A 54025-nucleotide genomic window follows, 5' to 3' on the forward strand; every position below is an offset into this window, starting at 1 on the left:
GGCGTCGGCGACCGTCTCGAGAACGTCGACGGCCTCGGCTGCCGCATCGACGTCGTCATAATGGGTCGGGGCGAGACGCGTCACGACTGTCGCGACTCGACCGGCAACGGTCTCGGTGCCGGCGAGCGTTTCGATCCGAGGTCGGTCGGACCCGAACTGCTCGATACGATCCTCGAGAGCGCCTGACGACGGTCGGCCCGCTCGTTCGCCTACGAATCGACGTCGCTCGGGCCCGCGGAACCGAGGTAATAGCCACGCTTAACCGCGCCGACTCGCTTCGGTCGGGTAATGTCGCGCTCGTGGATCGATCGGTCCGATCGGTGGGTCGTCCCGTCGGTGGTGTTCGTCCTCGCAGTGTTCGTCGCCGCCGTTTCGGCCGGATCGCTGGCGGCCGTTCCGGTCGCAACCGCCGGGCAGGCCGACGACGGCACCGGCGCGTCGTCGACGATCGAGGGGACCGTAACCGACGCCGAAACGGGCGATCCGATCCCGAACGCGAGCGTCGAGGTCGTCGCCGACGGCCGGATCCACGAGACGGCGACCGACGCCGACGGCCGGTACGCGGTTTCCGACGTCACCGGCGATCGAGAGGTCGCCGTCCTCGTCGAGCGCGAGGGGTACGAGTCGGTCACCGAGACCCGAACCGTTCCCGCCGACGAGACGACGACCGTCGACGTCTCGCTCGCCGGTCGGGGAACCATCGAGGTCGACGTGGCGGACGCTCACTTCGGCGACGGGATCGGCGAGGCGACCGTCGAGGCGACGGCGAGCGGATCGACGGGGACGTACGCTGGAACCCACGTCGGGAACGGAACCTACCGCCTCGAGAACGTGCCGACGGGAACCGACTACGCGCTGTCGGTCGGCGCGCCGGGGTACGTCGGCGAGGTGCTGCCCGTCGCCGTCGACGGCGAGCGGGTCGACGAAGCGGTGACGCTCCGGGGGAACGCCGCCCTCGAGGTGATCGTCGAAACGGAAGACGGCGAACTGGTCGTGGACGCGTCCGTCTCGGTCGAACGCGACGGGGGCGCGAGGTTCGAGGTCCCGCCGTCGGCCGGCGACCGGGGAACGTTCGAGATCACCGTTCCCGGAACCGGCGAATCGTACGTGGTCGAAGCCGACGCGCCCGAGTTCGAATCGACCGCCGTCGAGGCGTCGCCGGTCGAGCGCGGCGAGACCGTGCGGACGACGGTCGCACTGACGGCACCGGTCCCGTTCCCCCTCGTCGGAACGGCGGTGATCGTCTCGATGCTGTGTGCCGTCGTCGGTGGCGCGTACGTGTGGCGTCAGTCGCTCGAATCGTAGCGGTGTGAATTCGGGGACTGGCGTATCGATACCCTCTTTTCCCCCGCCGGGAGACGTTGTGGCATGACACACGAGATCGCCGTCATCCCGGGCGACGGAATCGGGCAGGAAGTCACCCCCGCCGCCGTCGAGGTGCTCGAGGCGCTCGAGTTGGACCTCGCGTTCGTCGAGGCCGAGGCGGGCGACGCCGTGAAGGAAGAGACGGGCGAGGCGCTTCCGCAGGAGACCTACGACCTCGCCGCCGAGGCCGACGCGACGCTGTTCGGGGCCGTCGGCGAGACGGCCGCCGACGTGATCCTGCCCCTGCGTGAGGCGGTCGACTCCTTCGTCAACGTCCGGCCCGCGAAGGCCTACCCCGGCGTGGACGCCCTGCGGCCCGAGACCGACCTCGTGTTCCTTCGGGAGAACACTGAGGGCGTCTACGCCGGCCACGAGGATCGGCTGACCGACGACGTCTCGACGCTCACCCGCGTCGTCACGAAGTTGGCCTCCCGAGAACTCGCCGAGTTCGCCTGCGAATACGTCGACGGCGACGACCACGACGGCTTCACGATCGCTCACAAGGCGAACGTGATGCGCGAGACGGACGGCCTGTTCCTCGAGACCGTCGAGTCCGTCGCCGACGAGCGCGGCGTCGAGACCGACGACGTGCTGATGGACGCCTTCGCGACGCGCGTCTGTCTCGACCCCACGCAGTTCGACGTCGTCGTCTGCCCCAACCTCGCCGGCGACGTCCTCTCGGACCTCGCGGCGGGCCTCGTCGGCGGGCTCGGCCTCCTGCCCAGCGCCAACGTCGGTCACGAGCGAGGGCTGTTCGAACCCGTCCACGGCTCCGCGCCCGACATCGCGGGCGAGGGGATCGCCAACCCCGCCGCGACGATCGTCTCCGCGGCGATGTTGCTCGAGTACCTCGGCTACGACGAGGAAGCCGACGCGGTCCACGCGGCCGTCGAAACGACGCTCGAGGAGGGGCCGCGGACGCCGGACCTCGGCGGCGACGCCTCCACGGAGGACGTGACCGAAGCGATCGTCGATCGGCTGTAGTCCGGGTCGACTGGGGCGTTTCCCGACGGACAGTAGCCGTTTCGGAAGGTGTATCCGGGCCTTCGTCGATACCGTCGTCGATCAGGGCACGTGCTTACTGAACAGGGTTTTGGAAATCTATAGAGGTAAACTGAAGCGCTCTGCTACCGTGGACACGGAGAGTAGCCACGCCGCTCACGGGTCACTTCGTTCCCCGTTCGCCTTCTCGAGGAGTTCGCTTCGCTCACTCCTCGTCCTCCCCAGCCGATTCGCTCCGTTTCACTCCGCTCACCCACTGTCAGAGCAAGCTCTGACAAGCCTTCGCTCACTTCGTTCGCGAAGACCTCGCACGATGTCGTCGGGCAGCCTCGCAGTCGCTCACGGGTCGCACTGCTCCCCGTTCGCGTTTCGAGGTGCTCCCGGAGGTCGCACCTCGCTTCGCTCGGCTGGCCGACAGCGCGCGCCACCGCGGATAGATTGGCTTCTTACGAGAAACTACATTGCCTTACCGAACGTCGTATCGAACGTTGCAAAACCGGTACGCGAACTGCACGTTTGCGCTCTTTCGTCCGATCACTCCGACCTGTCCGGCCGAAACACGCGCGCTCGAGCGTCGGTGGAGACGCCGTAGGTCGCCTCCTCGACGGAATCCGGAATCGACGTGTCGTCGTACCGGGCCTCGAGCGACGCGGTGACGGCCTCGCGGACGCAGGCGCGAGCGGCCGCGCCGACCGGGGTCGCACTACCCGAAAAGGCCGCGGGCGTACCGTCCGGATCGTGACCGGCGACGACGGCGTCCGTCGTAGTGCCGGGGAAGCCGGTCCGCGCGAGTAGCGTCGCGGCCTTCGCCTCCGCGGCGACGGCCACAAGGTTCGCCAGCGCCCCGTCGGGCAGGGATCGGGTCGTTCCGACGAGGACGTTGACGGTTCCGACGGGACTCGAGTCGCCGTCTGCCGCGTCGGGATCGCCGTCGGCGGTATCGGTCTCGTCCGGGAGCGACCCGCCTGGGGGATCCATCGGGAGCGCCGCAGGGTTCGAGAGGCCGACCGTGGCGTAGGCCGTGACCGGCCCGCAGCGCGCGCCGCGAGCGTGAGCGACATCGACGCCGGTGAGCAGCGCCGGTCCCCGAGCCGCGTCCGTTCGTCGGGAATCCGCGAGGAACCCCGCTCGCTCGAGGCGTTCGGTCACGTAGGCCGCCAGATCCGTTCGGTTCCAGCCCTCGGGGACCGAGAGGTTGTACGCGCAGTCGGCCCGTACGCGGCCGCCGTTCGCGCCGGTCGAGAGCCACTCGGTCCCCGGACGCGCGATCCGGAGGACGCCGTCGCGAACGAGCGCGTCGTAGCCGGGATCGCCGTCGCTCATGCGTCGGAGACGCCGAGCGCCGCGAGCAGTCGATCGTTCGCCTCGCGGTCCTTGATCGCGACCCGGACGTGTGAGTCCAGCCCGCGGAACGTCGTCGCGTCGCGGATCGCCACGCCCGCCTCGCGGGCCGACGCGACGACCGCCGAGACGTCGCGGTCCCCGACGTCACAGCAGAGGTAGGGGGCGTCCGAAGGGACGACGTCGAACCGCCCCTCGAGGGCCGCGCGAACGCGGTCGCGCTCGCTGGCGACGCGCTCGCGCGTCTCGCGGACGAACGACTCCTGTCGGAGACAGTACGCGCCCACCTCGGCCGCCGGCGTGCCGAGCGACCACGCCCGGCGGGCCGACTCGAGCGCCTCGCGCCGATCACCGAAGGCCACCACGTAGCCGGCGCGCAGGCCGGGGAGGCCGTACAGTTTCGTCAGCGAGCGTGCGACGATCACGGATTCGCGCTCGAGCGTCGCCGCCGAGGGCAGGTCGGTGTAGCCGAGGAACGCCTCGTCGACGAGGACCGTCGTCCCGGCCTCCGCACAGCGGTCGACGAACGCCTCGAGCGCGCCCGGATCGGCCGCCTCGCCGGTCGGGTTGTTCGGCGTGCAGACGACGGCCAGCGCGCAGTCCTCGAGCAGGGCGATCTCGTCCGCGGATCGCGTGCCGACCGAGAGCAGTTCGTCGTACCGGACGAACCGCGCCGTCGCGCCCTGGAGTCGGGCCTCGCGGGCGTACTCGCCGAAACTGGGGTACGGGAGCAGGACCTCGTCGCCCGGCTCGAGCGTGACCGCCATCGCGAGTCTGATCGCGTCCAGTCCACCGGCCGTCGGGACGACCGCCGACTCCGGACAGCCGATCGCGTCGGCCGCCGCCGCACGGAAGTCGGGGTAGTCGTCGTCGGGATAGCGCCGGGCGGACTCGAGCGCGTCGGCGTAGACCTCGGCGACGCCGTCGGGCGTCCGCGGGTTGGTGTTGGCCGAGAAGTCGAGGAGGTCGGGATCGGTCTCGCCGCCGTGGGGAACCCGCGGCGTGTTCCGGACGGACTCAGGGTCCACGATCACCCTCCATCGGTCCATCTGCGGCCGCATCGGCATCCACCGGCCCGTCGGCGTCCGCGTCGATATCCGTCGATCCGCCGGCTTCGGCGTCGATACCCAGCCGTTCACAGACGGCCGCGAACCGATCGCGAACCGCGGTCATCTCGCCGTCGGGAACGAGCGAGAGCGCACCGCCCATCGCGACGCCCTCTTTCGCCTCGCCCGCACAGTAGCGCGCCATCGCGACGTGATCGCGCTCGTCGAAGCCGGGGTCGGTCACCACGAGGTCGCAGTCGAGTCGGTCGCAGTCGGCCGGGAGGTCGTCGCCGCGCTCGTCGGCCACGAACGAGGTCGTCGCGATCGTCAGGTCGGCCTCGACGCCGGCGTGACGCAGGAGGGCGGCGACGGCGACCATCTGCGTGCCGCCGGCGAGCGTCACGTCCGTGCCGGTCTCCAGCGCGCCGGCGGCGATACCGGCGACCGTCGGCTGAACCGGATCGCCGACCGCGCGGATCGCCTCGAGCGGCTCTCCCTCGCAGGATCCGGGCTCGAGGTCGCTTTCCTCGAGGGCCTCGTCGACGACCCGATGCTTACGCTCGAGGGGGTTGTCGGGCAGCGACGAGGAGACGGTCGCCGGTTCGCCCAGCGCCGTCAGGACGCCGAGCGCGGTCGTCGTCCCGCCGGGGACCGTCTCGCCGATCAGCAGACGATCGTCGGGGAGGCTCGAGCCGAACGCGTGGGCGCGGTCGTAGATTCCGGCGGCGTCGGGGACGGCGACGGGGTCGCGGATATCCGCACCCGGGTCGACGTCGAGGTCGACCGTCGGCGCGCCCGTCGGCCGGGAGAGTCCCGCGTCGACGACCGTCAGGTCGAAGCCGACGACCTCGCGGACGGCGCGGGCGACCGCCGCGGGCGTCGGACAGCCCGACGGCGAGACCGGCGTCACGGGCGCGAGCGTCGGCCGGCCGTACGCGAGGATCTCGACGTCCGCCGACGGCGTGTGGGCCATCAGCTCCGGGGCCGCACCCGCGGCGCTGATGCCGTCGATCAGGGCCGTCTCCGTCGTCCCGGCGGGGAGCACTACGCGCACGGGTCCCCCTCCGATCGGCGTCGCTGCAGGTGGCTCGCCGCTACGCGGGCGTCGGTGCGTCTGTTCACGTTCACCGCGAGTCGCGGATCGTAGTGGATGGCTGTCATGGTTTCGTCACTGCTGCCGACGACGTTGATCCCCGTCGGCGCGAGGTGGGGTGCCCCCTCGAGCGTGGCATCGACGCCGACGCCGAGGCGACGTTTCAGCGCGACCGGAACGCAGACCGTCCGCGAGGCGTCGCGTTCGCCGTGAAACGCGAGGATTCGATCGACGACCGTCGCCTCGAGCAGCGGCAGGTCGGCGGCGACGGTGAGCACCGGCGGCTCGACGGCGGGACGCTCGAGGACCGCCCCGAGGTCGGCGACGTAGCCCTCGCCGGCCGTCTCGACGGTCGTCACGGTTGGCGCGTCGTCCTGCTCGAGGTGGGCACGCGTTTCGGGCGCGTTCGGCGAGACGGCGGCGTAGATAGTCTCGACGCGACTGGCTGCGAGCGCCTCGCGGACGCGATCGACCATCGCCACGCCGTCGATCGGGTGTAGCGGTTTCTCGTGAGGGCTCTCGAGCCGCGAGCCCTCGCCGCCGCACATCAGAATAGCGTCCACGCGATCACCCCCGCGTGGACGCCGACGACGCGTCCGATCTCGTTCGCTGCGCCGAAGATATCGCCGTTGATCCCCCCGAGATGGTGGTTCGCCCAGACCCAGGGGAGGCCGATCCCCGCGACGGCGGCGACGAGTGCGACCGCGGCAGCGGGGTGGGGCCAGGTCAGTACCGCCGCGGGCAGGGCCAGGACCGCAGGCGCGACGAGCGACGCAGGACTGGCACCCTCGGTGAACTGCCGGCCCATCCCCTCGTAGCTCGCCCGGCCGAAACAGGCCATCGCGGCCATCCCGAGCTTTGCGCCGACCTCGGCCGCGACGGCGACGCCGACCGCTGTGACCGCGGCGAGGGAGGCCAGCGAGAGGCCCGCCAGCGCCAGTCCGGCCACCACGACGGCGATCGCCAGGATCGCCCCGACGCCCGTCGTGGTGTCTTTCAGCACCTCCCGGCGGCGTTCGACATCGCCGTGGACGACGAGCGCGTCGCCGAGGTCCGCGACGCCGTCGAGGTGGTGGATCCCCGTCACGGCGTACACCGCGAGCAGGTAGGCGAACGCGACCGTCGGCTCGGGGAGCGAATCGATCGCGAGCAGCGGAAGCGCCGCCAGCCCGCCTGCGACGTAGCCGACGACGGGAAACGCCGCGGGCGTCGTCCGGAGCGCGTCCCAGTCGCCGTCCCGGAACGGGACGGGGAGCCGCGTCAGAAATCCCAACCCGCCGCGGATCGCGCCGAGCGAGCGCCCGATCACGGGGCCACCTCCGCGAGGCGTTCGGTCACGCTCTCACCCCCATCGACTCGAGCGTCGTCGTAGCCGCGGACGCGATCGTAGGCGCGACGGCGTCCGAGAGCGCCGCGAGGGCGACGGCGACGAGCACCGCGACGACAGCGGCCCGGCCGACGATCGTCACGGCCCGTTCGCCGTCGGCAACCGTCGGGAGCGGTGCCTCGGGATTCAGCTCGTAGACGCCCGGCTTCGAGAGCCGAACCGAGAGCACGCAGGCGAGCGTCGCCATCGGCCACCCCGAGTTCGGCGACGGCGGCGCTCGAGCCCACCGACGGGCGCGCCACAGCGCCCGGGGACTCCCGGCGGCGACGGCGATGGCGACCGCGGTCACTCTCGCTGGGAGCCACATCACGAGGTCGTCGAGGCGCGCGCTGGCCGTCCCGTGGGGCTTGTCGGGGTAGCCGAGCATCGAATCGAGCGTGTTGACGCCCTTGACCCAGGCGGCGACGCCGGCGGCCGCGGGCAGGGACAGCGGCGCGAGCAGCGCGAACGGGAGCAACGTCGCGACCAGCCCGTCGGCGAGGTTCTCGGCCGCGCTCTCGACGGCCGCGCTCCGGAGTTCCGCCGGCGAGAGCGCGGAGGCGTCCCGGCCCACGAGCCCGCGGACCTTCTCGCGGGCCGTCTCGAGGTCGCCGTCGGTCGCCGCGAGGACGGTCTCGGTCAACTCGAGCAGCGAGCGGAGGCTGATCGTCACGAAGAGCACGAGACCAGCCAGGACGGCCCCCAGCAGTGGATCGAGCGCGAGGCCGAAGGCGACGAGCCCTCCGGCGGCGAGGGCGGGGACGAGCGGGACAGCGAGCGCGATCCCTACTCCGACGAGGCGCTGTCCGCGATCGGTTTCGACCCACTCGCGGTCGAGCGCGCCGACGAAGTGGCCGAACCACGCCACCGGGTGGACGGCGTTCCGGGGTTCGGCGAGCAACAGGTCGAGGCTGAAGGCCAACCCCAGCAGCGCGAGCGTCGTGATCGTCACGGTCGTACCTCCGCTGGCGTCCGCGTTCGGTACAGGATCGCGTCGACACGTGTCATCGCCCCCGCTCCTCCGCGTCCGTCGGTCCGTTCGGGTTCACTGGTCCGTCCGCGAGCGTCGCCAGCCGGTCAGGTACCGCCTCGAGCGGCGTCTCCTCGAGCAGGACGGCAGTGCCGCCCACCTGCTCGATCCCGCCGTCGGTTCGCGGATCGTCGCCCACGTGTACGAGATCGGCGGGCGCGACGCCGAGTTGGTCGGCCGTCTCCGCGAAGATTTCGGGCGCGGGTTTGCGCCAGCCACAGCCGACGCTCGAGACGACGGCGTCGAAATCATTGCGCCCGAACGCGGCCCGGACGAGCGTCCGGCCGACGAGTTCTGGGACGCTGCAGTTCGAACAGATGGCGACGGGACCGTACTCGCGGGCGGCCTCGATGGCCGCGATCGCGCCGGATCGCGTCTCGACCGTCGGGTCGAACGCCGAGACGACGGCCCGTCTGGCCGCGTTCCCGGTCCCCGCGAGGTCGACCCCGCGACTCGCGAGCGCGCGGGCGACGTGTGCCGGCAGCGGCACCTCCGCGCCCTCGGGGGCGTCGACGTGTCGCTCGCGGTAGGCCGTCTCCCAGTCGTCGGGGACTGGCACGTCGCGGCGCTCGAGTTCGCGCGCGACCGCCGCGGCCGGATCGTCGGGCCGGTCGACGGTCACGAGCGTCCCGAAGAGGTCGAACGATACTCCCACGTTCGTGTACCTAGCCCAAGTTGACTTTAGGGTCGCGGTTCGTGCAGCGTTACTCCGTTCGCGACACGATCGAGAGGAGTCTGCTGTGGTTCAACTCACACTCGTTTGCGGTCCGTGATCCGAACACCTCCGCACGGCGTTACTCGAGCGGGATCACGTTCGACTCGAGGTCTCGTGGGTAGTAGGTGAGGCGGTCGATGCCATCCTCGGTGATCGCGATCGTGTCGGAGTGGCGGTAGCCGTACGTGTCGGTGTAGAGGCCGGGTTCGATCGTCCAGACGTGACCCGGTTGCATCACGGCGTCGTCCGCGTCGTAGGTCGTGTGGTCGCTCTCACAGTGGTCGGCCCAGCCTCGGTCGATGTACGGCGGTTCGTGGCCGCCGAGGCCGATGTTGTGGCCGACGTGGTGCTGGGCGAGGTCGGCGACGCCCTGTTCCTCGAAGTAGATGCGAACAACCCGATCCACCTCGGCGATGGGGACGCCCGGGCCGAGCGCGTCGATCGCGATCTCCTGGGCTTCCTTCATGACCTCGAAGTAGTGGGCCTGCTCGTCGGTCGGTTCGCCGAGGAACATCGTCCGCTCGAGTTCGGAGCGGTAGCCGTCGACGTTCGCGGTCGCCCCCGTGATCAGGACGTCGCCGGCCTCGAGCCGCCGGTTCGCGGTGTGGCCGTGCGGGAGTCGCGTCTGCTCGCCCGTGATGTACCCCGCGTGGACGGGGCCGTCGCCGCGGGTCCGGGGCACGTACCGGTCGCCGAGCGCGTCGAGCATCGCCCGCGAGGCGTCCATCGACGCCCGCTGGCTCACCGTCGCCGGATGCGCACCGGGTTCGGTGTAGTCGGCGAGGTAGCGATGGCCCAGGTTCGCCCACCGGGCGGACTCGCGGATCAACTCGACCTCGAGGTCGGACTTCTCCCAGCGCATCCGCGAGACCCACTCCTGGGTCTCCCCCTCGAGGAACTCGGACAGCGGCGGTCCCTGGTAGCCCATCACCCCCGGCGCGCCGTCGGCGTCGGCCGCGACGCGCTCGACGTCGAGGGCCTCGAGCATCCCGTACGCAGTACGGATCGGTTCGCCGCCCGGATAGTCGTCGTAGTGGTAGACGTCCTCGATACGGGGGTTCTGGCTCACTCGCTCGACCTCGAGTCGGGGGACAGTGATCGCGACGTGTTCGTCGGTCACCGCGAGGACGACGGGTCGTTCGGTCTGGATGTGGCCGAAGCCGGTCAGGTACTCGATGCTGGTCGCGCCGAACCAGACGCCCGCGTCGGCGTCAGTCTCGGCGAGTCGGTCGCGAACGGCCGCGAGCCGTCGCTCGAAGGCGTCGGCCGGAACGTGCGTGGCCATACGACTATCGGCGGGGAGATGCGGGAAAAACGTTCAGGTAACGGAACCCGGGACGCTCAGTCGAGGCGCGCGAACGCGAGGTTGCCGGAGATGTTCTTGATGTAGATGTCGACCACGTCGCCCTCTTCGGCACCGGGGACGAAGATCGTGTACTCGCCTTTCTCGGCGACGCCGTCGCCCTTGCGGCCGGTACCGGTGATCTCGACGGTGTAGGTCTTGCCCTCCTCGACGGCCTCCTGCTGCTGTTGCTGCTGGCTGCTCGCCGAGCGCTTCGTGACCGGTCGGAAGGCACCACAGGCGTCGCAACGAAGCATGGGCGTGCGGTCCTCGCGGACGAGGCGGGTGTCCGGCAGGCCACACTCCGAACAGAGGACGTACTCGTCGACGTAGGCGTCGACGGCGGCGTCGAAGTCCTGCTCGGAGAAGGTGCCGTTGTAGCGACCGCGGCCGTCCTCGAGTTTGCCGCTGGTCCCCATCTCACGCTGGACGAACCGGTGGAGGTGTTCGGCCTCCCGCGAGAGGGTGTCGGCGATCTCGCCGAGGTTCGTGAATCGCGTGAACGCGCCGTCTTTCTGCGTCTCGGCGTCCGGAATCTGGAGTCGCTGTTCGTCGCCCCCGATGTCGGGAACGTCCTCCATCGCACGGTCGAGACTCGATTCGTAATCCATACGCGAGGGAAGGCGACCGGGACGTAAATCGGTTCTGCTATCGCAATCGGGGGACGAGGCGGAGATCGTCGTGATCGATCTCGCGATGGTTTCGAGCGGATCGCCACCGCGTCAGAGCGAGTCGCTGCCCCGTTCGCTCGGCGAGCCCTGTTTCTCCTCGTCCAGCGCCGTGAGGTCGCGCTCCGGGTTGGCCTCGTTCGGACTGCCGGCCTGGCCCGTGAGCTCGCCGTAGACCGCCTCGCGGACCTCTTCGGGACTCTCGTACTCTTCGCCCGCCAGGCGATCGAAGACGTGACCGAGGGTCTCCGTCTCGTTGGGCAGGTCGATCGGTTCGCTCCCGTACTCGGCGGCGATCTCCTCGCTCGTGACGGGGTACTCGAGTTCGCCGAGGTCGCGCTCGACCGTCTCGAGGATCGACTCCGTCTCGTCGGCGCGGTCGGATTTGCGCTGCTCCGCCCGATCCTGTGCGCGGTCGCGGCTGGGGCCGTCCTGGCTCATGGGCGGCGCTACCGCCAGCCACCGCAAAAGGGTCCGGCCGGCGTCTGCGGGTTCGGCCGGGACTCCGCTCGATCCCTGACTTCAATGGCCTGCGTACTGTCCAGCGACCGTTTATGTGGTTTCGATCCCAAGCCATTGGTGACCCTGGCTCGCGGTGGCGCGTTGCCCGACGGCTACCCGTTTTCCAGGGTCACTCTCGCTCTCGAGCGGCGCGTCCGTACGGCAGTGCCAGCGGCATCGGTGGCCCTCGTTCACTCGCCACCGAGATAGCCGATCGCCTCCGCGTCGCTCACCTGCCCGAACTCGCGGTAGTACTGCCCGACAGCGCGGAACTCCCCGGGTGTCCGGAGCGCGATCACCATGTCGGCCTCCGCCTCGAGTTCTTCGACCGACCGCGGGGAGCCGACGGGCACTGCCAGGGTGACCGATCCGGCACCCGCCTCCCGCACCTGCCGGAGACAGGCCGTCGCGGTCGCGCCGGTCGCCACGCCGTCGTCGACCACGACCACGTCCAGCCCCTCGAGGTCGGGCAGTCCCGGCTCGTCGCGGTAGCGGTCGGCCTTCTCGCTGGCGTTTTCGGCCTCCTCCTCGCGGACCGACTCGAGGTAGTCGTCGCCCACGCCGAGTCGATCGATCAGGTTGTCGTTGTACCGGACGCTGCCGTCGCTGGCGACCGCGCCCAGCGCCAGTTCGGGGTTGTCCGGTGCCCCCATCTTCCGGGCGACGACGACGTCCAGTTCCGCGTCGAGGGCGTCCGCAACGGGCCGGGCGACGGGCAACGCGCCCCGCGGAATCCCGAGGACGACGTCGGCTGCGAGGTCGCGGCGCTCGAGTTCGGTCGCCAGTCGGCGGCCGGCGTCGGTTCGGTCCTCGAACATGGGTCGTCGTACGCGATCCGTACACTACGGTTTGACGTGGCACACGACGGGCGTCCGGCGGCGGGAGACGCCGGAACACGCCTGCCCAACGGCTACCGGTCCGCCGACGAACCCCCGAGTATGGAGCGGCTCCAGCGAACCCTCTCGAACGTCTCGGAGGGCGACAACGACAACGGGCGCGTCGGCATCGTCGCGGGTGCGATCGAGTACCCGAACCAGCCGGCGCTCGTCGGCCGCGCGGCACTGCGTACCGGCTCCGATCACGTCAGGGTGTTCGTCGCCGACCCGATCTACGAGATCGTCGCGAGCCACGACCCGAACCTGCTGGTCGACCGCTACGCGGGCGAACAGTTCGAGGCGAGCGCGGTCGAGCGCACCCGCGAGATAAGCGACTGGGCCGACACCCTCGTGATCGGTCCCGGCCTGGTCGACGCCGACGAGACGGCGATCCACGAGGCGGTCGACTGCGTCGACGTGCCGACCGTCGTCGACGCGCTCGCGATCGATCCCGTGCTCGGGGCCGACCTCTCGAACGCCGTCCTCACGCCGAGCAGCGCCGAGGTCGGCCCGATCGAGGACCGCTACGGCTCGCTCGAGGAATTCACGACCGGGACCGGCGCGGTCGTCGCGCTGACCGGCGACGTCGACGAGATCGTCGCCGACGGCGAACGCGTCGAGAACGAGACGGGGACCTCGGCGCTGACCGTCGCGGGCACGGGCGATACGCTGGTCGGGATCGTCGCGTCGCTGCTCGGCCAGGGGATGGACCGCGCCGAGGCGGCCGAACTCGGGGCGTGGATCCTCGGCAAGACGGGCGAACTCGCCACGGCGGAGCACGGCCCCGGCGTCGTCGCCACCGACGTGATCGAGCGAGTTCCGGACACGATCAGGTGATCGATCGCGCGCCACTCGTGGAGAGACGCCACCCCGGCAAACCTTACGCGTCCGCTCGTGGTACCGCCGCGTATGTCGCAGTCGACCACCCGCTCCGCGAATCGGAGCGACGACACCGATCCCGGCCGCGAGATCGATCATCCGCTGTTCGCCGTCCTCTACGACCTGTTGCCCCAGTCGCTGGTGGTCGCGCCCCACCGGGAGTACCTCGCACGGGACCTCTCCGGGCGGGTGCTCGAGCTCGGCTGCGGGACCGGCGACCAGTTTCCCTACGTCGCCGCCAGCGCGGCGGACGACCTCGAGTATCACGCGATCGAGCCCGACCCGAACATGCGAAAGCGGGCGATCAGCGCCGCCCACGACGCTGGACTGGCGGTCGACCTCCGCGACGCCCGGGCGGAGTCGCTTCCCTACCCCGACGACGCGTTCGACGCCGTGGTCTCCGGGGCCGTCTTCTGCACCGTGCAGGACCCGGCAGCGGCCCTCGCGGAGGTCGCCCGCGTGCTGAAACCCGGCGGCGAGTTTCGCTTCCTCGAGCACGTCCGCGCCGACGGCTGGCGTGCGCGGGGACAGGACCTCCTGACGCCGCTCTGGGAGCGAGTCGCCGGCGGCTGTCACCTGAACCGGAACACGGTCGATCGGTTCGTCGCGCACGACGCGTTCGCGGTTGAGGACGCCGAGCGCATCGGCCTCGGCGTCTTTCCGGTACGCCCCGTCGTCCGCGGTCGACTACGACGACGCCGCGAGGGAGTGGTGGATTTATCGGACCTCGCGCCCGCGGTGGGAACGTGAGCGACGAGCGACTGCGGATGACGCCGGGGCCGACCGAGGTTCCCGCCGCCGTCCGCGAACGGATGGCCGAACCGCAACCGAACCCGGACGTCGAGTCGGCGTTCTTCGACCGGTACCGCGCGCTGACCGACGACCTCGAGACCATTTACGCGGCCGACGCCGACGGCGACCCGAGCGACGCCGACCGCGACGTCGTCGTGCTGGGCGGCGAGGGGATCCTCGGCCTGGAGGCGGCCGTCGCGTCGCTGGTCGAGGACGGCACCCGCGTCCTCTGTCTCTCGAACGGGCGCTACGGCGAGGGGTTCGCCGACTTCGTGACGGACTACGGCGGCGAGGCCGTCACCCTCGAGGTCCCCTGGCAGGAGACGCTCGAGGCCGACCCGGTTCGCGACCGCCTCGAGCGCGCGGCCGACGAGGGCGAACCGTTCGACGTGGCGACGATGGTCCACTGCGAGACGCCGACGGGGACGCTGAACGACCTCGAGCCGATCCTCGACGCGCTCGACGAGCACGAGGTCGTCAGCGTCGTCGACGCGGTCTCCTCGCTCGGCGGCACGCCCGTTCCGACCGGGAAGGTCGACGTCTGTCTCGGCGCGAGCCAGAAGTGTCTCAGCGCGCCGCCGGGGCTGACCACCTGCGCCGTCAGCGACCGGGCCTGGGAACGCATCGCGTCCGTCGAGAACCGGACGTACTACGCCGACCTCGAGCCCTGGCGAACCGCCGCCGACGAGGAGTGGTTCCCCTACACCCACCTGACGGCGAACCTCGCTGGCCTCGAGGCCGCCGTCGACCGCCTGCTCGAGGAGGGACTCGACTCGGTCTTCGAACGCCACGAACGGGCTGCGAGCCGCTGTCGGGAGCGGGCCGCGGACCTCGGCCTCGAGACCTATCCGGAGCGGGAGGCCGACGCCTCGCCGACCGTGACCGCGCTCGCGGTCGACGGCCGGGCGAGTGACCTCCAGCAAGCCATGCACGAGGACCACGGGATCGTCCTCACGACCGGCCTCGGCGACCTCGAGGACGACATCCTGCGGGTCGGGCACATGGGAGAGAACGCCCGCGTCGATCGCGTCGAGCGGACGATGGACGCGCTCGAGGCCGTACTCGAGTAGGGTCGGCCAGCCAGCCTTGCTTACGTAGTAGACTTCGGGGGGTGCTCGGGAGGATCAAACACCCGTCGAGATTCCGTCCTGGCGCGCGCTGTCGTCCGGTCCAGGGAAGCGAGGGATGAGCGGAGCGAATCCCTCGAAGGGCGAACGGGGAACGCAGTGACCCGTGAGCACCTGCGAGACCGGACGACCAAGCCGTGGAGGGATGAACGAGCGACTAGTGCGGGACCGAGGTCCCGCATACCATGCGAACGGGCAGAGCGCGGCGCTACGCGCCGCGATGTCGGGGCGGCGCAGCCGCCCCGCCGTGCCCGTGAGCAGACGACGGGAGCGAGTGAATCGGCTGGGGAGTGCGAGGCGCGAACGGAGTGAGCGCCTCGAAACGCGAACGGGGAACGAACGCGAGGGATGAGCGAAGCGAATCCCTCGGAGACCGAACGGGGAACGCAGTGACCCGTGAGCAAGTGACCCGTGAGCAAGTGACCCGTGAGCGGCGTGGCCACTCCTCGAGTCCACGGTAGCAGAACGGTTCATTTCACCGAAATTCTCTCGCGAACACTCCAGGCAATAAGTGCCCCAGGATACCACAGAGCGACGTCGTACGAAGCCGGAACGTGCAGGTGGAACCGTTTCCCGCCGGTCAGGCGTAGGCGTCGATATGTCCGACCCCGACCGGGAGCCAACCGAGAAACCGACCCGCGACAGGGAGGAGGCCGAAGACGAGGGCCAGTGGATGGCTCGTAACTGGCTCGGGATCGCCGCGGTCTCGATACTGGGACTGTTGCTCATCATGGTCGCGATGATGCAGGCGACCGGGCTGATGGACGTGTTCGGGCCGGTTGCCGAGACCGAAACCCAGCAGTGGGCCGCGTTCGGCGCGCTCGTGGTCGTCTGGCTGGCGCTCGCCGGCTGGAGCTGGCGGGCGATCGCGGGCTAAGCGGGTGTGAGGGCTCGAGGGCGCTACCCGCCCGCTACCGCGGCGGTGGCGCTCGAGTCCGTCGAACGCGTCGGACTACTGTAACGAAGCGATCCGATCGTCACCGACAGTACGACCAGTCCCGGGGTCCGTCTTCGTTCTCCGCGGATGTGGGCCGGTTGTCGTCGGGGAAACACGCCTCGCTGCAGTAGTGGGTCTCGACGGTGGTTCGGTCGGTCCTGACGATCCGGCTGAGTCGGTACTCCCGCGGGCCGATCCTCGCGCCGCATGTCTCGCAGCGATCGGCGGCAGCGTCGGCGTCAGCGGGTTCGGACTCGAGGCTCGAATCGGCGGGCTCGTCGGGGTCGCTCGGAGGAAGTCGGGAGACCGTCGGCGGGTCGGCGTTCGAATCCACCATACGCGGACCTCCACGACGCGCCGTAAATAGGTCAGCACGACTGTCAGTTACTGATGACAGTATCGCGTCGCTGACGCTCTTCGATTCGAACCCGTCGGAACCGGATTCTTGCACTCGGTTCCGGTCGTCGGACGAGTCGCCGATGACGGGGCATGGGAGGGCGAACCGCCGGCATGGTGGACGGAACGGTCGGACGACTCGAGCGACGGTGTGGTAGGTGCACCCGTAGCACCCCTGAAGCGGAACAAAACCCGTTTAGTCGGGCCGCTCGAGGGACGGATAATGAGTACGAGTTACCGGATCGGGCTGGTCGGCAAACCCTCCGTCGGCAAGTCCTCCTTCTTCAACGCGGCGACGATGAACGACGTGCCCGAGGGCGCGTACCCGTTCACGACGATCGATCCCAGCGTCGGCGAGGCCTACGTCCGCGTCGAGTGTGCAGCCCCCGAGTTCGACGAGGAGTGTACCCCCAACGTGGGCTACTGCGACTACGGCACGCGGTTCGTCCCGACGAAACTCGTCGACGTCGCCGGCCTGATCCCCGGCGCGCACGAGGGCGCAGGCCTGGGCAACCAGTTCCTGACCGACCTCAACGAGACGGACGTGCTCGTCCACGTCGTCGACTTCTCCGGCCAGACCGACCTCGAGGGCGAGGCCACCGAGGACCACGATCCCCGGGAAGACATCGACTTCCTCGAGGCGGAACTCGACCAGTGGTACCTCGACGTCCTCGAGAAGGGCATCGAGCGCTACGAATCGGGCTACACCACGGAGGACGACGCCATCGAGGAAGAACTCGCGGAACAGATGAGCGCGTTCAAGACCAACGAGGACGAGATCAAGCGGCTCATCCGCAGGACGGACGTCGGCTTCGACCCCGAAGAGTGGGAGGACGAGGACAAACTCGAGTTGGCCCGCGAAATTCGGAAGGAGACCAAGCCGATGGTGATCGCGGCGAACAAGATGGACCTCCCGGCGGCACAGGAGAACTACGAAGCGATCACGTCGGATCCGGAGTACGACCACCTCACGTTCGTCCCCTGTAGCGCACACGCCGAGAAGGCCCTGAAGTCGGCGGACAAGGCCGGTGTCGTCGACTACCGGCCGGGCGACGCAGACTTCGAGATCACGGGCGACGTCTCGGGCGAACAGGAGCAGGGACTCGAGCAGATTCGGGCGTTCCTCGAGGAGTACGGCGCGACGGGCGTCCAGGCCGCCCTCGAGACGGCGCTGTTCGACGTGCTGGGCGTCGTCCCCGTCTTCCCCGGCGGCGCGAACGGCCTCGGGAACGAACGCGGCGAGGTGCTGCCCGACTGTTACCTGATCCCGCCGGGATCGACGGCGGAGGACTTCGCGTACAGCCTCCACTCCGACATCGGCGACGGCTTCCTCCACGCGATCGACTGTCGGAGCAACCGCCAACTCGGGGCCGACTACGAGGTCGAACCCCGGGACGTGATCGAAGTAATCACGACGAACTGACCCCCAGTCCGTCGCACGCGGGTCCGTCGATCACTCCGCAGGCTGTCGTTCGTCGGTGGGGTGGAGTTCCTCGTCGACCAGCGTCTCGTAGGCCCGTCGGAACCGCTCGGAGAGCGCCTGGTGGGAGATGTCCAGTTCGTCGGCCAGTTCCTCCATCGACACCTGGCGGGGGATCTCGAAGTAGCCGTGTTTCAGCGCCGCCTCGAGCGCCTCCCGCTGCTGAGGGGTCAGTCGCGTGTCCGGTTCGGTGCCGTCGGTGACGTCGCTGACCCGCCGCAGGTCCACGTTGACGCCGTCGTCGACGAGCCGATCGTAGGCGCTGGTGAGCGCGTCACGGTCGGGGAACCGAACCCGGACCTGCCACCAGCCGTTCGATCCCCAGGTCTCGAGCAGCGAACCGCCGTCCTCGAGGATCGGATCGCAGAGTTGCGGAATGCCGTCCCCCTCGGTGAACCCCACGTCGTACAACAGACGGGTTCCCGTCTCGACGAGCAGGTCGTACTCCGTGACGTCGGAATCGGCGTCGAACGCCGACTCGATGGCGTCGCGGTCGACGCCGGAGACCCACAGACAGGGGTTGGTCTTCGACACCGACGACTCGAGTTCGAACGTCGCGTCCGGTGCGTGCTCGAAGGCCGTCGCCAGTGTCGTCTCCGACGCAGGAAGCCGGAGCTCGGCTATCGTCGACATCACCCGTGGTACACCACCGAACCCCATAAATCGCAGTTCGCGGGGAACTGACTGTCAACGCCGTTGATATCGGCCGTCCACCCGTCGGCCGAATCGTCACGTCGCGTCGAGGTCCTCGAGCGCGCGCTCGAGGGTTCCCACGTCGTCCTTGCCCGTCCGGTCGGGATTCGCGAGGACGCGCACGGGTTGACTGCCCAGCGAGACGAATCCCATCTCGAGGTCGGCTGCCGTCTCGGCGAGGCCGAGCGCCACGTCGGCGTCCCCAGCGAGGACCTTCCGCGCGGGACTCTCGTGGGCACGCAACGCCACCTCGAAGCCGTCGATGGAATCGGTGAGCGCGGCCCGGTCGGCGTCGCGTTCGGCCGCGAGGTCCTCGAGCGCTCGCTCGAGGCTCGTCCGCAGTCCCGAGTCGGTCGTCCGGTTGACGAAGCGCAGGTCGCGGTCGACGAGGTCGGTGAGGCCGTCGATCCCTGCTGGATTCCCCTGTGGGACCACCAGTCCCCACTCGCGCTCCCAGCGCCCGAGTTCGGCGGCGTCGATCGCGCGCCTATCGGCGCGCTCCGATTCGGCGGCTGTCGCCGCCCCGACCTCCCGCTCGAGCGGTCCGGCGACGACTGCGACGTCCGGCGTTTCCTCCCGGAGCCGCCGAAGCCCCGGTCGCGAGCCGACGGGGAGGTACCGGGGCCGCTCGAGGCGGTCGAGCAGGCGATTCAGCGTCGGATCGTCCTCGCCGACGCCCAGCAGGGTCGGCGGCCGGACGTCCGGGGAGAACAGGCGGACCGTGACGGATTCGCCCGCCTCGAGGTAGTCCGTGTCGGGGTCGACCTCGACGACGCCGTCCGCGTGCGCGAGGCTCGTCGTCGCACCGCTGCCCTTGTCGACGGGGTAGACCAGCGTCTCGCCTGCGGCGTCACCCGCCTCTTCGCCCCCCCCAGCCCCGGTTTCGACGAGGCCGACGGGCATCAACCGGAGGCGGCCTTCGTCGTAGCGTTCCTGGCGGGCCATCCGTCCCGTCACGGTAGCGGTCTCGGGTTCGGGGAGTCCGGCGGCCTCGCGGATCGCCGGTGCGACGAACGTCCGGAAGACCATCATCGCGGAGACCGGATAGCCGGGGAGGCCCACGTACGCCGAGTCGTCCAACCGGCCGACGAGCATCGGCTTGCCGGGTTTGACGCGGACGCCGTGGAGGAGCAGTTCACCCTGCTCCTCGATCACGCGGTAGATGACGTCGACGGCGCTGGCGCTGGTCGACCCCGAGGAGAGTACGAGGTCGCACTCCGCGGCGGCCTCCCGGAGGACCCGCTCCATCTCGTCCTGGTCGTCGCCCGCGTGGGGGTAGAGGACGGCCTCGCCGCCGGCGTCCTCGACGCCCGCCGCGATCGTGTAGCTGTTGACGTCGTAGATCTCGCCGCTCGCGCTCTCGAGGTCCTCCCCGGGCCGGACGAGTTCGTCGCCGGTCGAGACGATGCCGACTGTCGGCGGCGCGCGGACGGGCACCTCGTCGATCCCGAGCGCGGAGAGCAGGCCGATGTCGCGGGGCGTGATCCGGGTCCCCGGCCCGAGCGCGCGTTCCCCCGCCGCGACGTCCGCGCCGGCGAACATCACGTTGTCGCCGGGCGCGACCGCCGTGCGGATCAGCACCGTCTCTCCGTCGTCCGCCGTATCCGTTCGTTCCACGGGTACCATCGCGTCCGCGCCCGGGGGCATCACCGCTCCGGTCGAGATCTCGACCGCCTGCCCCGTCTCGAGGTCGACCGCGGGTTCCTCGCCGGCGTGGACTTCACCGACGACCTCGAGGCGTGCGGGATCGGCCTCGTCCGCCCCGAAGGTATCCCGCGCCCGGAGCGCGTAGCCGTCCAGGCTCGCCCGGTCGAACCCCGGCACGTCGCGGTCGGCGTCCAGTCGCTCGGCGAGCACCCGTCCTCGTGCCTCCTCGAGGGAAACGCGTTCGACGCCGCCGGCGAGCGCCAGCGAGTCGATCGCCTCGCGGGCCGCCGCGGGCGAGGCGAGGTCGCGAAACTCCTTGCGGTTCATACCGGCAGTTGGTGGCGGGGGCTCAAAAACGTCGGTCGAACGGGGCCGCCGTCCGGCCGAACGGATCGGATTCGGTGGTCCGTTTGCAAGCTGATCGGGGCCTCGATCCGGCCGGATTTCTCCGCTAGCTGTTAGAATGGATGGTGAACGATAGTGGTGTATTCGCGCCTGAATGTGCGAATCGATCCCGATAGGGTCCGGAATATGAAGTGTTTTTGCCGCGCGGGACGAACGGACGAGCGTGGCTTTTCGTCCGGAATCGATCCCGAACCCGATCCGGTGGCTCCTGCTCGCGGTGGGCGTCCTGCTCGCGCGCGTCGGCGTCGTCGACCGCCGTCGCGCCGAGCGGACGACCGACCTCGCCTGGCCGCGGATCGTCACGGGGATCGCGCGCATGTCCAAGTCCGCGGCCGACGTGGCGATGGTCGGGGTAGCCCTCGGGCCGGCGGCCATCGGCGGGGTCGGCCTCGCGACGCCGTACTGGGGGCTGGCCTTCGCGGTCGGCGGCGGCATCGCCGGTGCGACCATCGGGCTGGTCTCCCAGCGCTACAGCGGCGGGACCGCCCGGGGCGTCTCGCTGGCGGTGACGACAAGCGCCGTCGTCGTCGCGACGGTCACGGTGCCGCTTGCCGCCCTCTACTGGACGGCCCCCGACCTCCTGATCCGGCTGGTCGGGGACGACGCCGCCTCGATCGCCTTCGGCGCGGACTACCTCCGAGTCGTCGCGCTCGGCGTCCCCTTCGCCGCGTTGAACCTCATCGGGAGCCGGACGCTCGTCGGTGCCGACGACGCCTGGACGCCGATGATGCTGCGGGCCGGCGGCGCGGTCGTCAACGTCGCGCTCAACGCCGTCCTGATCTTCGTCCTCGAGATGGGCGTCGTCGGCGCGGCGATCGGTACCGTCGTCGCCAACGTCGTCGTGCTCGCGGCCTTCGTCGTCGGCTTCACCCGCGGCCGCCTGCCGCTGATCGGCGCGTTTCCGGTGACCGTCTCCCTCGCGTGGCCGCCGATCACGGTCGGCGAGGTCCGCGACGTGGTCTCCATCGGGACGCCGCTCGCACTGACGAACGTCGCGCGTCGCGGCGCGCAGTTCCCAATGCTCGCGATCGTCGCCCTGTTCGGCCCGAACGTCCTCGCGGCCTACGTCGTCGCCCGCCGCGTCCGGGACCTGATGGACACGCCGGGCTGGGGCTTCTCGCTGGCCTCGAGTAGCCTCGTCGGCCAGGAACTGGGTACCGGCGACGAGCGCGACGCCGACAGCTACGGCCGCGAGGTGCTCTGGTTCGGCACGAGCGTCTACCTCGTCAGCGGGGCACTCGTGTTCGTCTTCGCCGAGCAGGTGGGCCGCGTCTTCGTCGACGATCCGTCGATCCTGCCGCTGGTGACGACGTTCATCGCGGTCGCGTGCGTCAGCGTCGTCTTCCGGGGCGTCAGCGGCGGCGCGACCGGCCCGCTGCGAGCCAGCGGCGACACCCGGTGGCCGTTCTACGGCCAGGTACTCGGCCTCTACGTCGCCGCTCTGCCCGTCGCGCTGGCCGGTGCCATCTCGATCCCGCTGCCGGGCCTCGCAAGCGTGACGCCGCTCGGAATCGAGGCGCTGTACGCCGCGTTGATCCTCGAGACGCTCGTCCCGGCCGTCGTCACCTACCACCGGTTCGCGAGCGGCCACTGGAAGGCGATCAGTCGGTCCTACCGCCCCGGTTCCTCGGCGAGCGACTAGCTGCGGGCTACCCGAAAACCCGCTCGATAGGAGTCCAACGACCAAGCCGGCGGAATCCTGCCGACGAGAGCGGACGGTGTTTCTGACCGTCGTCGCAATAGATGTCTTTTTCACGTCGAACGTGAAACGTTGTGGTATGGCTACGCATGGCTTTCAGCGCGGTGACGGGGCGGGACGATCCCTCCCGGACGCCATCCCGTTCGATCTGGCGTACTCCTCCCGGCTGAGCTGGGAGCTTGGCTCACGGATCGTCGACGACGACGAGACGAGCCGCCGCGGCGAGTGGCTCCAGACCGACGGGCCGTGGCTGCTCTCGATCTTCCAGGTGACCGAAAACACCGTCGTCATGCGCGTGGAGACCCCGGTCGGGCGGGAACGGTTCTACGGCGTCGCCCAGCAGGACCTCGAGGCGGCGCTGCCGGAACTCGAGTCGGCGTCGAACTGGCACCGACGGGCGTAGCCCGACTGCGCACGATCCGTCGCGTACACCCGGCGGGGGAACGATTACAATCGATCCGCTGGTTGCTCGAGGTATGCCACGGCTCGACGCGACGGATCGGGACCGTATCGCCGCGCTGTTCGATCGCCACCTCGAACTGGGACTCCACCACGGTGCCCAACTGGCCGTCTACGTCGACGGCGAGCCGGTACTGGACCTGGCGGGCGGCCTGACGGGGCCGGATGGCGAGCCGACGACGCCGGCGCAGCGTCACGTCCTCTTCTCCTCGACGAAGCCCTACGCCGCGGTCACGCTCCACAGTCTCGTCGAGGACGGCGAACTCGACTACGACGACCGGGTCGTCGAACACTGGCCCGAGTTCGCGGACGCAGGTACCGAGAAGGCCGAGATCACCGTCCGGCAGGTCTTGAGTCACACGGCAGGGCTCACGCAGGGAGCGATCGACGAGCGGCCGGATCTGTGGTCGGACTGGGAGGCCTGCGTCGAGACGCTCGAGTCGATGGACCCCGTCTATCCGCCGGGCGAGCGCGCCGCCTACCACCCGCTGACGTTCGGCTGGCTGGTGGGCGAACTCGTGCGTCGCGTCTCCGGGACGCCGATCGAGGAAGCCGCCATGCAACGCGTCTTCGACCCGCTGGGCATGGACGACACCGGTATCGGCCTTCGCGACGACGAGGACGACGACGTGGCCGAACTCGTCGCCTTCGAGGCGTTCGATCGCTGTCGCGACCCGGGGGAGGGGCTGGGCGATCACACCGAGGTCGCCGCGCCGTTCAACACCGAGGCGATCCACCGCGCGGTCATCCCGGCCGCGACCGGCATCGGCACCGCCCGCGACATGGCGCGGTTCTACGCCTGCCTCGCCAACGGCGGCGAACTCGAGGGGATGCGAATTCTCTCGGAGGAGATCGTCGAGGAGATGACGGCGCTCGAGGCCGAGACCGACGCCGACGGCACGCTGGGTCGGCCGGGGCGATTCGCGCTCGGCTTCTGGAAGGGTGGGACGACAGCCGATCCCTACGGCTCGCTGACCCCCGAGCGCGTCTTCGGACACGCGGGGCTGGGCAGCAGCGTCGGCTGGGCCGACCCCGACCTGAACGTCGGCTTCTCGTACGTCACCAACGGGGTTCGCGAGGGGTCGTACGAACACGTCGCTCGCGTCCGGCAGCTCGCCGACGCCGTCCGGACGGCCTTGCTGCGGTAGTCCGACAGCTACAGGGGACGTTCCGTCGTCCCCTCGCATATGGGACGGAAGCGACGACTCCTGGCGGCGCTCGCGGGCGCGTTCTGGACGGCGACGGGGTTTTCCCACGTCGTTGCCACGTCCGCGGGCCGGCAATCGGACCGCATCGAGTGGACCGAACGCCGCAACCTCTTCCTGCTGTGTGCGAGCCTCGCAACCAACGCGCTGGCCTTCAGCGTGGCGTATGGCTATCTCCGGTCGGCGCTGAGACGCCCGTAAGCGGTCTCGAGAGACGAGACGCCGACAGCGGAGGCCGAGAGACGCGATCACTCCCCCGACGAAACCCCGTAGCGATGACATTTTACCGGCGGACCGCGAAGGCGGCGTATGGGGTTCGACGCCAAGGAGTTCGTCGCCGACGACCTCTGGCTCCTGATCGGGATGGTCACCTTCGGGCTCGTCGCACTGGTGGGACTCACCGGCATCGAGGCGCTCGCCAGTGCGATCGCGATCGTCGGCTGGTTCGTGCTCGTGCCGCTGTTTCTGTTCTGGGGCGAGGAGCTGGCCGAACTGCTGGTAGCGGACCGCGACGAACGGGACGCGAGCGACGACGAGCGATCCGACGACGCGCTCGAGGCGCTCAAACGCCAGTACGCCGAAGGGAAGATCGACGACCGCGAGTTCGAACGCCGCCTCGAGCGCCTCGTCGGCGTCGACGACGCGCTCGCGGACGTGTTCGAGGACGAGTCGAACGAGATCACGCGAGACGACGCGCTCGAGGCCCGAGACGGCGACCGACGTGACCGAGCGTTCGAACGGGAGCGATAGCCGCCACTACGGAAGACGTACTCCGGTGGCGAAAAGCGGTGAACGATGGCAGGCGCGGGCGTCGCCGATCAGGCACCCGCTGACTCGAGCGCCTCTTCGATGTCCTCGCGCTGGGTTACGCCGACGAACCGTTCGACGACGCCGTCGTCGTTCTCGATGATGAGGGTCGGCAGCGAGCGGACCTGGTACTCGTTGGCGACGTCCTGTTGTTCGTCGACGTTGATCTTCTCCACTTCGAAACGCCCCTCCCAGTCGTCCTCGAGCTCCTCGAGGATCGGGTCCTGGGTCTTGCAGGGGCCACACCAGTCAGCGTAGAAGTCCTTGAGTGTGACAGTCATGCGGTTCATCGCTAGTTGCCACGCGCCGCGCATAAGGGTTTCCCAGTCGGTTTTCTATGGTACGGCGACACGTCTCGTCGGGCACCGACGCCGCCCGACGACAACGGTGGGGATCGTTCTCAGACGGTGGCTAGCACCCCCCGGGAATTTATCGGCGTGAGTCGAACCTCGAGCCATGTACGATACCGTACTGGTGCCGACGGACGGCAGCGAGGCCGCGACGCGGGCCGTCGAACAGGGACTCGCCATCGCCGACCGGTTCGACGCCACGGTACACGTCCTGTTCGTCGCCGACGTGGACGAGCGGACGCCCTGGGACCTCTCGGAGAGCCAGCCGGCCGAATCGATGCGAGAATACGGCCGGAACCTCACCGACGGCGTCGCCGAGCAGGCACCCGCGGACCTCGAGGTCGTCCCCGTCGTCGAAGCGGGCGACCCCCGGGAGGAGATCCTCGCGTACGCCGACGAACACGGCGTCGACGTGATCGTGATGGGGACTCGCGGGCTGAGCGGCATCGATCGCTTCCTGCTGGGCAGCGTCGCCGAACACGTGATGCGAAACGCCGAGTGTTCGGTCCTCGTCACCCGCGCCGACGACGACGAGCGACCGGTCGAGACGGCCACGGCGGCGCTCGAGGTCGCCCGAGCGGAACTCGAATCGGCCGAACGCATCGATGCCGAGACGCTACGGATCGACGACGACCCACACGAGATGGGCGGCTACTGGATCGTCAGCGCCGAAACGGACGAACGGGCGTTCAACGTCCACATCTCGAGGGCGACCGGGACCGCGCGAATCGCCGACGTGACCGGGGAGTAGCGTGTCGGTGGCTGAAACCGACCCGGGTTCTGCCCGCTCGCAGTTCGGTCGGCCTCGCGAACGCCCCGTCGTATACTAGCAGCCACCAGTCAGTACCCACCCGATCGCGTCCCGACGCCCCTCGCGGAACGCGACCCCATCTCGAGTGTGATCGGCGTGTACAGTGGGTTGTCCGGGAGTATCACCCGTCCGGATCGAGGGTCGACAGCGTGAACCCCCAGGTCACGTCGACGTCGTCGTCGCCGAACCCCTGTTCGAACGCGTACCCGTCGCCGTCGCGTGGCTCGTCCGTTTCGGGGTGAGTGGTAACGACGAACCGTCTGGTACTCGTCTCGCCGGGATCGAACGCCGTCGTGGCTCCGCCCCAGGCGATCGACTCGTGGGGGAGGAATGCGGGCTCCCACCAGCCGGCGTCGGTACGGTCGACGAATCCGGGTGCGAACGTCTCCGCAGGGAGGAGCACGAGCCGGCGGCCCTCGGGTCCGAGACCGACGGTGGAGCCGAACGGCCAGCGCCCTATCGACGCGATCAGCGACCGGTCGTCCGTGACGTTCTCGAACGTGATCTCGATCAGGCCCGGGTGGGTGTCGGTGACCGGCTCCAGTACGTCGACCGTGAACTCGCCCATGAACGCCTCCGGGAGGTCGACCTCGTCCGCGACTGCGAGATCGTGAACGACCTCACCCGGGGCCGTGCTATCGCCCGCGAGTTCGACGGTTCCCGTGATCTCGAGTTCCCACCCGTCGTGATCGGTTCCCCATTCCCCCGGAGTGAGGACGTGGCTAACGGAAAATTCGTACGTCCCCGGACGGATTCCGTGGGTTTCGTCGGAGAGCGTGTAGCTCTCGCTCACCGTCTCGCCCGGCGAAATCGCCGTCGAGAGACCGATGCTGTTCACCATCCCGACCCCGCGGTGCGGAGTCGTGTGTACGTAGCCGCTCTCCTCGTACGCCGACGTCCAGGCGACGAGCCTGTGCCCTTGCTTCTCGTCGTGGAGCCTGAAGATCCCGAACGGCTCCGGCGCGCCGGTGGTAAACCGCAGCGGTTCGTCGCCCTCGTTCGTCACGGCGAGCGTCACCGACACGTCCTCGTCCGCGTCGATCCGATCGCCCTCGATCGCGAACGAGACGTCCACGGGGGCGTCCTCGTTCACCGCGACGTCCCACTCCGCGTCGACGTCGAAACCGCCCATACCGAACGGGAAATCGCTGCCGACGTAGCACGGTTCCGGTGGCGTTACACTTCGATCCGGGATCGGTTCCGCGTCCGATTGCCAGACGCCGGCCCGGCCGTCCCCCGACCCGATCGCCACCAACCGACCGCCGACGCTCACGTAGAGGGTCCCGTCGGCGACGGCGGGGCTGCCCACCGGCCACTGGAACCGAAGCCACCACTCGATCTCGCCCGTCTCGCAATCGAGCGCGTAAACTCGATAGCGGGTAGCGACGTAGACGGTCTCCGCGGTAGCGACGACGCTTCCGGCCTCCAGCGCGTCGTCGTCTCGACGCCACTCGACGTCCCCGGTCGCCGCGTCGACCGCGAGCGCCCGCGATACCCACTGTTCCCCGTCCTGCTGTCGACCCGTGAGGTAGAGCGTTCCGTCGATCGTCGCGGCGTCGGTGGCCCGGAAGTTCCCCTCGAGCGTCCACTTGCGGTCCCCGGTCGCGGCGTCGTGGGCGAACAGGCCCCCCCGCGTGGCGGTGAACACCATCCCATCCGAGACGGTCGGTGGACTCCCGGCGCGATCGATCGTCTCCTCCCACTCGGTGTCGCCGCTCTCCGCCTCGAGGGCAACCAGGTTGTCGTTGCCGACGACGAAGACGCGGCCGTCGGCTACTGTCGGTGCCGTTAGCGTGTGAACGTCGCGACGCCAGCGTTGCTCACCGTCGTCGGTCTCGAGCGCGACGACGGGGCCGCCGCCACCGGAGCAGGCGTAGACGGTGTCCCCGTCGAGGGCGAGGCCGCGCGTCGTGTCCGTCGGGTCGGTCCACACCTGCTCTCCCGTCTCCGCGTCGAGCGCGTAGACGCCGCCCGCCGACGCGTACACGGTTCCGTCTCCGACAGCGATCGCTCGTTCGACGTCGTCGTCGATCGGTGCTTGCCACTGTCGTTCGCCGGTGGTTCGATCGAACGCGAAGATGGCCTGGTTCCGGAGACCACTACCGACGTACACCGTCCCGTCCTCGATAACCGGGGCGGTGGTGAGTCCCCACGTATCGCTCCACCAGCGTACTCGGCCGCCACCGGCCGGACCGGACGCGGTTGCAGCGCCGGTGTGTGCGGCGTCGGCCTGGAACTGCGACCAGTCACCAGGTAGTTCGTCGGAGCCCTCGACGTCACCGAGACAACCGACGAGCAGGCCGGCGGTTCCGGCGCTCGCCCCAGCAAGGAAGGTTCTGCGGCGCATACGTTACACCGACATGTTCGTCTCATAAGTTGTTTCTGAAGGCTCAAACGACGATTGTACCTTGCGTACTACTACCACAACGCATCTCGGCCGACTCGAGTCGACGCGGGCTGGAAACTCCGTTCGTCGATTGCCGAACGAAAATCGCCGCGGTACGACGTGATCGGTGAGACCGTTCGAGCAACCCCGTCGTCACTCGAGCCAGTCGACGAACGACCCCTCGAGCAGCGTCTCGCGCTGGCGCTCGACGTACGTTCGTTGCATCGCCGTGATCGCCTCGGCGAGCGAGGCACCCGACTCGAGGTGGTCGCGGATCCGGCGTCGCTTCCACGCGGCCGGCGTCGTTTCGCGCTCGAGACGGCCCTCGAGCGGGGCGAGGTAGCGGTCGATCGCCGCCGAGCCGATGCCGCGGGTCTCGAGGCCGTCCCTGGCCGCCGCGAGCAGTTCGTCGTAGATGCGCTCGCGGTCGGTCGTCCGATCGCCGTCGGCGTCGATCCAGACGAACTCGGCGTCGAACCCGTCCCGCACCGCGTTGTAGAAGTTCTCGCGGGCCCGCTCCCACTCGAGGGTCGCGACGGGGTGTTCGCGTCGCGGGAGGCTCTCGAGCAGGCCGGCGACGGCCGCGAGGAAGGCGACGCTGTCCCGGACCGTCGGCTGGGCCGGCAACGGGCGGAACTCGATGCGGGCGTTCGCCGCCGACTCGGAAGGCGCGTCGAAGACCGGCCGGATCCACCGCCAGTAGCTGCCGTGTTTGTACCGCAGGTGGCGGTACCGATCGTCGAACCGATCCCGGGGCGCGAGTTCGGTCGGCACGATCGGCGGATCCTCGGCGATGCGGTCGACTGCCTCCTCGACCGTCTCGAGGTCCCGGGGGAACCGAACCTTCGCCGGCGGCCCGTCGGCCGGGTTCGACGCGTCGTCGGTCGGGTTCATCACGCGCTCGAACACCGGAATGCGGTGTTCCATCCAGCCGTCCGCGAGGACATCTCCCCCGGTCGCGTCCGCGTCGTAGAAGTCCGGCGGGAACACCGGGGAGTTGACGCCCAGCGCCAGCAACGGTCCCGCGACCCGGATCGCGTACCGAAAGTACTCCGGCAGATCCGGCGCGTGGGGGACCTGGTAGTGGGGCTGGATGGAGGTGATGAGCGACTCGAGGCCGACCGTCTCCGCCGAACAGTCGACGTGTGGTGCCTCGAGTACCATCCCGGCCGGATAGTCGGCGTTGCTCATCGCCTGGTAGCGCGCGACGCCGCTCATATTCGTCGAGATCGTCAGGCCGTCGCGCTCGACGGTGTCGGTGAGGTAGTCGCGCGCCGATTCGCCTGTCGGCGGGACCGTCCAGAGGCCGTCGCTCACGAGGTCGATCCCCTCGGAGCGGGTCTTTGCCCGAGCGGCCGCGAGCCGCGCCTGTACCTCCCGTTGCTGGGCGGCCAGGCCGTACTCGTTCAGCGGCTGGGGGCTCGTGTTCATCTCGGCGTTGTGCAGCCCCATCTCCGCGTCGAACCCGATGAACGACAGCAGCCACCGGGGGACCCGCGCCAGCGAGGCGTCGTTCCGGTCGACGCCGTAGAACTCGTACTCGAGGCCGACGATAGCCTGCGGATTGTCGAACCGGCCGTCGCGAAGGTCCTCTTTGAGCCGTCTCGCCTCGGCGTCGACGCGCTCGCCGAAGCGCTCGGGGTCGGTCCCGATCGTCTCCCTGACGTCGTCGACGAGGTCCGAGTCGATCATGGCCCTCACTCCGTTCGTTGGTGCGAATCGATATTCAACGTATTCGTCGCGTCCGGACGGACGGGGCCATCAGGCCCGTCGACTGGATCGAGGAGTCGGTTTCGAGTCAGCCGTCAGTTCGGGTCCTCGAGGATGTGCCGGAGCGCGATCGCGGTCGAAAGGTTTAGTTCGGGGCTCACGTAATAGCGGATATGGATCGAGGACAGAACACTGGCGGCCTCATGTCCAGTGCCGGACTCGTCCGGTACTTCGACTCCGAGGACTCGAACGCGATTCACATCAACCCCAAGACGGTCATCGCGACCGGCGTCATGCTGGGCGTTCTCGTCCAGTTGCTGACGTTCGTCGCGTAGCCCGATCGATAGTCCCCGTTCTCTCAGCTCGTTTCGGTAACGATAGCCGTTGCTGTCTGTAGCAGCCACTGAAAGCCGATGTATACTCGACCGAACGAGGCTGTGCGTGTATACTCGACCGAACGAGGCTGTGCGTGTATACTCGACCGAACGAGGCTGTGCGATCGGTTGTAATTCGTATCTGTTGTTTAGAGTACGCTCTCACGAGTCAGTCGGCCGTTCGAGCCTGGCAGAACGTCGAGTGAACGCTCGCCGACAGCCGCAAGGCGTCGTCGGACCGGCGACCGGCTTCAGGCTTCGTCGAACCGGTAGACGTGGTTGACGTCGGCCACGTAGAGCGACCCGCCGGCGATCACCGGTTCGCAGTTCGGGGTACTGCCGATCGTCTCGTGCCACTGCTCGTCGCCCGTGTCGCAGTCGAGGGCGTGGACGTGACCGTCGCCGCCCTCGACAGCGGTGACGTAGGCCGTCTCGTCGGCGACGGTGACGGCGTGCCCGATGTCCCTCTCGTCGTCGATCCCGAGGTCGAACTCCCAGTCGAGAGTGGCATCCGCTTCGGCGTCGATGGCGATCACGCGGCAGTCCCGCAGACCGACGTACACCGTTTCGCCGTCCCACGCGGGGTTCATCCACGCATGCGCTCCGTAGCTATCCGTCTCCCACAGCGTCTCACCGGTCTCGGGATCGACGGCACCGACGCGGTCGTCCACGAAGTAGAGTTCGTCGTCGGTGGCGATCGGACGACGTGTGCTCGGGGCCGTTCGTTCGGACCACTGCCGCTCGCCGCTCTCGAGGTCCACCGCACGCGCCCGGACGGACCTGTGGTTGAAGTAGGTCGTCCCGTCGACCACGACGGGATCGGTCCACGTGTTGTCGTCCGACTGCGTCCGCCACCGTTCGGAGCCGTCGTCGGCGTTCAGGGCGAGCAACGTCCCGTCCCAGATTCCCGCGAGCACGGTTCCCTCGGCCACGGTGAGCGATCCGTGGACGGGGTTGTCGGTCTCTGTGTCCCACAACTCCTCGCCGTCCTCGGTGTCGAACGCGCGGACGCCTGCCTCGGTGCCGACGTAGAGCTGACCATCTACGACGGCCGGCGCAGCGCTGTTGGTCGCGGGCAGATCGGCCGACCACTCCGTGGAGCCGTCGTCCAGGGCGACGCGGTGGGCGTTCTCCCGCCCGGCGACGAACGCCCCGCCGTCCGCAACGACGAGTCCGCGCTTGGTTCCCACCTCGGATTCCCACCGCTGCTCCACGTCCGACGTCGGACCGGCGGCGTCCGTCGATCCAGTGTTTCGGAGGTCGTGACCGGCCATCGGCCACTGGCCGCCGGCGACGCCGCCGTCCCCGGTGCTGCCGCTGAGGCACCCGGCGACGCCGAGCGCACACGCTGTTCCCCCCAGGCGTAACAACTCCCGTCGATCGTACTGCGGCACCATAGTCAGGACAATTGACATCTTCAATAATAAGCTAGGTGGTTACAGACGATAACAGACAGGAATGTAATAGGGCGATACGTTTCGCGTATCACCTCGGGATTCGAATATCGGTTCAAGAAGGGTTCTTCCGCCCGTTCTGGAAGAGGTGATATCACACTCGGTCGCCGACCCGGACGGGATCGGCCTCCAGCTCGTCGCCGCGTGACGACCGCACGACGCGCACTTTTTGAGCCACCCGTTCCTACGGCCGCGCATGGTACTGACAGCGGGCGTCGTCGCCGTTCAGGGCGACGTCGACGAACACGCCGACGCCATCGACCGCGCCGCCCGCGAACGCGGCCTCGAGGTCGAGATCCGGGAGATCCGCGACGCCGGGATCGTTCCCGACTGCGATCTGCTCGCGATGCCCGGCGGCGAGTCGACGACCATCTCGCGGCTGCTCCACCGCGGGGGGATCGCCCCCGAGATCCGCGCGCACGTCGCCGCGGACAAGCCGCTGCTGGCGACCTGCGCCGGGCTGATCGTCGCCTCGAGCGATCCGAACGACGATCGGGTCGACGAACTCGGCCTGCTCGACGTCGGCGTCGAGCGCAACGCCTTCGGCCGCCAGAAGGACAGCTTCGAGGCCCCGCTCGACGTCGCGGGACTCGACGAGCCCTACCCGGCGGTGTTCATCCGCGCGCCGGCCATCGAGTCGGTCGGCGACGCCGCGGTGCTGGCGACCTGGGACGACCGTCCCGTCGCGGTCCGGGACGGTCCGGTCGTCGGTACCGCATTCCACCCCGAGTTGACCCCAGACAGCCGGGTTCACGACCTGGCCTTCTTCGGGAACGACGACGCGACGGTGCCGGCGCTCGAGGACGCCGCGTAGCCGCCGGTCAGGAAATCCTATCGATGAGCCTGCAGGAACGCCTCGAGTTCCGGGACCGCGTCCGTGGGGTCGCGATACTCGGTCACCGAGACGGCGTCGTTGCCCCGGATCATCGCCGAGAGGTCGTGGTCCGCGTCGGGGCGATAGAGACAGTGAACGGGTGTCTCCCAGGCGACCGCTCGCCCGACCTCGTAGCCGACGCCGAGGCTGGGGGTCGTCACTTCGGCCACCACGACGTCGGCCTGCCGGAGCCAGGCGACGTCCTGGTCGTGGATCTCGTCGTCGGTGAGGCCCGCTTCCGCCTCTTTCTCCTGGACGTTCTCCGTCCCGACGTGTTCCGTCAGCACCGTACCGTGGTCCTCGAGGACGTCGATCAGGCGCGCGTAGATATCGACGTCGGAGCGACCGCCCCGGATCGACCCGCTGAAGAAGATGTCCATGCCGGCCATCTGGCTCTCGTCGGCTAATTATCGTTTCGATCCGATCGCCTCGCAGCCGACGCGTGACGGGCGAGCGGGCGGATTCGCACGGAAGCGGCCGGCGAACGCGTCCGTGCATGCATTCGCGACCGGACATGTTTTTCATCTTCGCCCCCGTCGGTCCGGATATGCAAGCGTCGATAGACGCGGTCCGCGTCGCGGGAACCCCCCAGGGCCCGGTGCCGGTGGTCGTCCTGGCGGTGGAGGGAGAGGACGACGTCGTGCCGATCTTCATCGGCTTCAACGAGGCGACCAGCATCGCCCGCGGCCTCGAGGCCGAGGACATCGGGCGGCCGCTGACCCACGACCTCCTGCTGGACGTGATGGAGGAACTGGGCAGTCGGATCGACCGCGTCGTCGTCAGCGAGATCGCCGAGCGTGAGGACGGACAGGGCGGAACCTACATCGCCGACCTCCACGTCGAGACCCCCCGCGGCGAGACGGTGATCGACGCCCGGCCCAGCGACTCGCTGGCGCTGGCGGCCCGCACCAACGCCGAAATCGAGATCACCGAGGACGTCTTCGAGGACGGCCGAGACGACAGCGAGAAGTTCGACCAGTTGGAAGACATCCGCAACGTCTCCGGTGAACTGTAATGGACGACACGCTCGAGGAGTTGTTCGACGTCATCGAGGATCGCAAGGAACGCCTGCCCGAGGACTCCTACACCGCCTCGCTCTTTACCCACGAGAAAGGCGAGAACGCCGTGCTCGAGAAACTCGGCGAGGAGACCACCGAACTCGTCCTCGCGGCCAAGGACGACGATTCCGACGAGATCGCCTACGAGAGCGCCGACATCGTCTATCACCTCCTCGTGCTCCTCTCGATGAAGGGGATGGAGCTCGAGGACCTCGAGGCCGAACTCGAGGCTCGTCGCTGATCGTCGTTCGGCTTTTCACGCTCGTCTCCTGTTCGCACAAAACACATTAGCGGCGCGCCCGAACGGACCGGTATGCAGCGACGAACGGTCCTCGCGACGGCCGGCCTCGCGGTAGTCGCCGGCTGTCTCTCCGAGCCCTCCCCCTCCGAGACCGAATCCCCCACCGCCGAGAACGACCCCTCCGAGTCCGAGCGCGACGATTCCGAGAAAGAGACAGACGCCGACGAAGACGGGGCTCCCGACACCGACGACGAACCCTCGACGTTCGACGCGACGCTCTCGTTCCCGTCGTACGTCCTCGGGATGGACGAGCAGTTCGCCGACGAGGCGAGACCGAACCAGATCGTCGCCCTCGAGGACCTCGAGGCCCCCGCCGCTGACGCCGTCGAGGCGGCCATCGACGACGGCAGCTACGAGACCGAGACGGCCGACGACGACCTGCTCGAGGGACTGTTCGGCCTCCAGTACGTCGACCGCAACGGGACGGTCTACGACGTCGAGTACACCATGCCCGAATACGTCGTCTCGGGGCACGACGTGGCCGAGAGCGAGGTCGATCCCGACCGAACGATCTCCGCGATGGACGACACCATTCGCATGCTCGGCGTCGACAACCGCGAGATCGTCACGGCAGTCAACACCGTTCTCGAGTCGTTCCGGGGACCGAACGGCGAGGGCGGCGCGAGCGGTCACGACTACCGGGCGACCGTGCTGGACGAGCACCTCGAGTCGTTCCTCGAGGAGTACGACTACGTCGCCTACCCGGACGACGGCGAAGACGGCCGCGAACCCGAGGGGTACGTCGAACTCGAACTCGACCACGAGGATCCGGGGCCGCCCTACACCGTCACCGCCTCGCGGATTGCGGACGAGCAACGGTACGGCCGCCCGGTGGTCGACGTCGGGACCTACCCCGACCCGGCCGCCGACGCGCTCCGCGTCGCCGCCGACCGCCGATCCCTCCGGACGGACGAACGCCCCGAAGGGATCGACGTCGCGCTCGAGGACGACGCCTACGTCCGAATCGACGGCGACGTCTACGATCCCACGCTCGAGACCGTCGACCACGACGCCGTACCGGTCTCGCTCGAGATCACGGACGTCGACCCCGAGGAGCGGACGTTCACGCTCGAGGTCGGGTCCGACGGAGAACCGGCGACCCTGTTCGGTGGCGCACCGAAGCCGTTCGGCGTCCTCGGCGCGCGGCCGGTCGGAGATGGGGACGGCGATGCGAACGACGGCCGGGCGATCCTCTGGACCGACAGCTACGAGGAAAGCGGCCACGTCCACGTCGGCGAGCGCGACGACGAACCCACCATCGGCGTCAACGACATCGGCATCACCACTCTCCTCGAGCCCGGCGACCCGATGCGCGAGACCTACGAGGTCCGCGAGGAGTGGGGCTTCGAGGCCGGCCGCTACCGACTTGAGGACGCACTGTCCGTCGAGTGGGGCGGCGACCTCGAAGGCCTCGGCGACGGCACCGCGTCCTCGACGTACCCCTTCGTGGTCTCGCTGACAGTCCCCCCGTTCGAGTCGTAATACGGCAGACCGGCGGGATCCTTGCACTCGCCCCGCACACGTTGATACGCGTGTTTGGAGGGAGTGCACCGTATGGCGCTCCAACAGATCGACCACGCGGACGACCACATGCAGGAGTGTATCGACAACTGCCTCGAGGCGACGCAGGTCTGCGAGTGGTGTGCCGACGCCTGCGCTGACGAGGAGGGGATGGCCCGTTGTATCCGCCTCTGTCGGGACGTCGCCGATGTCGCGTCGCTGCACGCCCGATTCATGGCCCGCGACTCCGGCTACCACCGGGAACTCGGCGAACTCTGTGCAGACCTCTGCGAGGAGTGTGCCGAGGAGTGCGAACAGCACGATTACGAGCACTGTCAGGCCTGCGCGGAGGTCCTGCCGAAGTGTGCCGAAAGCTGTCGGGAGATGGCCTCGGCCTGATCGAGGAACGACGCCCGGAGCCGGCGCGTCTCGGGGCAGTGGCGAACGTCCCGAGGCGGTGACGCGCCTTCCGAGGTGGTGATACGCGTCCCGAGGCAGTGGCGTTCGGTCCGATAACCGCGTGCTTCCGGTACGTCGCCTGCCGATTCTCGTACCCCAGCGATTCGGCGTCCGAACGCGCCGGGAGTCAGACGCCGATCGTGACCCGGAACTCGGCACCTGCACAGCGGCGGGACGGGCACGTAGCGCTCAGTGTGATCCCAGACGATGGTTCGATCACGATCACGACGGGAGATTGTCCGGACGTCCGGAGCCGCGCTCGCATTCGGACTCGCGGGGTGTTCGGGCCCCGGTTCCTCGGATCGGAGTCCCGCCGAACCGGCGGCCCCGTTTTCGACCCTGATCGCCACGTGGCGCGGTCACGATCCGGCCACGACGGTCACGCTTCAGTGGCTCGCGCCAGCCGCCGGCCGCGACGAGTCGGTTCCGGTCACCCTCCAACGAGCGGACGGCAGCGGCGACGCGACGGCCCGGACGGACGTGACGCCGTTCGGGGACTCGGATCTGCACCGTCACCGGGCCGACGTGTCCGGACTGGAGCCGGGGACGCGGTACCGCGTCGGTATCGACGACTCGGAGCCGGAGGTCGCCGTCCGGACGGCCCCCGAAGCGGTCACCGAGCCCGTGACGTTCGCCGCGGGCGGGGACGTCGGAACCTCGTCGAACGTCCCCCCGCTGCACCGGCAGGCGGCGTCCTGGGATCCCCTGTTCGCCGTCGTGGGGGGCGACCTGGCGTACGCCGACGGCCGAGACGAGAGCCGGTGGATCACCTTCCTCGAGCACTGGCACGAATACGTCCGGGCCGGCGACCGCCTCGTCCCGCTGGTCGCCGCCATCGGTAACCACGAGGTTCGGGACGGGATGGACGAGTCGCCGGACGCAGCGCCCTTTTTCTATACGCTCTTCGACAATCCGCACCGCGAGCACGCCTACTGGACGCTGGATATCGGGGACGCGCTCTCGATCGTGATCCTGGACTCGGGCCACACGGCCGACGTCGCGGGCGACCAGACGGCGTGGCTCGAGGACGCCCTGGCCGACCGGACGGACCGCGACCACCTGCTGGCCGCCTATCACGTCCCTATCTATCCGTCGGTTAGACCGATCGACCACCGTGGCCGGGAGGAGATGCGCGAACGCTGGGTGCCCCTGCTGGACGAGTACGACGTCGACGTCGCCTTCGAACACGACGATCACGCGTACAAACGCACGCGGCCGCTCGAGGGGGGCGAGCCGAACCCCGACGACGGCGTGGTGTACCTCGGCGACGGCGCGTGGGGACAGGGCACCCGCGACGTACACTCGCCGGACGAACGCCCGTACCTCGAGGTGAGCGAGAGCGAACGCCACGTGATACGCGCGGACCTCTCTCCCGACGGCTCGAGGCGGTTTCGCGCGGTCGATCCCGACGGAACTCGCCTCGACCAGTTCGCATCCGATGCGTCGTCCTGACGGCCTGCAGTCGAGCGTCAGGCGCGTCTTCACGGACTCGAGTGAGCGGTAGACGACCGACGCGCGAGCCGTCCGGCCATCACCGGCCGTCAGCCCCCTGCCCCCGAACCGGCCTGTTGACAGCGCTCGACCCACAGCCGTTCGTACGCCTCGGGACCGACGACGCGGCCGGCGAAGTCGGCCACCGTTTCGACGCCCTCCGACTGACACCACTCGATGCACTGCCGGTAGACGTCGAAATCGTACTCGGTCCGGACCGCCGCGTCGCGCTCGAGCGCCAGCGTCTCCGAACCGGCCAGGAACGCCGCGAACGCCCGCGTGTGGCCGTCCGAGAGGTACCACTCGCCGTCGTGTTCGAACGCGGGCACCGTCCCGTAGTTCGGGTCGTCGCAATCGAACCAGTCGAGAACGGCCGCTAGCTTCTCGCTCGAGAGGTACAACTGGGTGGGTCGGACGTCCTCGATCGGTAGCGTTCGGGCCATCGTCCGCTCGTGCTCGCGGCGTGACGGTATACTTTTGGCCACAACGGCGCGACCAACGCGTATGGACGAGGCGGAACTCGAGCGCGCGGCGGAAGCGATTCGGGAGGGCGATCTCGTGGTCTACCCGACCGAGACGGTGTACGGACTGGGTGCGGACGCGCTCGACCCCGACGCGGTCGAACGCGTCTTCGCGGTCAAGGGGCGCGACCGGACGAAACCCGTCTCCTTCGCCGTCCCGAGCTTCGAGGCAGCAATCGAAGCGGGCTACGTCGCGGCGACCGAGCGGGAACGCGCGTTCGCCGACGAATTCCTGCCGGGTCCCGTGACACTGCTGTGTGAGCGACTGGCGCCGATTCCGGACGTCCTTACCGCGGGTCGGGACCGCGTCGGCGTCCGCGTGCCCGACTGGGAGCCGACCCTCGCACTGCTCGAGGGGGCCGGGCGACCGGTCACGTCGACCAGCGCGAACGTCAGCGGGGAGCCGAGCGCCCGCCGCGTCGACGAGGTGAGTCCCGACGTCCGGGACGAGGCGGTCGTCCTCGACGGCGGCGAGACGCCCGGCACCGAGAGCACCGTCGTCGACGCCTCGAGCGGCGAGATCCACCGCCGCGGTGCGCAGGCCGACGCGATCGAGGCCTGGCTCGAAGACGCCTGACTGCCACTCTCACCTCGCCGGCCAACGGGGGCGTTTGATAATGGCTGACGTGGTCGGTGGCGTATGGCCAGTACCGACCCCGGCGACGCGCCCCGGACGCTCGTCTGTTACGGCTCGAGCGAGGGACAGACCCGGAAGATCGCTACCCGGATGGCGTCGGTGCTCGAGTCGGCGGGCCACCGCGTCCGACTGGTCGACGCCGCCGAGCGCCCGATCGATCTCGACGTCGGCGCTTACGACGGCGTGCTCGTCGGCGCGTCGATCCACGCGGGCCGCCACCAGACCGCCGTCCGGGAGTTCGTCCGCGCCCACACCGGCGTGCTCAACCGCGTCCCCTCCGGGTTCGTCTCGGTTAGCCTCACGGCGGCCCACGAAGACCCCGCAGAACGCGCTCCGGCCGAGGAACTGCTCGAGGGCTTTCTCGAGGAGACCGGCTGGAACCCCGACGCCACGCTGACGGTCGCGGGCGCGCTGAAGTACAGCCAGTACGGCCGATTCAAACGGTTTCTCATGCGTCGAATCGCCGGGAAGGCGGGCGGCGACACCGACACGTCGCGGGACTACGAGTACACCGACTGGGAGGACGTCGACGCGTTCGCCCGCGAGTTCGCGACGCTGCTCGAGTCGGCCGCCGGGTCGACGGGCTGAGGCGGCGGCCAAGGAGCAGGCTTTTCGTTCGCGATCCGAAAAGTATTACCGATGAGTTCGGTCGAGACCCCCCACGAGACCGGTCGCGGTTTCGGTCTCTCGAGTCGCGAGTTGCAGGTGATCGGCGGCGCGAGCGGCCTGATGGCGATCACCGTCGCGCTGATGTACGTCTTCGTCGCGACGCCGCTGGCGACGATCAACGACTCCCTGTTCCGGACCGCGCCGATCGTCGGCGTGCTCGTCTACGGCGCGGCGCTGTTCGTCGGCGAACTGATCGCCGAACGGGGCATCAAGAGCAACGATATAGGAATCGCCTTCGTCGGGACCACGATCCTGGTCTTCGCGTTCGCCGTCTTCGGGGCCGGCGTCCTCTCGTACGCCCCGCGAGCGTTGCAACTGACGATTCTCGGCGTGACGGCGATCGTCACCGCCGTCCTGACGGCCCTGATCTCGGGGTACGTCTACGCCCGCTCGACGACGTTCGAACACTGGGGCCGGTACGCCAACGTGGCCTTCATCGGCGGCCTGGTCGTCATCCTCGTCGGTTCGTTCGTCCTGCAACCGCTGTTGCTGGTCGGGTTCGTCCTGATCTTCCTCGGCTTCCTGTTGCGACTCGGCTACGAGATCTGGCAGGTCCGCGACAGGCGCGACGCCTCGATCGGTCTCCAGACCCTCGGCGTCTACATCGCCGTCGCCGGCGTCTTCGTCCACGTCCTCCAGCTCGTGATGCGGTACGTGCTCTCGCAGGAGTAGGAGACGCAGCTACGCGGTTTCGTTCGCCTCTTCCTCGGACTCGACGACCTCACGGAACGCGTCGAGAATCACCCGTTTCGTCACCGCGCCGCGGGTCACCCAGTGGTTCGCGTAATCGAGCATGTCGTCGTAGATCTCGGGCTTGCAGCCCGCGGCCTTCGGGTGGCCGCCGCCGTTGACCTTGCCCGCGACCTCGTGGCAGCGTTCGAACGCGTCCGTGCCGCGAATGGAGGCGGAGCCGGCGGGTTTGACGATCACCGACGCGTCGGCCCCCTGCTCGCGCATCGCCTCGGCGACCTCGTTCTGCGAACAGCGGCCGTAGGTGATGCCGACCGTGTAGTCGCCGATCTCGCGGAACTCCGCCCGGGAGACCGCCTGCTCGATCAGCGCCTCCTTCTCCTCGCGGCGCTCGGCGATGTACTCCCGGACCCACTCCGGCAGGTCGACGCCGTACTCGCGGACGACCTCGACGTACTCCGCGGGATCGGTCCAGTAGGCGTAATCGGCCAGGTCGTCGCTGCGCGGATCTTCGCGCAGCCAGAGGTCGTGATCGCGCGTGACGGCGGCCAGTTCCTCGTACATCGGCGAGAAGTCGTACTCGAGCGAGCGATAGACGACGTCGGCGGAACACTCCTCGTCGGAGTCGCCGATCACGAGGTCGACGCCGGCCGCCTGCACCGACTCGGCGACCGCGTCGTCCCACTGGTGGTGATCGTACCACGCGACCGAGTCGGCGGTCGCTACGGCCGCCTCGAGTTCCTCCTCGACGTACTCGTACTTATCGGGGGCGAGGTCACACACGTAGAGATCGAGGCCGTCGTCGCCGTACTCGGCGACGCGAGCCAGCGCGTCCTCGACGTCGTGCGGGCTGGCGGGGAGCAGCGCGACGCGGTGGGGCGTGGATTCGGGCTCCGGAAGCGGGTCGTCGCTCTCGGCCGCGAGCGTCGGGTCGGCCGCCACGTCGTCGACGGCGTCGGCAACGGCCTCGTCCTCGCCGACCTCCTCGGGCTCGGGGACGTTCCGGACGTCGTCGTAGGCCTCGCGGAGCAACGCGACGCAGGCCAGGCCGTCGGCGTCCGGGTCGGCGACGACGGCCACCCCGGCCCCCTCGAGCGCCGCGGCGGCCTGTTCGTCCTCGACGTCTTCCTCGAGCGAATCGGGCAGGAAGAAGCCGGTGCCCGGGAGCACCGATTTCCGGGCGATCGGGAGCTCCCCGCTGTCGATGAGTTCGTCGTCCATGTCGAGAAATCCGGGTCGAGGCGGGAAGTAACCGCCGGTCTCCGGGCGACCGTCAGGCGTTCGCAATCGATTCCTCGTCCGCCGCGGCCCCGGCGTCGTCGGCAGGCTCGAGTTGCCGGACCGTCAACACGGGAACCGGCGAGGTGCGGACGACGCGTTCGGCGACGCTGCCCAGCAGGAGGCGGTTCTCGCCGTGGCGGCCGCGGGTACCGGTCGCGACGAGGTCCGCGTCGACCTCGCGGGCGTACTCACAGATTTCGACGGCCGGACGGCCGTCGCGGACCGCCGTCCGTACCTCCCTGTCGGTGCGGTCCTCGACGGTGGCCAGGGCGGCGTCGGCGGTCGTCTCGAGGGCGGTCCGGAGTTCCGTCCGCAGTTGTTCCGGGGAAGCGTCGACCTCGCTGGCGTCGACGACCGAGAGGGCGTGGACCTCGGCGTCGAACCGCTCGGCGAGGTCGAGGGCGACGTCGACGGCCCGTTGCACGCTGTCCGAGCCGTCGGTTGCGACCACGACCGTATCGAACATGCGCGGTGGTTGTCGGCCCGGCGGCTTAAACGCTCGCCGTCACTGGCGAGTACCGCTCCCGACCGGGGCACAGCAGGAGGTTTTTCCCGTCCCGCGACAGAGTGACGGGTATGGACGACAGCGCGCCGGTCGCCGTCGACACCGTCCTCGCGCCGGTCGACGGCAGCGACGAGTCCGCCACCGCCATCGAGTACGCCGTCGCCATCGCCGACCGGTACGACGCCTCGGTCCACGCGCTGTTCGTGCTCGGTCGCGGACTCGTCGAAGGCATGAACGCCGGCACCGTCGACGCGGACGACGTCGCGACCAACACGCGGGAGTTCTTCGAGGGCGTCCGCCGGATCGCCGACGAGGAGGGCGTCCCGCTGTCGACGTCGGTCGACGACGGCTACTCCCCGCGGATCAAGACGCGTCACCCGGGTAACGTCGTGCTCGACACCGCCGACGTCATCGACGCCGACTTCATCGTACTCCCCCGCGAGACCGTCGGCGACCCCGCCACGGAGGTGCTCGAGCAGGCCGCCGAGTACGTACTCGCGTACGCGAGCCAGCCCGTGTTGTCCGTGTAGGGGATGTTATCGTCCGCACAGGGACGGTGACGGCGGACGCGTGGTCGACTCGAGGAGGAAGACTTTTGACAGCCGTCCGAAACGTATCGACCATGCCCCTCCAGACGCGCCGCCGTCTGCTCGAGTTGACCGGCGCGGCCGTCGCCGGCGGCCTCCTCGCCGGCTGTACCACCCGCGGAGCCTCGGCCGACGAACTGGAATCGATCGGGGGAGCGTGGCCCGTCGACGGTGCCGACGACGGTCGGACTCGCACCGTCGAGGACGCGCCCACCGACCCCGATGTGGTCTGGACGACCGACCTCGAGGGCGCTCGCTCGGCCGGAACGTCGTCGGTCGCCGACGAGCGCTGTTACGTGCCGGTCGACGCCGTCTCGGACCTGAACCGCCACCGACACCGGCTACACGCGCTGGACGCGCGGACCGGCGAGGAGCGCTGGCGGGTGCCGCTCCGGGCGGAACTCAACGGACCGCCGGCGGTCGAGGCCGGTCGGATCGTCGTCAGCGGTCGTCCGGAGACAGAGCGGGGCCGAATCGCCGCGTTCGGCGAGCGCTACGGCGACGAGGAGTGGCTCTACGACGTCGACGCTCGCGTGACGGCCCCGCCGACGATCGGCGTCACGACGGTGTACTGTCCCGACTGGGCGGGTCGGGTCCACGCGCTCTCGATCGTGGACGGGGCCGTCCGCTGGTCCCGGTCCATCGGGGACGACGGGAACCGGCAGTTCGCCGGGCCAGCGGCCATCGACGACGACACGCTGTATCTGGGCGCACAGAGCGGACGGACCGGCGTGATCGCCGTCGACGCCGAGACCGGCGACGAACTGTGGTCCCGGTCGACGGGTCCGGTGACCGCCGGACCGGTCGTCGACGGCGACCTCGTCGTCGTCCAATCGCACTCGCTCGTCTCGGCGTTCGACGCCGACGGCACCGAACGGTGGGAGTACAACGTTCCCGAGGCCCGTAGCACCCCTGGCTCGTACCCCCTCGCGGTGGACGACCGCCACGTCTACGTCGCGACTCGAGACCGCCTCCACGCGATCGATCGCCGCGGCGAACGGGCGTGGGCGTACGACACGACCGCCGACGCGACCGGTCCGCCGACGGTCGCCGGAGACGCGGTCCTCCTCGCCGAAGACGGCCAGCTGACGGCCGTTTCGCGAGCGACCGGCGACGCGGAGTGGACCGTCGACACCGACGGAACCGGGCCGGTGGTCACGACGCCGGGAGGGATCTTCGTGCGCACCCCGAACGGACGGGTCACGGCCCTGGGAACGGCCTAACGTGGGTCGAGGGCGGTGGCTCGAGCGGCGGCCTCGACTACTCCGCTTCGCCGAGCCGGATCGCCATCTCCTGTTCGAAGCTCTCGGTGCCGGTCGCCTCGAAGCCGACCCGTTCGTAGAGGGCGATCGCCGGATTGTTCCACCGCTCGACGGTCAGCCAGACGCGTTCGATGCCGCTCTCGGCGGCGTGGCCGAGCAGCCCCTCGAGCAGTTGCGTCCCGATGCCCGCGCGCTGGTAGGCCTGGAGGACGAAGATCGCGAGTTCCCACTCGACGTCGCTGCGGTGCTCGATCGCGGACGGATCCTCGGTATCGGGGACGAGCATCGCGTGGCCGATCACGTCGCCGTCGTGGCGGGCGACGACGTTGACGCTGGACTCGCCGATGGCCTCGAGCCAGTCACGGATCCGTTCCTCGCCCGTCGGGGGGATCCCCTGGGCGCGGTCCTCGGGGTCGAACTGGACGTACATCGCGACGACGTCCTCGAGCGCCTCGTCGGCGAACTCCTCGAGGGCCTCGATCGTGATCGTGCGCCCCTCGCGATCCTCGAACGTAGTCGGCGGTGCCGGAAACGGTCCCGAGGGGTCGTCCGGGTACGTTCGCGCTCCGCTCATCGTTATCGCACCAGCTTGACGGTCGTCGGCGCGTTCAACAGGACGAACTCGGCGATCGGTCCGAGCTGGATCTTCCCCATCGGCGACAGCGTCCCCCCGCCGATCACCAGTTGATCGAACTCGCCCTGTTCGGCGTAATCGACCAGCGCACTGCCGGGGTCCCCCTCGAGCGTGACGAGTTCGGCCTCGACGTCGGCCTCCGCGAGCAACTCCTCGGCCTCCTCGTACATCTCGGCTTGCGATCGTTTCGCTTCGGGTTTCTCGACGACGGCGACGGTCAGATCGTCCCCGACAGCCTCGGTCCGCTCGATGGTCTGTCGGAGCGTCTTGATCGACTCGTCGCTGCCGCCGAGACCCACTAACACGTTCATATCCACAGATGTGAGCCGATGGACGAAAATCGTTGCGCCGCTCGATCGGCGCGTCCGACGAGTCACCGGCCGCAGTCGAGAAAGCGCGTCGCTCGCGGACGATCGGTCGGCCCTCGAGCGCGTGGAGCGCTCGAGGAAAACAGCTCAAAAACGGCAGCCACAAGCGCGTATCGCGGCATGCACACAGGGTTCCGGCCTCGATGGGCTGAGGACCTCTCGGGTTGCGTTGGTGTCGTCGGTCGTATTCGTCGTCACCACCTCACCACCAGATAACACAATCCCACCTCCGACCTTCAACGGGCCGTTTGTTTTCTAAATGCCCCAAATACGTTTCTTATTCGAATTCGTTGTGCCGGACAATCGGTGTCGGTTCGGAATCGATCACCGACGGCTCGAATCGACCGGGGCATTGCGCCGTGGGCTCCCTGGGACCGCTCGAGCGGCGGCGTCGCCGTGACCGATTCACACACGTTGCGGATGACGACGCCGTTAAGACCGTGTGGTGAGTACGTCGAACGAATGAGTGATGCGGCACTCGACGTCGTCGAGTTTCTGCTTACGACGAGCGTCTACTCCGACGACAGGACCTTGGACGAGAACGACCTGCCGCCGTCGTACCGACAGGTGTACTGGACCGGCGGGGTCGACAGCGACGACGACGGCGACGGGCGCTCGAGCCCCGCCGGCATCAGTCGGCCGCTGTCGGTGACGACGACGACCGCACGCGAGGCGACCGGCGTCGCCCAGCCCTGGGAGACGGTCTCGGACCTGATGTTCACCGAGCGCGACGAGTTCTCCGGCTCCCTGACGCTGGCCGATCGGGGGATGGCCGAACGGTGGTTCGCCGAGCGCGCAGACGACGAACGCCTGCTCGAGAACCCGACGCTCGCGAAACACTACGCGGACCACGAGGAGTTCGAGTTCGACGCCACCCACGAGGAAGCACGCGAGCGCAACCGGCCGATCCAGGCTGACCGCGTCTGGATCGACGGATTGCTCGATGAGTACTTCGACGAGGAGGAAGACGAGGAGATGCTCGACCTCGTCGAGGTGCGCGCGCCCGAGGAGGTCGACGTCACGCTCGACGAACTCGTGCTGACGGCCGATCAGGAGAACGAACTCGACAAGATCTCGAAGGCGATCGAACACCGCGACTACCTCTCCCAGATCGGCCTGCGCGAGATCGGCAAACTGCTGTTCGTCGGCCCTCCCGGAACGGGGAAAACGTCGACGGCCCAGGCGCTGGCCCGGGAGATGGACCTCCCGTTCGTCGAGGTCAAACTCTCGATGATCACCTCACAGTACCTCGGGGAGACGGCGAAAAACGTCGACAAGACCTTCGAGGTCGCCAAACGTCTCTCGCCCTGCATCCTCTTTATCGACGAGTTCGACTTCGTCGCGAAAACGCGTCGCAGCGACGAACACGCCGCCCTGAAGCGCGCCGTGAACACCCTGCTCAAGAGCATCGACAACATCTCTCTGATCGAGGACGACGTGTTGCTGATCGGCGCGACCAACCACCCCGACCAGCTGGACGACGCCGCCTGGCGGCGCTTCGACGAGATCATCAACTTCCCCAAGCCCGACTACGACATGCGGGCGGACATCCTCCGGGTTATCACCCGCCAGATGGACATCGAGGAGTTCGATCCCCAGCTCGTCGCCGAGGTGACCGAGGGGCTGACCGGCAGCGACCTCCGGATGGTCCTCCGCGAGGCGGTGCTGGAAGCGCTGACGGAGGACCGGACGACGCTCACGCAGGACGACCTGCTCCACGCCGTCGAGGAGTTCGAGGAACGAGACACGCTGAAGAACATGGACATGATGGGCGGCGACCACGACGCGCTCGTCGCCGGCGGCGACCTCGGGAAGGCCAGCGACGGGGGTGAGCCGGAGAGCGATCACGACCACTCCCACGACCACGATCACACCCACGATCACTGACAAGAGCCGCTCTCACGGGCCACAAGCTTGATTCTGCGTCCGCGGAAACGACTCGTTCGTACCCCGGTAGTCGTCGCCGCACGTCGGCGGCGTTACGAGCACAGGAGGCCGACAGCGACGGCTGCCGGGAACGGGACAGACACATGCACAGACGCGACGCACTCGCTCGGATGGCAAGCGCGGTCGGGATGGCATCGCTCGCTGGCTGTGTCGAGGACCTCGAGGAAGCAGGGCAGTTCGCGGACCTGCTCGAGGAGGACGCCGAAGAAACGGTCGAAAGCATCACGAACGACCTCGAGCGACCGCCGGGGGCGACCCTCGACGTCAGCGCGGACGGAACGATCACGGTTCTCTCGCTGAACTCGAACACGGTGGGAGTCCACTGCGGACCGATCGACGCCCCGGATCCCGTCGCCGCGGTTCGCGAGCGGGAGGGAGCGGCGACAGCCGTCGGCGAGACGATCGAAGGCTGCGACGCGGGAACGATCGTCGGCGTCACGGAGGGCGGCTCCGTCGAGGTCGTCGAACAACTCGACTGACGCCGATCGACCGCGATCAGGCGCAGTCGACCGTCTCGGCGACCTCGACGAGTTCCGCACTCTCGAGGTCACCGGTCAGGGTGTACTCGAGGTCGCCACACGTCCAGTAGAGGCTGGACGTCTGCCCGTCGACCAGCGTCGCCTCGGTTCCGTCGACGGTGACCGATTCACCGTTGGGCGTGAACGCGAGGTCGTCGGTGGCCGACAGCATGAGGAGTTCGCCGTCGGAATCGCTGTACGTGGCTCCGACGGTGGTCGTGCCGACACCGTCGTCGGTCAGCGTCGCGGACTCGAGGGTGAACCCGTCGGGGATCGCGGGTTCGGCGACGTCGAACGGTGCGGCGTCGGAGGCCTCCGCGAGGCGGTCGTACTGCTCGACGGTGACGTCGTCGGCGTCGACGACCTCGGCGTCTTCGGGCGGTTCGAACGTGAACACGTCGTCGTCGACGCCCGTATTGAATTCGATCTCTTCGAACGCGAGCGTCACGCTCGTCGTGTGACCGTCGGCCGTCATCTCGGCAGTGTATTGCAGCGGATACCAGTGTTCGTCGTCGATCCACAGCGAGACCTCGTCGTAGACGTCGGTGAGGGAATCCTCGGCGGTCGCTTCGGCGTCGCCGTCGTCGCTCGGTACGAGCGTGACGACGTGGGCGTCCCGATCGGCGACCGTATCAGTACCCTCGTAGACGACGTCGAACGACTCGAGCCACTCGTCGATGAGGGCCTCGTCGCCGAGGATGGACGTCTCAGTCGCCGTATCGCCTATCTCGAGATCGTAGGTTCGAACGACGTTCTCGTCGGCGTCGTAGATCCAGGAGGTGTCCCCGTTACTGACGACGGTATCGCCGACGGTGGCGTAGTCGTCCGTCGTCGACACGAGTTCCTCGCGGTATTCGCCCGCCGGTCCTTCCCAGACTTCGGCGGTGGTCGTCGTCACGTCGTCACCGTCCTCGACGACCGTCTGCTGGATACCGTGGACGTCGTCGATGTCGGCGTGTCGATCCTCGACGTTGTCGACGATCTCCGCCGCGTCGATCTCGTCGCCGTCGATTGCGGCACCGGTACAACCTGCAACGAGCAGCATGAGGGCGACACACAGGGTGGCAGCCCTCGGTGGGGACCAGTCAGCTATCATTGCAGGTGAGAGTTCGGATAGGAACGTATTAGTGCTTGAGAAGACTGAAAACTCGTTTTGAGTGTCCCGTTCACTGATCCCTTCGAGCGGTCGTCGAGAGGGGCTACTCGAGGATCCGCAGGACGTAGACGTGTGCGAACGTGAACGAAGAAACGGCCGAGGAGAGCATCGTTCCCGCCAGACTGACGCCGTGGACGGCCATCCTCGTCGTCTCGTCACCGATCACGGGATACGGTTCGGTCACGGTACTGAGTTCGGCCACGGTAAGTCCGGTCCCCATCGAGAGGACGAGACCGAGCAACAGGAGCGTGGTTCGTCGCCGAAGCGAGATGAGGCCCCAGCTAACCCGCAACGACGTGACCGGTCCGTAACCGCCGACGACAGCGGCTTCGGGCGCGAGAACGAACTTGGCGGCGACGACGAAAAAGCTGACGACGGCAGCCACGGCGACGACCGCAGCGATGGCGGCGTGAACGTACTGCTCGGCGAAAAACAGGAACGTTCCGAAGAGCGCGGCGAAGACGCCGACGAGGACGAGCACAAACACCACGACGAACCAGCCGAACAAGAGTCCGACCACCGTGGGCAGTCGGCGAATCACGTACGTGAAGACGGTCGCCGGCGTGTATCGCCGATCGGCGAGTGCGGCACTTGCCACGGTCGCAGCGTAACTCCTGGCGAAGGCGGCACCGACGAAAACGACGACCGACAACGCGAGTTCGAGTCGGATCGAACCGACGTAGCCGACGAACTGGACGCCGCCGATGAGCAAAAACACCGCAGCGACCGAGACACGACGCCGAAGGACCCCGATCGACCACAGCATGATCCCACCGAGTCCCCGTCGCGTGACGAGCGAGCTGACGCCCCGGCAGGCGAGACAGGCACAGCCGTCGACGTCGTCCCGTCGCTCGAACCGATCGACCATCGACTGGAGACACGTTTTTCACATTACATAAGCGTGCCTATCAGTTCGCACGAGCGAGCGGGTCCGCTACACGCCGGCGTCCGAACCGACGAACCGGGCTATCGTCTCCCAGACTGCGATGAGGATCGAAACCGGTCCGACAGCGACCGCGAGGTTCTTGAACGCGATTCTGAGCCCTGACCGGTCGTCTTCGGTACCGAGAAAGAGGACGATCGGCTCCGTCGAAACCGTGTAGACGTCCATCTCGCGGCCCTTCTCGGAGTAGCAGGTGTCGGCGACCTCGATGAGTCCGACCTCCGAGAGGTTCTCGAGGTGGTAGCTGACGCTCTGGATCGACATCTCGAGTCGATCGGCGATGGCGGCGGCCGTCGCCGGTTCGTCGTTGAGTTCCCGGAATATTTCGCGGGCGGTATCCGAGGACAGCGCAGCGAGAACCTCGTCCGTACGGTCGTCGTCCAGCGACAGCAGCGACGGGTCGCCGGCACGGTCGGTCGATGCGTTCGTCCTCGTCGGAAGCAATCGTGACATGGCTCGTCGCAGTGTTCCAGTTCTTCGAACGGGCGATACGTAACTGCTTCCGTGAGTCAAAACTGGTTTTGAGTCTTCCCCGGGACCGATCCCGGGGCTGGTCCCGTCGTCGACGGTGCTCCGGGAGGAACACCCTTAACCGATGGCTACGAATGTGGACGACGACTGATGGACGAGTGGGACGGATCCGACGGCCGAGGTGACGATTCGTGCGCGTGACGCTCCTCGGGACCGGCGATACGACCGGGACGCCGACCGTAGGCTGTGACTGCGACACCTGCGAGCGCGCCCGCGACCGCGACCTCGAGCGGACCCGCTTTTCGGTTTACGTCGCGAACGAGCGCACCGACGAGTCGCTGCTGATCGACTTCAGCCCCGACTTCCGCTCCCAGTTCCTGCGCGAGGACGTCTTGTTGCCCGACGCCGGGATCGTCACGCACGTCCACTTCGATCACCTCGACGGCCTTGGCAACGCCTTCCGCGTGTTCGACGCGCTGCCGGTGTACGCGGCGAACGAAACCGACCCCGAGACGGGACGGAGCGTCGCCGAGACCGTCCGGGAGGACTACCACTACCTCGAAACGCTCGACGTCCGGCCGACGACGCCGTTCGAACCGGCCCGCATCTGCGGGTTCGACGTGACGCTCGTTCCCGTCGATCACCCGCCGTTGCTCTGTTACGGCCTCGCCATCGAGGATCCCGAGACGGGGGCGAAGCTCTCCGTCTCGGGCGATACGAGCTACGCCGTGCCCGAGCGCTCCCGCGACGTGCTCGCCGACCCCGACCTGTTGCTCGCCGACGCCATCGTCCCCGCCCACCTCTGCGAGTACCACCCCATCGGCGGCCGCCACGAGGACGAGGACGGCGTCCCCCGAACGTTCGGCACCAAACACATGACCCGCGAGGGGGCGCTCGCGCTCGCCGAGAACCTCGAGGCCGACCGGACGCGGCTGGTCCACGTCGCCCACTACTACCCCGCCGACGAGGCGTTCGAGGAGCCGCTGGCCGTCGACGGCGAGGAGTACGTCCTCTGATACGGATTACTGTAACAAGCTTCATGCTCGCGCCGGTTTTACCACTGCACACGCAGCCCGGGTCGCGGGTGCGCCGGAAATGACTTACAGTATTCCGTATGAGCCGGTCCCACGGCGGTCGCCCTGGCAGGCACATGTAGGTACAACGGCTACGGCCGGACCCGTCGACGACTCGCGTATGTCCGCACAGTTCACGGACGACGACGAGGGGAAACGCGTAGTCAACGCCGACGGCGACGAGATCGGCATGATAGACAGCGTCGAGCACGGCGACGCCTACGTCGATCCCGATCCGGGGATGGCCGACACGGTCAAATCGAAACTCGGCTGGGGCGACGCCGACGAGGAGACCTACAAACTCGAGGAGTCGAGCGTCGAATCGATCACCGACGACGAAGTGCGGATCCAGCGGCTCTGACCGGCGTTCGGTCGGATACCCGTACGGTCCGACGGCGCTGATCGGGCGACGGTCGGACGGCCGCCCGTTCGAGCCGGCCCGTTTCACCTGCCTGCACGGGAGTTACGTCCTCGAGAGCACCAGTACCGGTCGATGCTCGAACTCTACCAGGCCGAGGGCTGTCCCCACTCGCAGGACGTCCGGGAGAAACTGACCGAACTGGGCCTCTCGTACGTCGCCCACAACCCTCGAACGCCCGACGACGAGGTGAAAAACGAGCGAACCAACGCCGTCCTCGCGGAACTCGGCGGCCAGGAACAGACGCCGTATCTCGTCGACGACGCGCGCGGCGAGGCGCTGTACGAGAGCGACGCCATCGTCGACTACCTCGAGAAACACTACGCGTAGTCTCGGCTCCTGGCCACCGGGGTCCTGCGGACCGTCAGCCGAACCGGTCGAGTCCCGACTGCCGGCGCTGCTTTCCCGACGGCTCGGCTACCCAGGGCGTTCGCCGGTCCCGTTCCGCTTCGAGGTCGGCCTCGGGAGTCGTCGCGGGGTCGTAGCCCGGACACGACGGGCCACACTCGGACCCGGCGTCGACGATTCGTCCGGCCCACGCACACCACGGCAGGGTCGCCCCGCTCGAGTCGTCGGGGTCGCACTGCACACAGTCCGGCAACCCGTAGGTCCGCCACCCCTTCCCGTAGGCCCGTTCGGCGATGCGCCGGCGCTTTCGGGCCTTCTCGTCGGCGTCGACGACTGCCACCTCCGTCCGGGCGGGATGGGACGCCAGCGGTTCGATCCCGGGGTCGTCCACGGTCAGGGGGGTCGGCTCGCGGACGACCTCGATCTCGAGTGCCGTCGCTGCGCCATCGTCACCCGAGTCGTCACGGTGTACCCGCCAGACACCCACTTCCTCGGGAATCCGGTTCAGATGCGCCCGCGTGACGTAGCTTTCGGTTGCGAGGACGATTTCGTCCACCAGCGCCAGGCTGACGTCCGTCCGCAACTGCGCCTCGAGGTCCCCCGGCCGGCCGAGGTCCGGCTTGTTCTCGATGCCGACGAGTCGGCCGTACCAGTCGGGGTAGCGGGCGACCTGCCGGACGTACTCCCGCCCGTTCCGGGGCCGGGATTCGAAGAAGCCGACCTCGAGCGCTCGGTCGGTCGCCCGGCGGGCCCGGTCCGGGTGGCAGTCGAAGGCGGACTTCCAGTAGCGCCACCGGCCGGGACCGACGGTCGATTCGATCGCCGCGTCGGGAATGGCGTCGCTCGTGATCGCCGCGCGGTCGTCGAACGCGGGGCCGGGTTCGACGTAGACGACGTCGAGGATGCGACCGCCGGGGTCGGCCACGCTCGCGCCTAACTGGCGGGCGACGATTCCGTCGCCGGAGACCGGGCCATCGCCCGACTCGAGGTGGGCACACAACGCGAGTTCGAACGCGAACTCCGACACGGCCGTCGAGAAGGGCGCGCTCGAGAAAAGGGCGTCGAGTACGGTTCTACAAGCGACGAGTGCCAGGACGGCCCGGAGTCAGCAGGCGACGGCCTCGCGCCTGTACTCGAGTCTCCCGGCGAGCCAGTTTCCCAGGCGTCGTGCGACGCCGAGGACGACCGCGAACGTGAGGAGTCCGGCGACCAGTACGAAGACCGCTCCGGCGTCCGGTTCGTCGCCGCCGGTCGCGACGGCCAGGGCGACGACGGTCGATACGAGGAACAGCAGCGTCGAGCCGATCATGACTACCGCGGTTTCGGCGAGGGTCAGATCGGCTATCGCGTGGTTCCGTCGAGAGGGGATAGGGTGGTTCATCACGTGTGTATCGAGGTGGCGCGGCCGAATAAGTGTAATCTGAACTATATTTTTGTAGCTCGAGTTACTGTAATTCGTTTCGGGAGACACCCGACGGCAGTGCCCAGGAACCGATCGACAGTGCTCCCGCAGAATCGAGTGACGGCGAGACGAACGATGCAGAAAATCGGACGGGCGACCGGCGATCGGTCCGCCGGTCGGCGAACCTCGAGCGACGGGGGTCGGTCAGCGAGCCTCGAGACAGGTCTCGAGGACGTCGAGACTCTCGTCCATCGTGACCCGAAGCCGGTCGCCCTCCAGCGCCATCGTCACCTCGAGACGGAGCGGATCGCGGTCGGTGATCCGGGTATACTCGTCGGAGACGCACCACGGGAGCGTCCAGTAGGGGCGATCGTCCAGCGAGACGCCGCGCTCGCGGTGGAACCCGACGACGGCGGAGTGCTCGAGCAGGCGCAGGCCGACGGCCGAACAGAGCGCGTGGTCACACTGTCTACAGACGTGATCGACGCGGATGCCGACGCCGAGACAGCAGTCGCCCGCTTCGACGATGGTCGTCTCCATGGGGCCGCTACACTCCGGGCAGACGCCGTCGGCCGCCAGACAGTGGAGATGTCGGACCCGGTGGTCGAACGCCGCCGCGATCTCCGCGGGCGTACGATCGTTTAGCCCACCCGGTGGGAAGGCGTACTCGCCGTGTCCACTCCCGCAGTCGACGCAGTCGATCGCCAGCCGTTCGTCCTCGTACGTGGCCTCGAGCGATCCCGAACAGGCGTAACAGCTCCCCTCGACGGGGAACGGCTCGACCGACGGGTCCTCGTTGAACGACCCCGCGATCACCGAACGGACGACTTTCTCGCCGGCGTGTTTGAACGCGTATCCCTCCTCGACCTGCGTGACGAAGTGGCCGGTCAACTGCTGGAGGTGGTAGTTGAACTGCGCCGAGTCGCGCACGCCGACCGCGCGACGAAGGTCGGAGAA

61 protein-coding genes (1 of these 61 running past the window's edge) are annotated in these 54025 nt (G+C 68.6%); 31 read left to right on the forward strand and 30 right to left on the reverse strand.

Annotated features, from left to right (window positions below):
* Positions 1-60 precede the first annotated feature (60 nt).
* The 3 genes from TX79_RS20015 (at position 61) to leuB (ending at position 2349) form a co-directional block, all read left to right on the forward strand.
* Complete coding sequence (locus tag TX79_RS20015; protein WP_268257986.1) at positions 61-186, forward strand: hypothetical protein; 126 nt, start codon at positions 61-63, stop codon at positions 184-186.
* A gap of 102 nt (positions 187-288) precedes the next feature.
* Positions 289-1305: a carboxypeptidase-like regulatory domain-containing protein gene (locus TX79_RS12280; protein ID WP_049927730.1), complete on the forward strand. Its 1017-nt coding sequence runs from the start codon at positions 289-291 to the stop codon at positions 1303-1305.
* Positions 1306-1368: 63 nt separating this feature from the next.
* Complete coding sequence (gene leuB / locus TX79_RS12285) at positions 1369-2349, forward strand: 3-isopropylmalate dehydrogenase (protein ID WP_049927731.1); 981 nt, start codon at positions 1369-1371, stop codon at positions 2347-2349.
* Positions 2350-2901: 552 nt separating this feature from the next.
* Here the strand turns inward: leuB and TX79_RS12290 are convergent.
* From TX79_RS12290 to TX79_RS12340, 11 genes are all read right to left on the reverse strand, one after another.
* A complete protein-coding gene (locus TX79_RS12290) occupies positions 2902-3690 on the reverse strand; it encodes an adenosylcobinamide amidohydrolase (protein ID WP_049927732.1) in 789 nt (262 codons plus the stop codon).
* A complete protein-coding gene (locus TX79_RS12295; RefSeq protein WP_195892497.1) occupies positions 3687-4736 on the reverse strand; it encodes a pyridoxal phosphate-dependent aminotransferase in 1050 nt (349 codons plus the stop codon). Before TX79_RS12295 ends, TX79_RS12290 begins: the two co-directional genes overlap by 4 nt.
* Positions 4726-5808, reverse strand: coding sequence for a nicotinate mononucleotide-dependent phosphoribosyltransferase CobT (gene cobT, locus TX79_RS12300; protein WP_049927733.1), 1083 nt, complete (start codon positions 5806-5808; stop codon positions 4726-4728). Before cobT ends, TX79_RS12295 begins: the two co-directional genes overlap by 11 nt.
* Positions 5799-6395, reverse strand: coding sequence for an NTP transferase domain-containing protein (locus TX79_RS12305; protein ID WP_049928382.1), 597 nt, complete (start codon positions 6393-6395; stop codon positions 5799-5801). The genes cobT and TX79_RS12305 overlap by 10 nt, the downstream gene beginning before the upstream one ends.
* Complete coding sequence (cobS, locus tag TX79_RS12310; RefSeq protein WP_049927734.1) at positions 6395-7156, reverse strand: adenosylcobinamide-GDP ribazoletransferase; 762 nt, start codon at positions 7154-7156, stop codon at positions 6395-6397. Before cobS ends, TX79_RS12305 begins: the two co-directional genes overlap by 1 nt.
* A gap of 25 nt (positions 7157-7181) precedes the next feature.
* Positions 7182-8165: an adenosylcobinamide-phosphate synthase CbiB gene (cbiB, locus tag TX79_RS12315; protein WP_049927735.1), complete on the reverse strand. Its 984-nt coding sequence runs from the start codon at positions 8163-8165 to the stop codon at positions 7182-7184.
* A 52-nt stretch (positions 8166-8217) separates the two neighbouring features.
* Positions 8218-8898, reverse strand: coding sequence for an HAD family hydrolase (locus TX79_RS12320; RefSeq protein ID WP_049927736.1), 681 nt, complete (start codon positions 8896-8898; stop codon positions 8218-8220).
* Between the two features lie 139 nt (positions 8899-9037).
* The gene (locus tag TX79_RS12325) at positions 9038-10243 is read right to left on the reverse strand and encodes a M24 family metallopeptidase (protein WP_049927737.1); all 1206 of its coding nucleotides are present in this window, start codon (positions 10241-10243) and stop codon (positions 9038-9040) included.
* Positions 10244-10299: 56 nt separating this feature from the next.
* On the reverse strand, positions 10300-10911 hold the full coding sequence (locus tag TX79_RS12330) for a translation initiation factor IF-2 subunit beta (RefSeq protein ID WP_049927738.1): 612 nt from the start codon (positions 10909-10911) through the stop codon (positions 10300-10302).
* Between the two features lie 111 nt (positions 10912-11022).
* Complete coding sequence (locus TX79_RS12335; protein ID WP_049927739.1) at positions 11023-11409, reverse strand: DUF5789 family protein; 387 nt, start codon at positions 11407-11409, stop codon at positions 11023-11025.
* 251 nt (positions 11410-11660) lie between these two features.
* The gene (locus tag TX79_RS12340; protein WP_049927740.1) at positions 11661-12287 is read right to left on the reverse strand and encodes a phosphoribosyltransferase; all 627 of its coding nucleotides are present in this window, start codon (positions 12285-12287) and stop codon (positions 11661-11663) included.
* A 120-nt stretch (positions 12288-12407) separates the two neighbouring features.
* Here TX79_RS12340 and TX79_RS12345 point away from each other — a divergent pair, with 120 nt between their 5' ends.
* From TX79_RS12345 to TX79_RS12360, 4 genes are all read left to right on the forward strand, one after another.
* On the forward strand, positions 12408-13181 hold the full coding sequence (locus TX79_RS12345; RefSeq protein ID WP_049927741.1) for an NAD(P)H-hydrate dehydratase: 774 nt from the start codon (positions 12408-12410) through the stop codon (positions 13179-13181).
* 72 nt (positions 13182-13253) lie between these two features.
* Positions 13254-13973: a class I SAM-dependent methyltransferase gene (locus TX79_RS12350; RefSeq protein ID WP_049927742.1), complete on the forward strand. Its 720-nt coding sequence runs from the start codon at positions 13254-13256 to the stop codon at positions 13971-13973.
* A complete protein-coding gene (locus TX79_RS12355; protein ID WP_049927743.1) occupies positions 13970-15085 on the forward strand; it encodes a pyridoxal-phosphate-dependent aminotransferase family protein in 1116 nt (371 codons plus the stop codon). The genes TX79_RS12350 and TX79_RS12355 overlap by 4 nt, the downstream gene beginning before the upstream one ends.
* Before the next feature lie 655 nt (positions 15086-15740).
* Positions 15741-16019, forward strand: coding sequence for a hypothetical protein (locus TX79_RS12360; RefSeq protein WP_049927744.1), 279 nt, complete (start codon positions 15741-15743; stop codon positions 16017-16019).
* A gap of 100 nt (positions 16020-16119) precedes the next feature.
* Here the strand turns inward: TX79_RS12360 and TX79_RS12365 are convergent, their stop codons facing one another.
* Positions 16120-16416, reverse strand: coding sequence for a DUF7576 family protein (locus TX79_RS12365; protein ID WP_049927745.1), 297 nt, complete (start codon positions 16414-16416; stop codon positions 16120-16122).
* A 282-nt stretch (positions 16417-16698) separates the two neighbouring features.
* Between TX79_RS12365 and TX79_RS12370 the strand changes: the two genes are divergently transcribed.
* Positions 16699-17898, forward strand: coding sequence for a redox-regulated ATPase YchF (locus TX79_RS12370; protein WP_049927746.1), 1200 nt, complete (start codon positions 16699-16701; stop codon positions 17896-17898).
* Positions 17899-17928: 30 nt separating this feature from the next.
* On the opposite strand, the gene TX79_RS12375 is transcribed toward TX79_RS12370, so the two are convergent.
* Positions 17929-18588: a helix-turn-helix domain-containing protein gene (locus TX79_RS12375; protein WP_049927747.1), complete on the reverse strand. Its 660-nt coding sequence runs from the start codon at positions 18586-18588 to the stop codon at positions 17929-17931.
* 96 nt (positions 18589-18684) lie between these two features.
* Entirely contained in the window at positions 18685-20622 is a 1938-nt protein-coding gene (locus TX79_RS12380; RefSeq protein ID WP_049927748.1) for a molybdopterin biosynthesis protein, read from the reverse strand.
* Between the two features lie 241 nt (positions 20623-20863).
* Here TX79_RS12380 and TX79_RS12385 point away from each other — a divergent pair, with 241 nt between their 5' ends.
* From TX79_RS12385 to TX79_RS12405, 5 genes are all read left to right on the forward strand, one after another.
* Positions 20864-22342 (forward strand): MATE family efflux transporter, encoded by a 1479-nt coding sequence (locus TX79_RS12385; RefSeq protein ID WP_230198575.1) that lies wholly within the window; start codon positions 20864-20866, stop codon positions 22340-22342.
* Between the two features lie 136 nt (positions 22343-22478).
* Positions 22479-22802: a hypothetical protein gene (locus TX79_RS12390; protein ID WP_049927749.1), complete on the forward strand. Its 324-nt coding sequence runs from the start codon at positions 22479-22481 to the stop codon at positions 22800-22802.
* A 73-nt stretch (positions 22803-22875) separates the two neighbouring features.
* Positions 22876-24006: a serine hydrolase domain-containing protein gene (locus TX79_RS12395; RefSeq protein WP_049927750.1), complete on the forward strand. Its 1131-nt coding sequence runs from the start codon at positions 22876-22878 to the stop codon at positions 24004-24006.
* A gap of 39 nt (positions 24007-24045) precedes the next feature.
* Positions 24046-24264, forward strand: coding sequence for a hypothetical protein (locus TX79_RS12400; RefSeq protein WP_049927751.1), 219 nt, complete (start codon positions 24046-24048; stop codon positions 24262-24264).
* Between the two features lie 108 nt (positions 24265-24372).
* Positions 24373-24813: a hypothetical protein gene (locus TX79_RS12405; protein ID WP_049927752.1), complete on the forward strand. Its 441-nt coding sequence runs from the start codon at positions 24373-24375 to the stop codon at positions 24811-24813.
* 68 nt (positions 24814-24881) lie between these two features.
* Here TX79_RS12405 and trxA read toward each other — a convergent pair whose 3' ends face one another.
* Entirely contained in the window at positions 24882-25184 is a 303-nt protein-coding gene (gene trxA, locus TX79_RS12410; protein WP_268257987.1) for a thioredoxin, read from the reverse strand.
* Between the two features lie 142 nt (positions 25185-25326).
* Between trxA and TX79_RS12415 the strand changes: the two genes are divergently transcribed.
* Positions 25327-25971: a universal stress protein gene (locus TX79_RS12415; protein ID WP_049927753.1), complete on the forward strand. Its 645-nt coding sequence runs from the start codon at positions 25327-25329 to the stop codon at positions 25969-25971.
* Between the two features lie 181 nt (positions 25972-26152).
* On the opposite strand, the gene TX79_RS12420 is transcribed toward TX79_RS12415, so the two are convergent.
* Positions 26153-28378, reverse strand: a complete 2226-nt coding sequence (locus tag TX79_RS12420; protein ID WP_049927754.1) for an outer membrane protein assembly factor BamB family protein — start codon at positions 28376-28378, stop codon at positions 26153-26155.
* Positions 28379-28570: 192 nt separating this feature from the next.
* The gene (locus tag TX79_RS12425) at positions 28571-30109 is read right to left on the reverse strand and encodes a hypothetical protein (protein ID WP_049927755.1); all 1539 of its coding nucleotides are present in this window, start codon (positions 30107-30109) and stop codon (positions 28571-28573) included.
* A gap of 191 nt (positions 30110-30300) precedes the next feature.
* On the opposite strand from TX79_RS12425, the gene TX79_RS12430 reads away from it, so the two are divergent.
* On the forward strand, positions 30301-30462 hold the full coding sequence (locus TX79_RS12430; RefSeq protein ID WP_049927756.1) for a preprotein translocase subunit Sec61beta: 162 nt from the start codon (positions 30301-30303) through the stop codon (positions 30460-30462).
* A 290-nt stretch (positions 30463-30752) separates the two neighbouring features.
* Here the strand turns inward: TX79_RS12430 and TX79_RS12435 are convergent, their stop codons facing one another.
* Positions 30753-31898 carry an outer membrane protein assembly factor BamB family protein gene (locus TX79_RS12435; RefSeq protein WP_049927757.1) on the reverse strand — a complete coding sequence of 382 codons (1146 nt, stop codon included), beginning with the start codon at positions 31896-31898 and terminating at the stop codon, positions 30753-30755.
* Between the two features lie 253 nt (positions 31899-32151).
* On the opposite strand from TX79_RS12435, the gene pdxT reads away from it, so the two are divergent.
* Positions 32152-32769, forward strand: a complete 618-nt coding sequence (pdxT, locus tag TX79_RS12440; RefSeq protein WP_049927758.1) for a pyridoxal 5'-phosphate synthase glutaminase subunit PdxT — start codon at positions 32152-32154, stop codon at positions 32767-32769.
* A 17-nt stretch (positions 32770-32786) separates the two neighbouring features.
* On the opposite strand, the gene TX79_RS12445 is transcribed toward pdxT, so the two are convergent.
* The gene (locus TX79_RS12445; RefSeq protein ID WP_049927759.1) at positions 32787-33209 is read right to left on the reverse strand and encodes a nucleoside 2-deoxyribosyltransferase; all 423 of its coding nucleotides are present in this window, start codon (positions 33207-33209) and stop codon (positions 32787-32789) included.
* 167 nt (positions 33210-33376) lie between these two features.
* Between TX79_RS12445 and TX79_RS12450 the strand changes: the two genes are divergently transcribed.
* From TX79_RS12450 to TX79_RS12470, 5 genes are all read left to right on the forward strand, one after another.
* Positions 33377-33844 (forward strand): bifunctional nuclease family protein, encoded by a 468-nt coding sequence (locus TX79_RS12450; RefSeq protein WP_049928385.1) that lies wholly within the window; start codon positions 33377-33379, stop codon positions 33842-33844.
* On the forward strand, positions 33844-34128 hold the full coding sequence (gene hisE / locus TX79_RS12455; RefSeq protein WP_049927760.1) for a phosphoribosyl-ATP diphosphatase: 285 nt from the start codon (positions 33844-33846) through the stop codon (positions 34126-34128). The genes TX79_RS12450 and hisE overlap by 1 nt, the downstream gene beginning before the upstream one ends.
* A 72-nt stretch (positions 34129-34200) precedes the next feature.
* Positions 34201-35670, forward strand: a complete 1470-nt coding sequence (locus tag TX79_RS12460) for a hypothetical protein (protein WP_049927761.1) — start codon at positions 34201-34203, stop codon at positions 35668-35670.
* Between the two features lie 72 nt (positions 35671-35742).
* A complete protein-coding gene (locus TX79_RS12465) occupies positions 35743-36087 on the forward strand; it encodes a four-helix bundle copper-binding protein (RefSeq protein ID WP_049927762.1) in 345 nt (114 codons plus the stop codon).
* A gap of 267 nt (positions 36088-36354) precedes the next feature.
* Positions 36355-37599, forward strand: a complete 1245-nt coding sequence (locus tag TX79_RS12470) for a purple acid phosphatase family protein (protein WP_049927763.1) — start codon at positions 36355-36357, stop codon at positions 37597-37599.
* An 89-nt stretch (positions 37600-37688) separates the two neighbouring features.
* Here the strand turns inward: TX79_RS12470 and TX79_RS12475 are convergent, their stop codons facing one another.
* Entirely contained in the window at positions 37689-38081 is a 393-nt protein-coding gene (locus TX79_RS12475; protein ID WP_049927764.1) for a hypothetical protein, read from the reverse strand.
* Between the two features lie 61 nt (positions 38082-38142).
* On the opposite strand from TX79_RS12475, the gene TX79_RS12480 reads away from it, so the two are divergent.
* The 3 genes from TX79_RS12480 to TX79_RS12490 all read left to right on the forward strand — a co-directional run bounded on the left by TX79_RS12480 (position 38143) and on the right by TX79_RS12490 (position 40137).
* The gene (locus TX79_RS12480) at positions 38143-38736 is read left to right on the forward strand and encodes an L-threonylcarbamoyladenylate synthase (protein WP_049927765.1); all 594 of its coding nucleotides are present in this window, start codon (positions 38143-38145) and stop codon (positions 38734-38736) included.
* Between the two features lie 63 nt (positions 38737-38799).
* Positions 38800-39384 (forward strand): flavodoxin domain-containing protein, encoded by a 585-nt coding sequence (locus tag TX79_RS12485; protein WP_049927766.1) that lies wholly within the window; start codon positions 38800-38802, stop codon positions 39382-39384.
* Positions 39385-39435: 51 nt separating this feature from the next.
* Entirely contained in the window at positions 39436-40137 is a 702-nt protein-coding gene (locus TX79_RS12490; protein WP_049927767.1) for a US12 family protein, read from the forward strand.
* 9 nt (positions 40138-40146) lie between these two features.
* Here TX79_RS12490 and TX79_RS12495 read toward each other — a convergent pair whose 3' ends face one another.
* Both TX79_RS12495 and TX79_RS12500 read right to left on the reverse strand, forming a co-directional pair.
* On the reverse strand, positions 40147-41376 hold the full coding sequence (locus TX79_RS12495) for a DHH family phosphoesterase (RefSeq protein WP_049927768.1): 1230 nt from the start codon (positions 41374-41376) through the stop codon (positions 40147-40149).
* A 52-nt stretch (positions 41377-41428) separates the two neighbouring features.
* Positions 41429-41902: a universal stress protein gene (locus TX79_RS12500; RefSeq protein ID WP_049927769.1), complete on the reverse strand. Its 474-nt coding sequence runs from the start codon at positions 41900-41902 to the stop codon at positions 41429-41431.
* 110 nt (positions 41903-42012) lie between these two features.
* On the opposite strand from TX79_RS12500, the gene TX79_RS12505 reads away from it, so the two are divergent.
* Together TX79_RS12505 and TX79_RS12510 are read left to right on the forward strand one after the other, a co-directional pair.
* Positions 42013-42471, forward strand: coding sequence for a universal stress protein (locus tag TX79_RS12505; RefSeq protein ID WP_049927770.1), 459 nt, complete (start codon positions 42013-42015; stop codon positions 42469-42471).
* A gap of 92 nt (positions 42472-42563) precedes the next feature.
* Positions 42564-43751 carry an outer membrane protein assembly factor BamB family protein gene (locus tag TX79_RS12510; RefSeq protein WP_081655560.1) on the forward strand — a complete coding sequence of 396 codons (1188 nt, stop codon included), beginning with the start codon at positions 42564-42566 and terminating at the stop codon, positions 43749-43751.
* Between the two features lie 37 nt (positions 43752-43788).
* Here the strand turns inward: TX79_RS12510 and TX79_RS12515 are convergent, their stop codons facing one another.
* Positions 43789-44364, reverse strand: a complete 576-nt coding sequence (locus TX79_RS12515; protein WP_049927771.1) for a GNAT family N-acetyltransferase — start codon at positions 44362-44364, stop codon at positions 43789-43791.
* A 2-nt stretch (positions 44365-44366) separates the two neighbouring features.
* Entirely contained in the window at positions 44367-44735 is a 369-nt protein-coding gene (locus TX79_RS12520; RefSeq protein ID WP_049927772.1) for a universal stress protein, read from the reverse strand.
* 519 nt (positions 44736-45254) lie between these two features.
* On the opposite strand from TX79_RS12520, the gene TX79_RS12525 reads away from it, so the two are divergent.
* The gene (locus TX79_RS12525) at positions 45255-46679 is read left to right on the forward strand and encodes an ATP-binding protein (RefSeq protein WP_049928387.1); all 1425 of its coding nucleotides are present in this window, start codon (positions 45255-45257) and stop codon (positions 46677-46679) included.
* 170 nt (positions 46680-46849) lie between these two features.
* The gene (locus tag TX79_RS12530) at positions 46850-47218 is read left to right on the forward strand and encodes a hypothetical protein (RefSeq protein ID WP_154660515.1); all 369 of its coding nucleotides are present in this window, start codon (positions 46850-46852) and stop codon (positions 47216-47218) included.
* A gap of 16 nt (positions 47219-47234) precedes the next feature.
* On the opposite strand, the gene TX79_RS12535 is transcribed toward TX79_RS12530, so the two are convergent.
* The 3 genes from TX79_RS12535 to TX79_RS12545 all read right to left on the reverse strand — a co-directional run bounded on the left by TX79_RS12535 (position 47235) and on the right by TX79_RS12545 (position 49809).
* The gene (locus tag TX79_RS12535) at positions 47235-48353 is read right to left on the reverse strand and encodes an outer membrane lipoprotein-sorting protein (RefSeq protein ID WP_154660516.1); all 1119 of its coding nucleotides are present in this window, start codon (positions 48351-48353) and stop codon (positions 47235-47237) included.
* Between the two features lie 103 nt (positions 48354-48456).
* Positions 48457-49281, reverse strand: coding sequence for a hypothetical protein (locus TX79_RS12540; RefSeq protein WP_049927775.1), 825 nt, complete (start codon positions 49279-49281; stop codon positions 48457-48459).
* A gap of 66 nt (positions 49282-49347) precedes the next feature.
* Positions 49348-49809, reverse strand: a complete 462-nt coding sequence (locus tag TX79_RS12545; RefSeq protein WP_049927776.1) for an ArsR/SmtB family transcription factor — start codon at positions 49807-49809, stop codon at positions 49348-49350.
* A 209-nt stretch (positions 49810-50018) separates the two neighbouring features.
* Between TX79_RS12545 and TX79_RS12550 the strand changes: the two genes are divergently transcribed.
* From TX79_RS12550 to TX79_RS12560, 3 genes are all read left to right on the forward strand, one after another.
* Complete coding sequence (locus TX79_RS12550; RefSeq protein ID WP_049927777.1) at positions 50019-50843, forward strand: MBL fold metallo-hydrolase; 825 nt, start codon at positions 50019-50021, stop codon at positions 50841-50843.
* Between the two features lie 178 nt (positions 50844-51021).
* Positions 51022-51261 carry a hypothetical protein gene (locus tag TX79_RS12555; RefSeq protein WP_049927778.1) on the forward strand — a complete coding sequence of 80 codons (240 nt, stop codon included), beginning with the start codon at positions 51022-51024 and terminating at the stop codon, positions 51259-51261.
* Positions 51262-51393: 132 nt separating this feature from the next.
* Positions 51394-51648, forward strand: a complete 255-nt coding sequence (locus TX79_RS12560) for a glutathione S-transferase N-terminal domain-containing protein (RefSeq protein WP_049927779.1) — start codon at positions 51394-51396, stop codon at positions 51646-51648.
* A gap of 34 nt (positions 51649-51682) precedes the next feature.
* Here TX79_RS12560 and TX79_RS12565 read toward each other — a convergent pair whose 3' ends face one another.
* From TX79_RS12565 to TX79_RS12575, 3 genes are all read right to left on the reverse strand, one after another.
* Positions 51683-52693, reverse strand: coding sequence for a DUF5787 family protein (locus TX79_RS12565; RefSeq protein WP_049927780.1), 1011 nt, complete (start codon positions 52691-52693; stop codon positions 51683-51685).
* Between the two features lie 78 nt (positions 52694-52771).
* A complete protein-coding gene (locus TX79_RS12570; protein WP_049927781.1) occupies positions 52772-53047 on the reverse strand; it encodes a hypothetical protein in 276 nt (91 codons plus the stop codon).
* A gap of 225 nt (positions 53048-53272) precedes the next feature.
* A protein-coding gene (locus TX79_RS12575; protein WP_049927782.1) for a winged helix-turn-helix domain-containing protein crosses the window boundary here: on the reverse strand, positions 53273-54025 show its 3' portion. It continues 150 nt past the right edge of the window; only the last 753 of its 903 coding nucleotides appear in the window; its start codon lies off the right edge, out of view; its stop codon occupies positions 53273-53275.

Source organism: Halopiger goleimassiliensis, from assembly GCF_000455345.1.
Lineage (GTDB): Archaea > Halobacteriota > Halobacteria > Halobacteriales > Natrialbaceae > Halopiger_A > Halopiger_A goleimassiliensis.

What these genes read in the sequence shown, in the direction of transcription:
- TX79_RS20015 (WP_268257986.1), top strand. Translation starts at nt 61, where the DNA reads ATGGGTCGGGGCGAGACGCGTCACGACTGTCGCGACTCGACCGGCAAC.
- TX79_RS12280 (WP_049927730.1), top strand. Translation starts at nt 289, where the DNA reads ATGTCGCGCTCGTGGATCGATCGGTCCGATCGGTGGGTCGTCCCGTCG.
- leuB (WP_049927731.1), top strand. Translation starts at nt 1,369, where the DNA reads ATGACACACGAGATCGCCGTCATCCCGGGCGACGGAATCGGGCAGGAA.
- TX79_RS12290 (WP_049927732.1), bottom strand. Translation starts at nt 3,690, where the DNA reads ATGAGCGACGGCGATCCCGGCTACGACGCGCTCGTTCGCGACGGCGTC.
- TX79_RS12305 (WP_049928382.1), bottom strand. Translation starts at nt 6,395, where the DNA reads ATGTGCGGCGGCGAGGGCTCGCGGCTCGAGAGCCCTCACGAGAAACCG.
- TX79_RS12325 (WP_049927737.1), bottom strand. Translation starts at nt 10,243, where the DNA reads ATGGCCACGCACGTTCCGGCCGACGCCTTCGAGCGACGGCTCGCGGCC.
- TX79_RS12330 (WP_049927738.1), bottom strand. Translation starts at nt 10,911, where the DNA reads ATGGATTACGAATCGAGTCTCGACCGTGCGATGGAGGACGTTCCCGAC.
- TX79_RS12335 (WP_049927739.1), bottom strand. Translation starts at nt 11,409, where the DNA reads ATGAGCCAGGACGGCCCCAGCCGCGACCGCGCACAGGATCGGGCGGAG.
- TX79_RS12340 (WP_049927740.1), bottom strand. Translation starts at nt 12,287, where the DNA reads ATGTTCGAGGACCGAACCGACGCCGGCCGCCGACTGGCGACCGAACTC.
- TX79_RS12345 (WP_049927741.1), top strand. Translation starts at nt 12,408, where the DNA reads ATGGAGCGGCTCCAGCGAACCCTCTCGAACGTCTCGGAGGGCGACAAC.
- TX79_RS12350 (WP_049927742.1), top strand. Translation starts at nt 13,254, where the DNA reads ATGTCGCAGTCGACCACCCGCTCCGCGAATCGGAGCGACGACACCGAT.
- TX79_RS12360 (WP_049927744.1), top strand. Translation starts at nt 15,741, where the DNA reads ATGTCCGACCCCGACCGGGAGCCAACCGAGAAACCGACCCGCGACAGG.
- TX79_RS12365 (WP_049927745.1), bottom strand. Translation starts at nt 16,416, where the DNA reads ATGGTGGATTCGAACGCCGACCCGCCGACGGTCTCCCGACTTCCTCCG.
- TX79_RS12370 (WP_049927746.1), top strand. Translation starts at nt 16,699, where the DNA reads ATGAGTACGAGTTACCGGATCGGGCTGGTCGGCAAACCCTCCGTCGGC.
- TX79_RS12375 (WP_049927747.1), bottom strand. Translation starts at nt 18,588, where the DNA reads ATGTCGACGATAGCCGAGCTCCGGCTTCCTGCGTCGGAGACGACACTG.
- TX79_RS12380 (WP_049927748.1), bottom strand. Translation starts at nt 20,622, where the DNA reads ATGAACCGCAAGGAGTTTCGCGACCTCGCCTCGCCCGCGGCGGCCCGC.
- TX79_RS12390 (WP_049927749.1), top strand. Translation starts at nt 22,479, where the DNA reads ATGGCTACGCATGGCTTTCAGCGCGGTGACGGGGCGGGACGATCCCTC.
- TX79_RS12395 (WP_049927750.1), top strand. Translation starts at nt 22,876, where the DNA reads ATGCCACGGCTCGACGCGACGGATCGGGACCGTATCGCCGCGCTGTTC.
- TX79_RS12400 (WP_049927751.1), top strand. Translation starts at nt 24,046, where the DNA reads ATGGGACGGAAGCGACGACTCCTGGCGGCGCTCGCGGGCGCGTTCTGG.
- TX79_RS12405 (WP_049927752.1), top strand. Translation starts at nt 24,373, where the DNA reads ATGGGGTTCGACGCCAAGGAGTTCGTCGCCGACGACCTCTGGCTCCTG.
- trxA (WP_268257987.1), bottom strand. Translation starts at nt 25,184, where the DNA reads ATGCGCGGCGCGTGGCAACTAGCGATGAACCGCATGACTGTCACACTC.
- TX79_RS12415 (WP_049927753.1), top strand. Translation starts at nt 25,327, where the DNA reads ATGTACGATACCGTACTGGTGCCGACGGACGGCAGCGAGGCCGCGACG.
- TX79_RS12420 (WP_049927754.1), bottom strand. Translation starts at nt 28,378, where the DNA reads ATGCGCCGCAGAACCTTCCTTGCTGGGGCGAGCGCCGGAACCGCCGGC.
- TX79_RS12425 (WP_049927755.1), bottom strand. Translation starts at nt 30,109, where the DNA reads ATGATCGACTCGGACCTCGTCGACGACGTCAGGGAGACGATCGGGACC.
- TX79_RS12430 (WP_049927756.1), top strand. Translation starts at nt 30,301, where the DNA reads ATGGATCGAGGACAGAACACTGGCGGCCTCATGTCCAGTGCCGGACTC.
- TX79_RS12435 (WP_049927757.1), bottom strand. Translation starts at nt 31,898, where the DNA reads ATGGTGCCGCAGTACGATCGACGGGAGTTGTTACGCCTGGGGGGAACA.
- pdxT (WP_049927758.1), top strand. Translation starts at nt 32,152, where the DNA reads ATGGTACTGACAGCGGGCGTCGTCGCCGTTCAGGGCGACGTCGACGAA.
- TX79_RS12445 (WP_049927759.1), bottom strand. Translation starts at nt 33,209, where the DNA reads ATGGACATCTTCTTCAGCGGGTCGATCCGGGGCGGTCGCTCCGACGTC.
- TX79_RS12450 (WP_049928385.1), top strand. Translation starts at nt 33,377, where the DNA reads ATGCAAGCGTCGATAGACGCGGTCCGCGTCGCGGGAACCCCCCAGGGC.
- hisE (WP_049927760.1), top strand. Translation starts at nt 33,844, where the DNA reads ATGGACGACACGCTCGAGGAGTTGTTCGACGTCATCGAGGATCGCAAG.
- TX79_RS12460 (WP_049927761.1), top strand. Translation starts at nt 34,201, where the DNA reads ATGCAGCGACGAACGGTCCTCGCGACGGCCGGCCTCGCGGTAGTCGCC.
- TX79_RS12465 (WP_049927762.1), top strand. Translation starts at nt 35,743, where the DNA reads ATGGCGCTCCAACAGATCGACCACGCGGACGACCACATGCAGGAGTGT.
- TX79_RS12470 (WP_049927763.1), top strand. Translation starts at nt 36,355, where the DNA reads ATGGTTCGATCACGATCACGACGGGAGATTGTCCGGACGTCCGGAGCC.
- TX79_RS12475 (WP_049927764.1), bottom strand. Translation starts at nt 38,081, where the DNA reads ATGGCCCGAACGCTACCGATCGAGGACGTCCGACCCACCCAGTTGTAC.
- TX79_RS12480 (WP_049927765.1), top strand. Translation starts at nt 38,143, where the DNA reads ATGGACGAGGCGGAACTCGAGCGCGCGGCGGAAGCGATTCGGGAGGGC.
- TX79_RS12485 (WP_049927766.1), top strand. Translation starts at nt 38,800, where the DNA reads ATGGCCAGTACCGACCCCGGCGACGCGCCCCGGACGCTCGTCTGTTAC.
- TX79_RS12490 (WP_049927767.1), top strand. Translation starts at nt 39,436, where the DNA reads ATGAGTTCGGTCGAGACCCCCCACGAGACCGGTCGCGGTTTCGGTCTC.
- TX79_RS12495 (WP_049927768.1), bottom strand. Translation starts at nt 41,376, where the DNA reads ATGGACGACGAACTCATCGACAGCGGGGAGCTCCCGATCGCCCGGAAA.
- TX79_RS12500 (WP_049927769.1), bottom strand. Translation starts at nt 41,902, where the DNA reads ATGTTCGATACGGTCGTGGTCGCAACCGACGGCTCGGACAGCGTGCAA.
- TX79_RS12505 (WP_049927770.1), top strand. Translation starts at nt 42,013, where the DNA reads ATGGACGACAGCGCGCCGGTCGCCGTCGACACCGTCCTCGCGCCGGTC.
- TX79_RS12510 (WP_081655560.1), top strand. Translation starts at nt 42,564, where the DNA reads ATGCCCCTCCAGACGCGCCGCCGTCTGCTCGAGTTGACCGGCGCGGCC.
- TX79_RS12515 (WP_049927771.1), bottom strand. Translation starts at nt 44,364, where the DNA reads ATGAGCGGAGCGCGAACGTACCCGGACGACCCCTCGGGACCGTTTCCG.
- TX79_RS12520 (WP_049927772.1), bottom strand. Translation starts at nt 44,735, where the DNA reads ATGAACGTGTTAGTGGGTCTCGGCGGCAGCGACGAGTCGATCAAGACG.
- TX79_RS12525 (WP_049928387.1), top strand. Translation starts at nt 45,255, where the DNA reads ATGAGTGATGCGGCACTCGACGTCGTCGAGTTTCTGCTTACGACGAGC.
- TX79_RS12530 (WP_154660515.1), top strand. Translation starts at nt 46,850, where the DNA reads ATGGCAAGCGCGGTCGGGATGGCATCGCTCGCTGGCTGTGTCGAGGAC.
- TX79_RS12535 (WP_154660516.1), bottom strand. Translation starts at nt 48,353, where the DNA reads ATGATAGCTGACTGGTCCCCACCGAGGGCTGCCACCCTGTGTGTCGCC.
- TX79_RS12540 (WP_049927775.1), bottom strand. Translation starts at nt 49,281, where the DNA reads ATGGTCGATCGGTTCGAGCGACGGGACGACGTCGACGGCTGTGCCTGT.
- TX79_RS12545 (WP_049927776.1), bottom strand. Translation starts at nt 49,809, where the DNA reads ATGTCACGATTGCTTCCGACGAGGACGAACGCATCGACCGACCGTGCC.
- TX79_RS12555 (WP_049927778.1), top strand. Translation starts at nt 51,022, where the DNA reads ATGTCCGCACAGTTCACGGACGACGACGAGGGGAAACGCGTAGTCAAC.
- TX79_RS12560 (WP_049927779.1), top strand. Translation starts at nt 51,394, where the DNA reads ATGCTCGAACTCTACCAGGCCGAGGGCTGTCCCCACTCGCAGGACGTC.
- TX79_RS12570 (WP_049927781.1), bottom strand. Translation starts at nt 53,047, where the DNA reads ATGAACCACCCTATCCCCTCTCGACGGAACCACGCGATAGCCGATCTG.